The organism is Ruminococcus sp., from assembly GCF_016283395.1.
The window spans coordinates 115,344-173,014 of sequence record NZ_JAEEMU010000032.1 but is presented as its reverse complement, the minus strand read 5'-3'; the positions used below and the strand labels follow the sequence as shown (position 1 = coordinate 173,014).

General features: G+C 44.7%; 41 protein-coding genes, 1 tRNA gene and 1 other RNA gene (2 of these 43 cut by a window edge). 27 read left to right on the top strand and 16 right to left on the bottom strand.

Annotated features, from left to right (window positions below; all coding sequences use genetic code 11):
* Nucleotides 1-333: the end of a pseudaminic acid synthase gene (gene pseI / locus QZZ41_RS01345; protein WP_295067019.1), read on the top strand. 705 nt of this gene lie to the left of the window's left edge; 333 of the gene's 1,038 nt are visible here — the last part of the coding sequence; the start codon falls outside the window, past its left edge; its stop codon occupies nt 331-333.
* Entirely contained in the window at nt 330-1,361 is a 1,032-nt protein-coding gene (gene pseG, locus QZZ41_RS01340; protein WP_295067016.1) for a UDP-2,4-diacetamido-2,4,6-trideoxy-beta-L-altropyranose hydrolase, read from the top strand. The genes pseI and pseG overlap by 4 nt, the downstream gene beginning before the upstream one ends.
* A 415-nt stretch (nt 1,362-1,776) precedes the next feature.
* Here the strand turns inward: pseG and QZZ41_RS01335 are convergent.
* Nucleotides 1,777-1,852 (bottom strand) — tRNA-Thr (locus QZZ41_RS01335).
* Nucleotides 1,853-2,201: 349 nt separating this feature from the next.
* On the opposite strand from QZZ41_RS01335, the gene QZZ41_RS01330 reads away from it, so the two are divergent.
* Nucleotides 2,202-5,093, top strand: coding sequence for a leucine-rich repeat protein (locus QZZ41_RS01330; RefSeq protein ID WP_295067014.1), 2,892 nt, complete (start codon nt 2,202-2,204; stop codon nt 5,091-5,093).
* A 311-nt stretch (nt 5,094-5,404) separates the two neighbouring features.
* On the opposite strand, the gene QZZ41_RS01325 is transcribed toward QZZ41_RS01330, so the two are convergent.
* The 4 genes from QZZ41_RS01325 to QZZ41_RS01310 form a co-directional block, all read right to left on the bottom strand.
* Nucleotides 5,405-8,842 carry a glycoside hydrolase N-terminal domain-containing protein gene (locus QZZ41_RS01325; RefSeq protein ID WP_295067011.1) on the bottom strand — a complete coding sequence of 1,146 codons (3,438 nt, stop codon included), beginning with the start codon at nt 8,840-8,842 and terminating at the stop codon, nt 5,405-5,407.
* A gap of 303 nt (nt 8,843-9,145) precedes the next feature.
* Nucleotides 9,146-9,799, bottom strand: a complete 654-nt coding sequence (locus QZZ41_RS01320) for a hypothetical protein (RefSeq protein ID WP_295067009.1) — start codon at nt 9,797-9,799, stop codon at nt 9,146-9,148.
* Nucleotides 9,800-9,880: 81 nt separating this feature from the next.
* Nucleotides 9,881-11,947 carry a CotH kinase family protein gene (locus tag QZZ41_RS01315; RefSeq protein ID WP_295067006.1) on the bottom strand — a complete coding sequence of 689 codons (2,067 nt, stop codon included), beginning with the start codon at nt 11,945-11,947 and terminating at the stop codon, nt 9,881-9,883.
* 102 nt (nt 11,948-12,049) lie between these two features.
* A complete protein-coding gene (locus tag QZZ41_RS01310) occupies nt 12,050-13,843 on the bottom strand; it encodes an ABC-F family ATP-binding cassette domain-containing protein (protein ID WP_295067004.1) in 1,794 nt (597 codons plus the stop codon).
* A gap of 529 nt (nt 13,844-14,372) precedes the next feature.
* Here QZZ41_RS01310 and QZZ41_RS01305 point away from each other — a divergent pair.
* From QZZ41_RS01305 to QZZ41_RS01275, 7 genes are all read left to right on the top strand, one after another.
* Entirely contained in the window at nt 14,373-15,518 is a 1,146-nt protein-coding gene (locus tag QZZ41_RS01305; protein ID WP_295067001.1) for a sugar-binding protein, read from the top strand.
* Between the two features lie 287 nt (nt 15,519-15,805).
* Nucleotides 15,806-16,390, top strand: coding sequence for an accessory gene regulator B family protein (locus tag QZZ41_RS01300; protein WP_295066998.1), 585 nt, complete (start codon nt 15,806-15,808; stop codon nt 16,388-16,390).
* Entirely contained in the window at nt 16,387-17,112 is a 726-nt protein-coding gene (locus tag QZZ41_RS01295) for a LytTR family DNA-binding domain-containing protein (RefSeq protein ID WP_295066996.1), read from the top strand. The genes QZZ41_RS01300 and QZZ41_RS01295 overlap by 4 nt, the downstream gene beginning before the upstream one ends.
* Before the next feature lie 99 nt (nt 17,113-17,211).
* Complete coding sequence (locus QZZ41_RS01290; RefSeq protein ID WP_295066994.1) at nt 17,212-18,423, top strand: sensor histidine kinase; 1,212 nt, start codon at nt 17,212-17,214, stop codon at nt 18,421-18,423.
* A 179-nt stretch (nt 18,424-18,602) separates the two neighbouring features.
* Entirely contained in the window at nt 18,603-18,758 is a 156-nt protein-coding gene (locus tag QZZ41_RS01285) for a cyclic lactone autoinducer peptide (protein WP_295066992.1), read from the top strand.
* An 845-nt stretch (nt 18,759-19,603) separates the two neighbouring features.
* Entirely contained in the window at nt 19,604-22,243 is a 2,640-nt protein-coding gene (locus QZZ41_RS01280) for a cation-translocating P-type ATPase (protein ID WP_295066990.1), read from the top strand.
* Nucleotides 22,244-22,388: 145 nt separating this feature from the next.
* Nucleotides 22,389-22,886 (top strand): GNAT family protein, encoded by a 498-nt coding sequence (locus QZZ41_RS01275; protein ID WP_295066988.1) that lies wholly within the window; start codon nt 22,389-22,391, stop codon nt 22,884-22,886.
* A gap of 284 nt (nt 22,887-23,170) precedes the next feature.
* Here the strand turns inward: QZZ41_RS01275 and QZZ41_RS01270 are convergent, their stop codons facing one another.
* Both QZZ41_RS01270 and QZZ41_RS01265 read right to left on the bottom strand, forming a co-directional pair.
* Entirely contained in the window at nt 23,171-25,888 is a 2,718-nt protein-coding gene (locus tag QZZ41_RS01270; RefSeq protein WP_295066986.1) for a hypothetical protein, read from the bottom strand.
* A gap of 35 nt (nt 25,889-25,923) precedes the next feature.
* The gene (locus QZZ41_RS01265; protein WP_295066984.1) at nt 25,924-28,023 is read right to left on the bottom strand and encodes an efflux RND transporter permease subunit; all 2,100 of its coding nucleotides are present in this window, start codon (nt 28,021-28,023) and stop codon (nt 25,924-25,926) included.
* 307 nt (nt 28,024-28,330) lie between these two features.
* Between QZZ41_RS01265 and QZZ41_RS01260 the strand changes: the two genes are divergently transcribed.
* Nucleotides 28,331-29,002, top strand: coding sequence for a TetR/AcrR family transcriptional regulator (locus tag QZZ41_RS01260; protein ID WP_367267424.1), 672 nt, complete (start codon nt 28,331-28,333; stop codon nt 29,000-29,002).
* Nucleotides 29,003-29,058: 56 nt separating this feature from the next.
* On the opposite strand, the gene QZZ41_RS01255 is transcribed toward QZZ41_RS01260, so the two are convergent.
* The 4 genes from QZZ41_RS01255 to QZZ41_RS01240 form a co-directional block, all read right to left on the bottom strand.
* On the bottom strand, nt 29,059-30,399 hold the full coding sequence (locus QZZ41_RS01255; RefSeq protein ID WP_295066981.1) for an MATE family efflux transporter: 1,341 nt from the start codon (nt 30,397-30,399) through the stop codon (nt 29,059-29,061).
* A 269-nt stretch (nt 30,400-30,668) separates the two neighbouring features.
* Nucleotides 30,669-31,973, bottom strand: a complete 1,305-nt coding sequence (locus QZZ41_RS01250) for a UDP-N-acetylglucosamine 1-carboxyvinyltransferase (RefSeq protein WP_295066979.1) — start codon at nt 31,971-31,973, stop codon at nt 30,669-30,671.
* 111 nt (nt 31,974-32,084) lie between these two features.
* A complete protein-coding gene (locus QZZ41_RS01245) occupies nt 32,085-33,596 on the bottom strand; it encodes a peptidylprolyl isomerase (protein WP_295066977.1) in 1,512 nt (503 codons plus the stop codon).
* Nucleotides 33,597-33,779: 183 nt separating this feature from the next.
* On the bottom strand, nt 33,780-34,691 hold the full coding sequence (locus QZZ41_RS01240) for a peptidylprolyl isomerase (RefSeq protein ID WP_295066975.1): 912 nt from the start codon (nt 34,689-34,691) through the stop codon (nt 33,780-33,782).
* Nucleotides 34,692-35,061: 370 nt separating this feature from the next.
* Here QZZ41_RS01240 and QZZ41_RS01235 point away from each other — a divergent pair, with 370 nt between their 5' ends.
* The 7 genes from QZZ41_RS01235 (at nt 35,062) to QZZ41_RS01205 (ending at nt 40,493) form a co-directional block, all read left to right on the top strand.
* Nucleotides 35,062-35,856 carry a hypothetical protein gene (locus tag QZZ41_RS01235; RefSeq protein WP_295066973.1) on the top strand — a complete coding sequence of 265 codons (795 nt, stop codon included), beginning with the start codon at nt 35,062-35,064 and terminating at the stop codon, nt 35,854-35,856.
* A 194-nt stretch (nt 35,857-36,050) separates the two neighbouring features.
* Nucleotides 36,051-36,149: signal recognition particle sRNA small type (gene ffs / locus QZZ41_RS01230), an RNA gene on the top strand.
* Between the two features lie 37 nt (nt 36,150-36,186).
* Complete coding sequence (locus QZZ41_RS01225; protein ID WP_295066971.1) at nt 36,187-37,077, top strand: tetratricopeptide repeat protein; 891 nt, start codon at nt 36,187-36,189, stop codon at nt 37,075-37,077.
* A 17-nt stretch (nt 37,078-37,094) separates the two neighbouring features.
* Nucleotides 37,095-38,708 (top strand): DNA polymerase III subunit gamma/tau, encoded by a 1,614-nt coding sequence (dnaX, locus tag QZZ41_RS01220; protein ID WP_295066969.1) that lies wholly within the window; start codon nt 37,095-37,097, stop codon nt 38,706-38,708.
* A 71-nt stretch (nt 38,709-38,779) separates the two neighbouring features.
* Nucleotides 38,780-39,130, top strand: coding sequence for a YbaB/EbfC family nucleoid-associated protein (locus QZZ41_RS01215; RefSeq protein ID WP_295066967.1), 351 nt, complete (start codon nt 38,780-38,782; stop codon nt 39,128-39,130).
* 6 nt (nt 39,131-39,136) lie between these two features.
* On the top strand, nt 39,137-39,739 hold the full coding sequence (gene recR, locus QZZ41_RS01210) for a recombination mediator RecR (RefSeq protein WP_295066965.1): 603 nt from the start codon (nt 39,137-39,139) through the stop codon (nt 39,737-39,739).
* A 268-nt stretch (nt 39,740-40,007) separates the two neighbouring features.
* Nucleotides 40,008-40,493 (top strand): hypothetical protein, encoded by a 486-nt coding sequence (locus QZZ41_RS01205; RefSeq protein ID WP_295066963.1) that lies wholly within the window; start codon nt 40,008-40,010, stop codon nt 40,491-40,493.
* On the opposite strand, the gene QZZ41_RS01200 is transcribed toward QZZ41_RS01205, so the two are convergent.
* Nucleotides 40,490-41,380: a YitT family protein gene (locus QZZ41_RS01200; protein ID WP_295066961.1), complete on the bottom strand. Its 891-nt coding sequence runs from the start codon at nt 41,378-41,380 to the stop codon at nt 40,490-40,492. The two genes, QZZ41_RS01205 and QZZ41_RS01200, sit on opposite strands and share 4 nt — an antisense overlap.
* Nucleotides 41,381-41,440: 60 nt before the next feature.
* Entirely contained in the window at nt 41,441-41,635 is a 195-nt protein-coding gene (locus tag QZZ41_RS01195) for a hypothetical protein (protein WP_295066959.1), read from the bottom strand.
* Between the two features lie 257 nt (nt 41,636-41,892).
* Here QZZ41_RS01195 and QZZ41_RS01190 point away from each other — a divergent pair, with 257 nt between their 5' ends.
* Together QZZ41_RS01190 and QZZ41_RS01185 are read left to right on the top strand one after the other, a co-directional pair.
* Nucleotides 41,893-42,885, top strand: coding sequence for a helix-turn-helix transcriptional regulator (locus QZZ41_RS01190; protein ID WP_295066957.1), 993 nt, complete (start codon nt 41,893-41,895; stop codon nt 42,883-42,885).
* Between the two features lie 47 nt (nt 42,886-42,932).
* Nucleotides 42,933-43,280, top strand: coding sequence for a hypothetical protein (locus QZZ41_RS01185; RefSeq protein ID WP_295066955.1), 348 nt, complete (start codon nt 42,933-42,935; stop codon nt 43,278-43,280).
* Between the two features lie 78 nt (nt 43,281-43,358).
* Here the strand turns inward: QZZ41_RS01185 and QZZ41_RS01180 are convergent, their stop codons facing one another.
* Nucleotides 43,359-44,573 (bottom strand): hypothetical protein, encoded by a 1,215-nt coding sequence (locus QZZ41_RS01180; RefSeq protein WP_295066954.1) that lies wholly within the window; start codon nt 44,571-44,573, stop codon nt 43,359-43,361.
* A gap of 472 nt (nt 44,574-45,045) precedes the next feature.
* Here QZZ41_RS01180 and QZZ41_RS01175 point away from each other — a divergent pair, with 472 nt between their 5' ends.
* The 7 genes from QZZ41_RS01175 (at nt 45,046) to QZZ41_RS01145 (ending at nt 56,022) form a co-directional block, all read left to right on the top strand.
* Entirely contained in the window at nt 45,046-47,454 is a 2,409-nt protein-coding gene (locus tag QZZ41_RS01175; protein WP_295066952.1) for a glycogen/starch/alpha-glucan phosphorylase, read from the top strand.
* A gap of 95 nt (nt 47,455-47,549) precedes the next feature.
* Entirely contained in the window at nt 47,550-49,436 is a 1,887-nt protein-coding gene (locus QZZ41_RS01170) for a glycoside hydrolase family 13 protein (protein WP_295066950.1), read from the top strand.
* Nucleotides 49,437-49,763: 327 nt separating this feature from the next.
* Complete coding sequence (locus QZZ41_RS01165) at nt 49,764-51,041, top strand: MFS transporter (protein ID WP_295066948.1); 1,278 nt, start codon at nt 49,764-49,766, stop codon at nt 51,039-51,041.
* A gap of 368 nt (nt 51,042-51,409) precedes the next feature.
* Nucleotides 51,410-52,747, top strand: coding sequence for an aspartate kinase (locus QZZ41_RS01160; protein ID WP_295066946.1), 1,338 nt, complete (start codon nt 51,410-51,412; stop codon nt 52,745-52,747).
* 444 nt (nt 52,748-53,191) lie between these two features.
* Nucleotides 53,192-54,178, top strand: a complete 987-nt coding sequence (locus QZZ41_RS01155; RefSeq protein WP_295066944.1) for a glycosyltransferase family 2 protein — start codon at nt 53,192-53,194, stop codon at nt 54,176-54,178.
* An 11-nt stretch (nt 54,179-54,189) separates the two neighbouring features.
* Entirely contained in the window at nt 54,190-54,372 is a 183-nt protein-coding gene (locus QZZ41_RS01150) for a hypothetical protein (RefSeq protein WP_295066942.1), read from the top strand.
* A 243-nt stretch (nt 54,373-54,615) separates the two neighbouring features.
* The gene (locus tag QZZ41_RS01145) at nt 54,616-56,022 is read left to right on the top strand and encodes a glycine--tRNA ligase (RefSeq protein WP_295066940.1); all 1,407 of its coding nucleotides are present in this window, start codon (nt 54,616-54,618) and stop codon (nt 56,020-56,022) included.
* 185 nt (nt 56,023-56,207) lie between these two features.
* On the opposite strand, the gene QZZ41_RS01140 is transcribed toward QZZ41_RS01145, so the two are convergent.
* Together QZZ41_RS01140 and thrS are read right to left on the bottom strand one after the other, a co-directional pair.
* Complete coding sequence (locus tag QZZ41_RS01140; RefSeq protein ID WP_295066938.1) at nt 56,208-56,732, bottom strand: DinB family protein; 525 nt, start codon at nt 56,730-56,732, stop codon at nt 56,208-56,210.
* 392 nt (nt 56,733-57,124) lie between these two features.
* Nucleotides 57,125-57,671, bottom strand: the final stretch of a protein-coding gene (gene thrS, locus QZZ41_RS01135) for a threonine--tRNA ligase (RefSeq protein WP_295066936.1). Its footprint extends 1,400 nt past the window's final position; only the last 547 of its 1,947 coding nucleotides appear in the window; its start codon lies off the right edge, out of view — the gene reads right to left on this strand; it ends in the stop codon at nt 57,125-57,127.

Below are 57,671 nucleotides of genomic sequence, written 5' to 3'. Positions count from 1 at the left end.
TCCAAAGAAGACAAAACTATTGATGGTGCTTTCTCTCTTGACAAAGATGAGTTTAAGCAGATGATAACCGATGTGCGCAATACCGAATTGAGTCTTGGAAGAGTGACTTATGGTCCAAGCGAGGACGAGGCTCAGAGTTATGCGCACAGAAGGAGTTTATTCGCTGTAAAAGATATTAAGGCTGGGGAAGTATTTACTCCCGAGAATATCCGATCTATTCGTCCTGCCTGCGGTCTTCATACAAGATACTATGATTATTTTATCAACAGTAAGAAAGCGAGTCGCGATATTCCATTCGGTACTCCTTTAACCTGGGATGATGTTGAGAAATGATATTATTTAGAGCAGACGCAAACGAAATAATCGGAGCAGGTCATGTGATGCGTTGCCTGTCTATTGCTAAAGCATTTCTTCTTCACGGACAAGATTCTTTGTTTGTGATCGCAGATGAGAAGTCTAAAGCACTAATCGAAAGTAATGGATTTCAAACGATATGTCTTGATATCATATGGACAGATTTAGAATCAGAACTCCAAATACTCATAAATGTGATTCGTGAGAGACAGCCTGAAATCATACTTGTTGACAACTATTTTGCAACAGGGAATTATTTGAAAACAATATCACAAGAATGCAGAGTAGCATACATTGATGATATGAACCTTGAACGTTATGATGTCGATGCAATTATTAACTACAATATATATGCGGCAGTATATGACTATTCATGGTATATAGGAACGAAAACTAAGCTAATACTGCATCCACAATACGCACCTCTCCGAGATGAGTTCAAAGGCTGCCCAAAGCACGAGATTAAGAATGTGTCTGATGTACTTATTTCCGCCGGCGGTGCTGATCCGGAAAAGATAACAGAGAAACTGATCAGAGATGTGTGTCCTGAATATACAAATATTGTTTTTCATTTTATCGTTGGTGCTCTTAATCCGGGAATAGCTGATATAAAGAAATTGGCAGCGGATAAAATGAATGCGGTTCTTCATATCAATGAAAAGCATATGTCTGATCTTATGAAGAATTGTGACATTGCAATCTCGGCAGCCGGTACGACACTCTATGAGCTGTGCGCAACCGGAACACCTACTATCACATACACGCTGGCTGATAATCAGATTATAGCAGCGGAACAATTTGACAAACAAGGCATTATTCTTAGTGCAGGTGATTGTCGAAATGACAATGAATTCGAGAAACGTTTAATATTGTTGCTTAAGAAGATGATAAATGATGAACCCCTAAGAAGGAAATTATCTGAAAAAATGCAAACACTTGTTGACGGTAACGGAGCTGACAGAATAGCAAAGATATTAGCTGAAGGAAAAAGATGTAAGGGATTTTGACCCTTACATCTTTTTCTTAGCTTGCCATTTCACGAAAAAGCTCTGATACATTACAACAAACTTGTTCAGTTATGCCGCTGATGCTTATTGCAGGCTGATACAATATGAACTTTAAAAATATGCCTGAACCGGAGTATAGATCAGCTTATCCGACCGTAATTGCAATAAGTATCATAAAAGTTATAATAAGTCTTATATTCTTCAAAAAGAAAAATGGCTATAAAACTAAACGTGATACAGTCAGGATACTTCGTAAAGTAAAAAGGTTAATTGAAGAATATACTCTATAAAAATCCCCCCTCAAAACTATACTGTTAGTTTCGAGGGGGTTAGAGAGTCTATTCAATGTTGGTTTTTCAATGATATGAGAAAAATTCAACAAAAAGCCGCTCAGTCGATTTCCTAAGCGGTTCTTTGGAGCTTGTGACGGGACTCGAACCTGCGACCTGCTCATTACGAATGAGCTGCACTACCAACTGTGCTACACAAGCATATTCTATTGTATTTTTTATGCAGGTCTCTGCGACCTGCTCATTGTCAGTCAGAAATTAGTCGTACTGCTCGCTTGCGCTCGCATTTCTCCATATTTCTTCCCTTCACAAACTCCCTTTATCTGCCGCTGGCAACGGTCGTTTGTTCAGCAAATGAGCTGCACATCACTGACATATCAAATCTGCAACAATATAATTATATAATATCAGCGTAAAAAAGTCAAGAGCAACATTAAGAAAAGTCCAAATCCACTGACGTGAAAAACATTGACATACAGAAGCACAACTGATATAATATATTGTAGTGTATATATTATATATATTTTTTTGATATAGGAGGTAAATTATTATGAAAATCAAGGGATTTATTTCAATTCTTGCCGCACTTACTGTTATAACAAGTTCTGTGGCAACTGTACCGTTCAGCGCATCTGCTGAGGTAGTTTCAGAGACAGAAACTACTGCGGAGTATGATTTCAGCGGCAGTTCGACAACTGTAGAAAAGGACGGTGTCAGCTATAGTATCTTCAAAGGATATGCAGCTGTTCATTATGTCAATGATGAAAACATCGAAGAATTCACAGTTCCCGAAACTATCAACGATGTTCCTGTAGTAGGTATAGAATGGGGTGCTTTCAGAAACTGCAAAAACATCAAAAAGCTGACTCTTACAAAAAATGTCAGTGTCATAAACTGGGGTGATATTGCAGAATTCAGCATGGAAGAGATAGCTGTCAGCGAGGATAACGAGTCATTTACGGTTGTTGACGGTGTACTATACAGCAAGGACATGAAAACAGTCGTTGCATTTCCTCCTTCAGCAAGTGCCACTGAGGTAAAGATAGCCGATGAGGCAAAGGCGATCGCTCCATACGCTTTTGTAAGCTGTCAAAAGCTTACAAAGATAGAGGTAAGCAATAATGTTAGAGAAATAGGTGAAGGAGCTTTCATAGGCTGTACAGCTCTCACCTCTATAAATATACCTGACGGCGTAAAGGCTATAAACACGTACACTTTCGCAGGCACAAAGGCTCTGAAAGGCGTAAGGATCCCCGGCTCTGTTGATTATATATATAATGATGCTTTCAAAGATTCGGGAGCTATCGAAAACGAGGACGGCATACACTATGTTGACAAGTGGGCTGTAGGCTCAGATAACGATATAGAACGTGCTGATATACGTATGGGCACAGTAGGTACTATCGAAGGACTTTTCATCTCAAAGAACAAGCTGAAAGTTATCACTGTACCTGATTCTGTTATCCACTTGGGAAGATACCTTGCTTTGGGCTTGTATATGCCTTTAGAGCTTGTAGAATTCCACTGTCCTGCTATCCCTGCAAGAACTCTTGGCTGTCTGACTGTAAAAGAAGTATGGATTTCTGACCGCGACTGTAAGATAGAAGACGATGCAGTAACTATCCCCTCATACTGGAGAGAGCCAAAGGAAGCTCCTGAGGAAGAGGAAAATACCGAAGAGAATGACTATATTATCAGACATACTCGGGTTACTGCTTCTTCAAGCAGCGGGGCTAACTCCATCTCAACAGCCATAAATACTTCAATTACCGAAATAATTAATGAACGTTTTTCAAAAGATGATGATGCAGGTGAAATAACTACCATAACTCATTCTGTCAACACTTCGAGCACTGATTCAAAATTCAAAGAAAAAGTTGAAGCATACATGGAGAAATATAGGGAAAAACTTTCTCAGAATACTGAGGACAACTCAGGTGTGGCAGTTGCACAGCCTGTAGAAAAGGTATACAATGCACCTATAAAGATAGGCAATCCTGCAAAGTATGATACCATTATCCGCGGATATGAGGGCTCTACAGCCGAGGAATACGCACGTAAATACAGAAGGATATTTGATGCTTTCGTACCTCCGTCAGCTAATGTAGGTCCTGAGGTATATGACGAGAAAGACATAACATACTGGATATACGGTAATTCTGTTGCAACTGCAAGATTAAAAGGCAATCATAATACAGTTCCAAAGGACATTGAGATCCCTGAGAAAATAAAGGGTGTACCTGTAACGGGATTTGTTATTAACTGCAATCTTAATGCAGGCACAGTAAAGCTTCCTGCAAGTATACAGTACATTGATGTAAATTACGATCTCCAGTATGACAATACCGCATATTATGAGGTAAGCGAAGATAATCCGTATTTAGTTTCTGTTGACGGAATAATCTACAACAAGGACATGACAGAGCTTATCAAAGTTCCGTCAAATTACGAAAAGACAAAGATAGTAGTCCCCGACAGCGTTACGAAAATCCGCACAGGCGCATTCCACAGCCTCAAAAATGTTGAGAGCGTAGAGCTGCCAGACGGTATCACAACGATCAGCAGAAATGCTTTCTGCGGTGCAGGCAAGCTGAAAAGCATAAAACTGCCAAGCGAGCTGGATATAATAGGCGATAATGCGTTCAACGGCTGTGTATCGCTGACTGATATAAATATCCCTGCAAGCGTCAAGCATATCGGCTGCAACGCATTCTATGAGACTCCTGTGGTCAATTACGAGAACGGCCTGGGCTATTTTGACGGCTGGCTGGTCGATGTTGATCCGAAGGTAAAGAATATCACCATAAAAGAGGGCACAGAGGGCGTTGCAAGCATATCTGCATACGGAAATATCACTGTCCCTGCAAGCGTTACAAAAATGGGCTGGGAAATGGTCAACGACACCACCAAGAACTGCACAAGAGCCGATGTTTATTCTCACGTACTCGATTACGATGCATTTAAGAACGCAGTATTCCTCCGTGATGTTTATATCTACGATCCCGAGTGTGAGATATGTGCAGGAAATCAGACAATACGCGCAACTCATTATGAATCTGCCGATGAACTGGTAGGTATTCGCAGCGGAGATAACAGACCAAACTTTACTGATGTCAGAACATATGCTTATGAGATCAAAGAGCTTAACAGCAGACCTGTCGGTGATACCGTTATCCACGGCTACAAGGGCTCTACTGCTGAGGCTTATGCTCAGATGTACGGCTTGAAGTTCGAGGAGATAGACGACAGCCTTGCATATAAGAACGGCGACCTCAACGGTGACGGACAGTTCAACGTAGGCGACCTCGTTCTTATGAACAGATATATCCACGGTACTTACACATTCAGCGAAAAGCAGTACAAGTCCGCTGACCTTAACGGTGACGGAAACGCTGATGTATTTGATGTGATAGAGTTCCGCAAGATGATACTGGCAGACTGATAAATAAAAAAAGCAGCCGCTTCCGATAACTATGTCGAAAGCGGCTCTTTTAATTCATAATTATAATGGCGGATATTATCCGCCCGAGCCGTTAGCCGTGTTAGCTTGTAGGAGCGCGTTCCGCGCGCCCGTCAAACCCAACGATAGTAACATTAGCGCGCTGTAGGGACGACCATGGGTCGTCCGCAAATTACGCATAAACTCCAAATGACATACTGTAGGGGAGCTCGCCCTCGGGCTCCCGTCAATTGCGCATAAACTCTAAACGACACGCTTTAGGGGCGCACAATTGTGCGCCCCTGATCATATATTCAACCCTTTCCCAACATGAATTTCTGTAATAGCAGCAAGTCTGCTACATTTGATTCGCTGTCGCTGTTCAGATCAGAATTGGACAGTCCGAGACCGCTGAGTTCTGTCTGTTTGATAAGTGCCTTTCTGAAACGGAGGACATCGAATATGTCCACTTCCCTATCGCCGTTTACATCCCCTGAAAGACCGTAAAAACTGAAATTATTCACATTGAAAAGATAGCCGTCACCGCCGCGGAATACGAGATAAACGTCATGCTCGCCCGTACACTGAGATGTTGCACATTCAAGGTCAACGTATTCGTCCCAGCCGTCTGTGGTGGGTACATTACATTTGCCTATGATATCGCCCTCGGCAGAGCCTAAACGCACCTCGATAGTACCGCCGTCCGTAGCACTTGCCGCACGTACCTTAAAGCCCTCTGCTCCGCTTTCAAAATCAAGCTTGCGGAAAACTATGTAAGAGCCGTCTGTGATATATCCGATAGCGGTATTTCCGCTGTCGTCCTTGCGTATCTCGCCGCGCATAAAGTTATAGCTGCTGCATCCGTAGTTCTTATACGCAGTTTTCGGAACAGGCGGTTTGCCGTTATTGCCCCATATCTCAAGCTCGTAGACTCTTGCGCCGCCGCTGTTGTCCTGAGTTGATGTGCGTATTTCAAGACGCACGTATCTTGCGTTTACTCCGCTGACATTTCTGCCGCATGAGCTCTTTGTATTGCCGAAAACTTCGGTGATATTAGTCCAGTTCTCGCCGTCTGAGCTTGCTTTCAGCACAAAATCGCGCGGATCAAAGGTGTTTTTCTCTTTCAGACCTGCAAATTTCGCGCTCCAGCGCTGAATATTGCATTCTTTTTCAAGATCTACCTGTATCCATTCGCCGCCGATGCCGTCGTTGTGATACCACTTTGTGGAAGCATCGCCGTCTACAGCCATTTCGGGAGTCTCGCCGTTATCGCTGCCCGAAGCTGTCACCTTTTTGCCGAGAGCAAGGTTTTGCAGCTCTTCGCCGTCAAACTGCAATTCACCGTTAAGGCTGTACTCCTTGCCTGCCTCTGTTTCAAAGCTTATCATCGCGCCGCTGTATCTTACAGTACAAACGCCGCCTGATTTTGAGAGTATAGTTGCATTTTCAAGTCTGCCGTTCTTCCAGTTCATCTCTGTTACTTCAAAATTTCCTCGTGCGCAGAGACCGTTTGCGTGACCTGTCGACCACTGCTTCGGAAGTGCAGGAAGAAGAGTTATAACGTCATTCTGACTTTGCAGGAGCATCTCCGCAACGCCCGATGTAAAGCCGAAATTGCCGTCTATCTGGAAAGGCGGATGTGCGTCCCAGAGATTATCGTAAAGTCTGCCGTAGTTGTTTACGGGCGTAACAAGCAGCTTTATGAGGTTATATGCGTGTGCGCCGTCCTCAAGCCTTGCCCAGCAGTTGAGCTTCCATGCTTCCGACCAGCCTGTACCGTCATCGCCTCGAGCATTGAGTGAGACGGAAGCCCCCTTTGCAGTAGTTGGATTATCCTCGGGAGTTATCTCAAATCCAGGATAAAGCGCGTACATATGGGAGATATGACGGTGCTTTTCGTTCTTGTTGTCCCAATCCTGTGCCCATTCCTGTATCTGTCCCCATTTACCGATAGTTTCGGGTCTTATAAGGGTGAGCTTTGAGTTGAGCTGATCCCTCAGCTCGGAATCGCAGCCAAGTATCTCAGAGGCTTCCGAAACGTCCTTGAAAAGCTCACGGGCGATGCCGTTGTCCATAGTAATACTTTGGTCAATGCTGTCATCGGGATAGGCAGGAAGATTTATCTCAGGCGATGTACTCGGGCTTATTACCATGTACTCCTGACCGTTTATAGTCGCAGGTATCATAAGCTTGTTGAGGAACTGCGCACTGCCCTTGATAACGGGATATATGTCGCTGAGGTAGTCCTTATCCTGAGTGAAGCGGTAAGCGTCATAGAGCATATTTGACACCCATGCGCCGCCTGTGGGCCACTGTCCCCACGCACCGTCTATAGGACCTGTCCTGTTCCAGAGGTCGGTGTTATGGTGGAGCACCCAGCCCTCTGTTATGCCGTAATTCACCTTTGCAGTCTCATTTCCCGCAGCAGCCAGTCCCTTTGCCTTTTCAACAAAGGGCTCAAAGCACTCAGCAAGGTTTGTGGTGAATGCAGGCCAGTAATTCATTTCGTAATTTATATTCGTTGTGTATTTGCAGCCCCATGCAGGAGCGGAGTATTTATTCCATATGCCCTGTAAGTTCATAGGCTGAGCGTCACGGGACGCACTTATCATCATATATCTTCCGTACTGGAAGAGAGTCTCCACCATTTTCGGGTCGTTAGAACGTCCGAAGTCGGATATACGCTGAGGAGTGGTCATCTTCTTTGCGTTTTCGGTATCGCCGCCCAGCTCTATATCAACGCGCTTGAAAAGTGCCTGATAGTCCTGTACGTGGTTCTGATAGAGGGTATCATAGGACTTTGTCTCAGCCTTGGCGATATCGGCTTTTGCATCGCCTTTTTCATCGCCGTTGCAGGTCTTGTAGTCCACGTAGTTTGTACGTACAGATGTGATTATAACTACGGAATCTGCGCCAGAAACGGACAATTTTCCGCTGCCTGCGCTGATACTTCCGCCGTCAGGTATTACCTTGCTCCGTGTGGAGTAATAAACTGCACCTCTTATCCAGAGATCCTCATCAGCGTGACCGTTAGCAACGATAGTGTCATTGCCCTCAGTAGCTACAGTGCCGTTGAGCAGACCGTCATAGCCTGCCGAAAATGATACCGCACCCTTGCTGTCACAGGTTATACGAGTAACCATGACCTGATCGGGATAGCTTACGAAGGTCTCACGGGTATACCTCTTTCCGTTGAACGTATATGAGCATCTTGCAACTGCGTCATTCATATCCAGCTCACGGGAATAGCCCGACACCTTATCGTGACCGAAGCTGAGCTTCAGTGCGCCTACCTTCTGATATTTAGCCTCGCCTCCGCCTATCATCTGACGGGCTACTATCGAATTGGCATCGTTGTACTTTCCGCTTTTGATAAGGTCCTGCACCTCTGAGAGGTGAGATGCTGCACCCTCCTTGTTGTTATTGCCCGGACCCGAACTCCATACGGTACACTCGTTCAGTTCGAAGAGCTCATCGGGACAGTTGCCGTAAGCCATTGCTCCGATACGGCCGTTTCCGAGAGGGAGAGCCTTGTAGAACGACTCATCGTTGTTGAATGCGTTGTCGGTGCTTACATATCCTGCCATGCTGTCATACCGAAGCACGAGGTCGTCATCGTGTCCGTTGGCAGCACCTGCTTTTACAGCAGTTGTTTTCAGCGAGGGTACAGGCATACTGTCGGTTATGAGCGGCAGAGCCATACAGGCTGAAACAAGGAAAGATATGAAACGCTTGTTTTTCTTTGGTTTCATTCAATCCCAACTCCTTTTTGCGTATTTTTATACAATTCCTTCTATATTTTGCACATTTATATTTGTGCATCTTTATCTTTTTATTAAATTCTATCACGGAGCACTTAAACTGTCAATGAATACAACTGAAATTCTACGTAATATCCACAATTAGAGTACTGATTTTGCAAAAAAGCAATAAAAATAGTCATCATTTTATTTGTGCAGCTTAAATAAAAGAAACAGAGATATGTTGATTTAACTTTGTAAAAAATATGAAGAAAAGCTCCCTTGTTTTTGCAAGAGAGCTTTTGATGTTTTATGTTATTTTTTTAATTTGTGATAATAGCGTCTGCCTGTGTAGTACATGAGCTGTATGAAGTCCTTTCCGAAGAAAATGAAGAAATTCACCAGTGAAACTATGATAAACAAACGAATATAATAGCCGCCTTTTACGTATTCGTACACCAGATAAATGGCATCTACGATTCCTAACCATTTTGCTTTTAAGGGGAGCACGAAAAACGCATATAACTGCTCTTCGGGGAAAAGCACTGCAAAGGCAAGGAACACGCTGAGATTGAGGTATACATTTGTTGCATAACCTACTGAAAAGCCTGTTATTATGCAGCTCAGAACGCTTATGAAGTAATAAACGTTGAATTTGAAGCTGCCCCATCGTTCTTCGATCTTAACGCCCATGAGCCAGTAGAAATACAGAAAGAACACAACTATCAGTATCCTTCTATCAGGCGGCATGAACAAGAAGGAAAGGACTCGCCAGACCTGTCCCGAAAGTATCCTTTCGCGGTCGAAGTATATCATATTCAAGATGTATACGTTATTATCGGGGTTCGTTTTCAGAATAACATCTGCTGCGTAAAAAACACCCATTCCGATTATAATGTACAGCATCAGGTTTTGAATGGCAAATTTACCGAATTTTCGTTCAAACTTATTGAGAAGCTGATTGAGCATTGACATTCCTCATTTCTTGGTAGTAAATAGCATTATAGTAAGTATATCACGCTCCAAGGCTTTCTGTCAAGCCGAAAGCCGTCATTTTTTCTCCTGTGAGCCCAGTATTTCCGTCCTTAACCGACACATATCGAACACGTCTACGACTCCGTCACCGTTTTCATCGGCATTTTCGAGGTATACGGTCTTTCCGCTGCCGTGCAGCCACTTTTGCAGCATCAGAAGGTCTGCCACGTTTATCTCGCCGTCATAGTTCACATCGCCCATTTTAGACCTGTCATTCTTCCACAGCGAGCTTAGCCAGTTGGCACGCTTTTCTATGAATTGGCGCACCATATCCGCCGACTCAAGGTAGGTCGCGCCGCTTGATGTGCCAAATATCAGGTATTGCCTGCCGCCGTAGGTGTGCCAGAGCATATTGTTCATTTCCGCTGACTTGCTCAGCTCCTCAGCTATTTCCGTAAGGTAAGGGGAGTCGCCGCCTGTGAGCTTTTTCAGGAATGGCTCAAAGTCTTTGAAATAGATATCTGCAACTCTGTAATGAAAATCATTGTTTTTGAATAACCTGCCTATCCAACTCATTCCAACGGTAGGTCTGCCGCTTTCGGGAATTGTAAGTGACGAACCGTGTATAGGGAAGTATGCGGCAAAGAGGTTGTTGAATGACGAGGACCAGCCTGTATTTCCGTCGGAATTAGTCCTCGATGTGATGAAGTTACCATAGCTCAGGTCGAAATCCCATGCAGGCGAAAAATGCAGTTTGCCGTCGCCTTTAAGGTCAGAGTCCTTCCAGAAGTAGAAGCTGTTGTATGTAGCGTCGATATTCTCGGATATTTCCTGCACAAGATAAGCCCTTACAAGTGAGTCAAGGTCGACATAATCGGTGTAGTGCTTTCCCTTGCTGTTATAGCCCGTATCGGAGTATATAGCGTCCTCCATGTCCTGAACGAAGCCGCGGATATACTCTACCTGCGCCTTTGAAGCGTACTCAGGACCTTCCACGGACACAGCCTGTCCCCTTGAGGTAACGAAGCCGCTGTCCGCCTTGCCGCCGTATCTGTTCCACTGAATGAGCTGCAAGAGATAACCTCCTGTGATATCCTCGGGCTCATTTGGGATATCGTAGTATTTATAGCTGTTTTCCATGTATTCGAGAGTGTCTGCCGCCCCCACCGTCATACGTGGATATTCTTTCAGCTTTTTCTCGTTGAGTTTTTCCGTTTCTTCTTCAAGATCAGTGATATTCACGCGCTTTTTCTGTATCTGCACCTTTTCGCACAGCTGATATGTTCCTGCATACTGATTATCCGTGTACAGGTCAACGAATACGGAATCCATAGTGTATTCCATACCCACAGCCTTGCACATCTCCTCGGTGATCTTGTTGCGCAGCATAGAGTGGTCGAGGTAATTGGAAAGAAGCACCCATTTCTTAGCCTTGCCCATTCCGAAAAGGTCGGCTTTCTCGGGGAGCTTTATATTGTAGGGCTTTTTCTTGCTGTAATCCCACGAGGAATTACCGTGAGCGGACACTTTTTCTATAACGCTGTTGTAAACCACATTTCCCTCGGCATCGAGCATAAGGCTGTGTGCCGTCAGGTCAAGCCAGCGGTTGTTGTAAAGGTCGTTGAAGCTGTTACCCTCACTCTGCATGAATATGCTTCCGTGGTCTGACTGCAATATTTTAAGTATTCCGCAGTCTGTGCCTTTTGCCGTCATCACCTTGAATTCGTCTTTTTTTGAAAGTATGTCCGTATCTACTCCCGACACTATTTTCTCGCCGTCAAGAAAAACTTCACCCTCATCGCAAACATAGTCTATATGCAGCTTTTTCCTGTCAGCAGATGCAGGCAGGAAGATATAATGGCAGTCCTCCCACTCACTGAATGACCAGTTTACACGTTCGAGTACGGAGTTGGTCTGGGCAGTAAAATTTGAAAAAACAAAGGAGCTTACAGGTATTTCCTTATATTTAAACTCCTTTTCCTCTGCGTCAGCAGCTGTTACACCTTCGTTTATACCTATTGCGTCAAGATCACGGGAAAAAGCCAGGTCTCCCGCTGCAAAAGCGGACATAGCTCCCGTACTGAGACAAACTGCGGCTGTGATAACAGATATGAAAGATCTTGCTATAGTCTTGAAATACATAAAAACTTCACCCCCCTGAATATTGTTTCTATATATTAGTCGTTTGAAAACGGAAAAAATCTCACCCTTTTTTATAAATTTTCAGAAATACATGAACTTCGCTTACACCATTTCCCCTTTTTCTATTCTTTCGGCAAGGTCGTTAAGATACACCCAGCGGTCCATTTTCTCGGAAAGCTCTGCTTCGAGCCTGTCCTTTTCGTCGGAAAGCTCCTGCAAGCGGACATAATCCGAGGAATTTTGGGCTATCTCCTTTTCCGCATCTGCAATAGCCTGTTCCAGCTTTGCTATATCATCGTCGATAGTCTCATACTCACGCTGCTCCTTGAATGAAAAACGGAGCTTTGTCTTACCAATAAAGGTACGTTCTTTCTTCTCGCCCTTTTTCTTTGGCTTAGAGTCGCCGACTGAATCGTTTTGCAGAGCCTTTTCGGCGTAATCGCTGTAGTTGCCATTATATCTTGTACAGTGACCGTCCTTGAATTCCAGTATCTCGCTTGCCATTTTGTCGAGGAAGTACCTGTCGTGTGATACCGCTATAACAGCTCCGCTGAAGCTTTCAAGGTAATCCTCGAGTATGGTGAGAGTAACTATATCAAGGTCATTGGTAGGCTCGTCAAGGAGCAGTATATTCGGCGCAGTCATAAGTATTTTCAGCAGATACAGTCTTTTTCTCTCACCGCCCGATAGCTTTTCTATCCTGTTCCATTGAAGTTCGGGCGTAAAGAGGAAGCGTTCAAGCATCTGCGCTGCGGTAACAGTCCCGTCGGGAGTCTGCACTCTGTCGGCAGTCTCGCGTATATATTCGATAACGCGCATACTCTCGTCCATAGACTCACATTCCTGGGAGAAATAGCCGATATTCACGGTATCTCCAAGGACTATGCTTCCCTTGTCGGGAGCTGTCTCACCGATAAGCATTTTCAAAAATGTACTCTTTCCTGCTCCGTTGTGACCGACTATGCCTATTCTTGCGTCACGGGAGATGATATACGAAAAGTCCGTGATAAGGGGCTTGCCGTCTATGGATTTGCTGATATTCTCTATTTCGATAGTCTTTTTGCCCAGTCGTGAGGACACGGACTGCAATTTAAGCTTTTCCGCCTCAACGGGTATCTCCCTGTTTTTCAGTGCCTCAAAGCGTTCGATACGATCCTTTGACTTTGTACCTCTCGCCCTTGCACCGCGGCTTATCCATTCAAGCTCGCGCCTGTACAAGGACTTGTTTTTTCGCTCGGCAGCCTCCGCATCGGCTTCACGCTGAGCCTTTACAAAAAGATACTCACTGTAGTTTCCGTTGCAGGTATAGAGCTTTCCGCGGTCTATTTCAGCTATGCTGCGGCATATCTTGTTAAGGAAGTATCTGTCATGTGTTACCATTACGATAGCACCGCGGTATTTCATCAGCAGATCTTCGAGCATCTGTGCCGTCTCGTTGTCTATGTGGTTGGTAGGCTCGTCAAGGAGCAGTACATCGCTGGGCTGTATAAGCGCAGCAGCAATGCCTGCACGGCGTTTTTCGCCGCCCGAAAGAGTGCTTATATCCCTTTCGCAGTCCGAAAGCCCCAGCTTGTCCAGTATTGACTTAGCCTCGTATTCCTTTGAGGAGCGCAGATCATCTGGAAGATGCGAAAGCACCTGCTGCAATATGCTCCCGTGGTCATCGAACTGCGGTATCTGCGGAAGATAGGAAAGTCTTATGCCGTTTGTCCTGATTACTTCACCGCTGTCGGCTTCCTCAGCACCTGCAAGTATCCTCAGCAAAGTGGATTTACCCGTACCATTTATGCCGATAATGCCCACCTTGTCCCCTTCATTGAGGAAGAAGGAAACATCGTCGAGGACTTTTCTTTCCATGTATGTTTTTGATATGTTCTGAGCTGTTAATAATATCACAGTTCTCGCTCCTTAGCTTTTTGTTAGTGTTTATAACAGTGATTGGATCAGAGAAGTATTATCTCTCAGTCTTTAGCCATGAGCCTGTAGCCGAAAGAGGTCGCTTACGCTCACATTATTTAAATCATTCGCCGAAGGCGACACATTGGCTAATAGCTAACGGCTAAAGCCTAAGGGCTAAGCTTCTTCCCTATTTCAATTTACCGTATAATAAATATCCGCTCCCTGACCAAAGTTCAGGGCAGCACATTAACTAAATTATAACATAACAAAACAGCGAAATCAACATACATTCTTTTACTCAATAAATATCAATAAACTGTTGATTTTTTAAATATACAAAGTTAGTATAACATATTGCTATATTTTGCAAATTTATATTATACATTCCGACAAATAATCTGCAAAGATATTGACATTGGTGGATAATTTGAGTACAATAAAAAAGTAAGGATATGATCTGCTTCTTATATTAAAGAAGCAAAAACAGAAACAAAAAAGGATATTAAAATACCAAGGGGGTAATATTATGAAAAAAGCATTAGCAACTATACTCTCTGCCGCAATGTTAGGCACTTTCGTTTCATGCGGAAACACAAAAGGAGAAAAAAAGGACACACCCCAAAGTTCTAATAACAGCGCAGGTAAAAAAATAGGTATAGCTATGCCTGCTCAGGAGCTTGAACGCTGGAACAGTGATGGTGAATACCTTAAAAACCTTTTTGAAGGAGCTGGCTATAAGGTAGAGCTCAAATTCTCAAACAATGATGCCACAAAGCAGAATAACGACATTATCGGTATGATAGATGACGGCGTTGATCTTCTTCTTGTTGCAGCTGTTGACGGAACAAGACTTGCAAAGACTCTTGAGTCAGCTAAGGAAAAGGATATCCCTGTTATCTCTTATGACCGTCTTATCGAAGGTACAAGTGCTATAACCTACTACATAACATTCGATAACTACGAGGTAGGCAAGCTTCAGGCTGAATTCATCAAGGACGCCCTCAAAGTAGGCAGCGGTTCAGAGCCACACAATATCGAATTGGTAGCAGGTGACGCAGCCGACAGTAATGCACGTTATTTCTTTGAAGGTGCTTACAAAGAGCTCGAAGACTGTATCAATAACGGATCTCTTGTGATCCCTTCGGGCAAGAAAACTTTTGAAAGAGTTGCAACAACTGCATGGTTACCGGAAAACGCCAAGAAGGACATGATAGAAAATCTTAAAAAGAACTATTCAGACGGCACAACTCTTGACGCCGTCCTCTGCTCTAATGATTCAACAGCTCTCGGCGTAGTTCAGGCTATCGAGTCAAATTACAGCGGCTCTAATACCCCTGTTATAACAGGTCAGGACGGCGATATCGCCAATCTCAAAAATATTGTTGACAAAAAACAGGCAATGACAGTTTACAAGAACTTAAGAGATGAAGCAAGCGTTGCTTTCGAGGTCTGCAAAACACTGCTCAACGGCGAGATCCCTGCCGCAGCATTTGCAAAACAGCTCTCTGTAGATGTAAAGTATGATTCCGAGGCTTACAACAACGGCGTCAAGTATGTTCAGGCATACGTACTCGCTCCGTATGTTATCACAGAGGATAATCTCCAGCTTCTCGTAAATACAGGTATGTATAAATGGGACAGCAACAATAAATACCTCGAAGCTGTAAAATAAAGCCGCATAGATCAGCAGACAATATCAGGCATCTCCGTGCAAAAGCTCGGAGATGCTTGATTTTTTCATTTTTCAGACAATGCATAAACAGAAGATATCTGACGAACTATATACACCACTCTTTCGCTTTTTTCTTATTATCGACATTTTTCCTCCGCAAGCATCTTGACTTTTTATTGCATTTTGATATATAATTAATCTGATAACAGAAAGAACATAATTTAGTAATTTTATCGCAACAAGATACGCAAGCATCATAATGTAAAGGAGTATAAGGGATATTAAGAATGGATAAAATACTCAATGCGATAATGAAAAAACTGCTAAGGAACGGTTACGTAAAAAACGATGATGCTGAAATTGTTCGGTATGGCCTTGAAATTACCATAATGAAAACTGTTCTCACATCATTAGCACTGATAATTGCAGCAATTCTGAAAAGCTTCATAGCAATAATAATATTTCTCATGTTTTTTATTATGCTTAGAAGCTGCTGCGGAGGATATCACTCAAGCTCAAGGATAGGCTGCATTATTCTCTCTATTACAATGCTCATGATAATCATCGTCATTTCAAAACTGCTGCGTAACCCCGAAAGACTTTATGTCTCGGCACTATTTTCAGGCACAGGAGCAATTATAATCACTATTTTTGCTCCGACAGAGACACCCACCAAACCATTTGATGACATTGAACGCAAAGTGTTCAGACGCCGTTCACTGATAGCCACAGCCATTGCAATAGCTATCGCTGCGGTAACAGCCGCATTAAGGCTGTATATGCCTTTGCTCTCGGTATCATCAGCGATATTCGTTACTGCTGTCCTGCTCATTGCAGGTCGTATCAGTAACAGGAAAGGAGCGAAAATATGATAAACATTGGTATCTGTGATGATGACAATGATATGATCCAGGCTTTGAAAAATGCCATTTCAAGCTACAGCAAATCTCACGCCATAGAATTCGATGTCCACAGCTTCCAGAGCGGAGAAAAGCTGCTCGACAGCAAGCTCGATTTTGATCTGTTATTCCTTGATATCGAAATGGGCGGCATGGACGGTCTGAAAACAGCTCAGCTGTACAGGCAGATCGACAGACGCGCAAGGATAGTCTATGTCACCAATCACTCTGAACTGGCTCTCCAAAGCTATGCCGTACACCCGTTCGACTTCGTTGTAAAGCCATTTGAAAAAAGCCGTATTTTCACTGTTCTTGACGAGCTTACAAAGTATCTTTCGGAAAATGCGGATAAGGATACAGTAATACAGCTGAAAGGCGAGGACGGTCCTCTGCTGCTCAACCTGAAGAATATATACGTATTCGAATATACAGGCAACCGAAGGATAACCGTATACACAAAATCAGAACAATATCCTATAAAAGGAAGCCTTTCTGACGTTTTAAGCATAATCAACTCGGAAAGTTTTGTCTCCCCTCATAAAAGCTTTATAGTGAATATGGAGCACATCGATAAGCTAAATAACTTTACACTGTATACCACCAACGGCATAGAAGTTCCTATAGCGCAGAAAAAGCTAAAGGAATTCCATAATGAATTCAGCCGTTTCATAAAAAACTATATAAGGCAAGGTTAAAGTATTATGATGTTCTTACTTCAAACGGCGACAATGCTCGCATATTTCATTTATTCATTTGTATTGTATGATAAACTTTATGTATCAAAGAAATATCCTTTGTGGGTAAAAATATTATGTGCTGTGGGACTTTCGCTGATAGCTGCATACGTAAAGAGATATGAATTGCCCATAGTCAATCTTTCCTCCGCATTCTTCTCAATGATACTGCTCACGCTGCTCTTCTATAAACCGTCAGGAAAAAGCTTCCTTATCTATGATACATTTATCCTTGTAGTAATGCTCATAGTCGAAATGATAACAGCTTTTATTATTTCTTTGATTACCAGCGTCTCAGCATTAGAACTTACTAATCAAGTACCAGGTTACGCAGCTACAGCCATAATGGACTGGATAATCATGCTTGCATTAGCTAAAAGTTTCGTATCCATCGACCTTGAAAAGGGCATGAATAATATAAGAACACACGAAGTCATCATGTTTTTCGGACTTATACTCGGTGAAATTCTTCTTCTGAATTTCCTTTCGGACATCATCGACTTGACAACAACAGGCTATGAGATAGTTATTATCCTTCTTCTGTTTCTCCTTCTTGACCTTTATCTTACATATCTTATCAACCGCATCTCAAAAGCATATAAAACAGAAAAAGAACTGGAACTTTTAACTCAGCAGTCAACACTTCAACTCAATGCCTATAATAGCCTAAACGAAAAGTATATAGCTTCAAGAAAAGTAATACACGATGTACGTAAGCATATAGCTTCTCTCGAAGGTCTTATAAACACAAATAAGGCCGACGAAGCAGGAAAGTACAGGGATATGCTCAATATCGAGCTGAATAAGCTCATGCCGCGCTTTGAATGTGAAAACCCTATCCTTACCGTTGTCGTAAACAACAAGCTTGAAACAGCAGACACTATGAAGGTTGATTTCAGGGTAAATGCAGAATACACTGAGGTGAATTTCATATCAAACCTTGATATAACAGCGATCTTCTCCAATCTGCTCGACAATGCTTTTGAAGCCTGCGCAGAGCTTCCCGAGGGAAAACGTCATGTATCCCTTTCAATCGCAAGACGTAATTATTTCGTTTTCATTTACGTTGAGAATACTTTCGCAAAAGTAAATCAGGACGTAAAGAAAAGATACAGGAGCACCAAAAAGGGACACCAGGGTATTGGTATGTCAAATATTAAAAGTGCCTGTGAAAAGTATCACGGAAACTTCAATGCGCATACGGAAAATGATATGTTCATAACCGAAATCCTTATACCAATCCCCGATACTAAGCCAAATAACAATACGTAACAAAATGAGCACATAAATATATAATTAATATATAAATTTTCTATAATTTCATACTAAAAATGCAAATAAACGGCGTTTAGTGCAAAAGCCTTGACTTTTTCGGTTTCATAAATATAATAATACTTAGGCGTCACCCCGAAGGTGCCCACACAACATTTTAACAGGAGGTATTTCTTAAAATGAAGTTTTCTTGTGACTCTGTCAAAGCAAAAATAATGAAAACTATCGTTGCAAAATCTGTAAAGGCTGCCGAGCAGAATGTGAATTCAGCTTGTCTTTGGTATTACAACCAGCCTACTCCCCCAAAAGATCTCAAAAAGTTCAGAAAATTCTAACCGATAACAAAAAACATAACAGCTAATCGATTCTCTATTACATTATTCACTGCAACAATCTTACACGATCGCACTAATCGAAGCGTATTTTATTCTCTGATGCGCTGAGCAGCATGAAACGAACCACAACTAATTTATAGTAATTATCATCAAATGTTCCATTACAGGTTTCAGTATTTACACAGCAATCAATCATAAACAATGATCAATCGACAGGGTCAGATGATTGTGTAGTCACTCTTCGGGAGGCGAACCTAAAATGGGCATACAATCAAATTACTCATCGTGGCTGCATCATTTTGATGCCTGCACCATTGATCACGCCAACAGCTTTTATAATACATCATATCCCCTAACGGAATAGAGATCTGCCGAGCAATCGGCAGATACACTCTTCCGCCCTCGCAGGTTGATGATCATTCGTATGTCATCTCACTCGGAACAAACAGTGAACCCCCCATTACGCTTTCAGATCTCTCTAAAAAACCATCTCTATAAATAAAAAACCGTTGAAAGTACAATAGCAAATCAGAATTTCCATTCATTTGCTTGTTTCGAAGTAAATCATACAGTGATTTTTCATACAGGAAGCTCCGCTTCAGCTTCCAAAAAAGAGTCTGTTTCTGCTCTGAGGAACGGACTCTTTTCCTGTTATAAGCCTATTATTTTGGCATTCACAATTCTGTCACCATATTTTCACTTATCGAACACCCATATATCTTGACAATTTTATCCGTAAATGATAAAATTTTATCTGTTTAGTACTGCATTAAAGGCTATATCTAAACTGTATATGCCTTGACGCAGTTTTTATTTTATACTAATGATATTTAGGGGAGGAAAAAATGAAACATTATCTCGAATCCACCGACTCCGTATTAAAGGAAGTAGACAGCTCGGTATCAGGTCTTACCAAGGAAGAGGCTGCTAAACGCCTTGAGACCAACGGCAAGAACAAACTTGACGAACCGCCTAAGCCTACTCTTATGGCGCGTTTCATCGAACAGTTCAAAAATCCAATGATACTTGTCCTTATCGCAGCTGCTGTTATATCAGCTATCACAGGTATAATATCCGAAGGCAAGCTTGATGCGGACGTTTTCATAATCCTGTTCGTCGTTATCGCAAATGCGGTACTCGGTGTATATCAGGAAAATAAAGCAGAATCTGCCATAGAAGCCTTACAGGCAATGAGTGCCGCACAGAGCAAGGTATTCCGTTCGGGCGAGCTTGTTGTTATACCAAGCTCAGATCTTGTACCGGGTGATGTCATCGCCCTCGAAGCAGGTGACAATGTACCTGCGGACTGCCGTATACTCGAAGCCGCTGCACTTAAAGCCGAGGAATCAGCCCTGACAGGTGAGAGCGTCCCCTCTGATAAGGACAGCGAAGTCCTCACAGGCGAGGAAGTACCTCTCGGCGACAGAAAGAATATGCTCTACATGGGCAGCAGCATTGCTTACGGCCGTGCCGAAGCAGTTGTAGTCGCTACAGGTATGAAGACCGAAATGGGTAAGATAGCAGGTGCTATCGCTAACGCTGATGATGATGAGACACCTCTCCAGAAGAGCCTCGACCAGCTCAGCAAGATACTCTCTATCGCTGTACTCGTTATATGCGTTATTATTCTCGGACTTAACATAGTTCGTATGCTCATTGCAGACGGTGCTATCACACTTCCTAAGTTCCTTGAATCCTTCATGATCGCTGTCAGCCTCTCTGTTGCAGCTATCCCTGAGGGACTTGCAGCAGTTGTTACTGTCGTCCTTTCTATCGGCGTTACCAATATGTCAAAGCGCGGAGCTATCATACGCAGACTTACCGCCGTTGAAGCTCTCGGCTGCGCACAGGTAATATGCTCGGACAAGACAGGTACTCTTACACAGAACAAGATGACTGTCGTTCACGAAAATACAGACGACAAAGAGCTCCTTGCAAAGGCTATGGCTCTTTGCTGTGACGCTCAGCTCAACTCTGATGATACAGTTGCAGGTGAGCCTACAGAAGCTGCTCTCGTAGCTTACGCACATAAATGCGGCCTTAAAAAGTACGAGCTTGAAGCTGCAACCCCAAGAGTTGCAGAAGCTCCTTTCGATTCACTCAGAAAGATGATGTCCACAGTCCACAAGACTGACAAGGGCTATATCCAGTATACAAAGGGCGCACCTGACGAAGTGCTGAAAAACTGTACACATATGTTCAAAGAGGGCGGAGTCCGTATAATGACCGAGTCCGACAGACTTGAGATACTCCGCAGGAACAAGGAAATGGCAGATCAGGCTCTCAGAGTCCTGCTTGCAGCTTACCGCGAATACGATGAGCTCCCTTCTGATACATCTCCCGAAGCTCTTGAGCACGACCTTATATACATAGGCATGACAGGTATGATCGACCCTGTACGTCCCGAAGTAAAGGACGCTATAGGTCTCTGCCGCACAGCAGGCATACGTCCTGTTATGATAACAGGCGATCACAGAGACACCGCTGTTGCTATCGCTAAGGAGCTCGGTATCCTCGGCAACGGTCAGCAGGCTCTCACAGGTGCAGAGCTCTCAAAGATACCTGATGAGGAATTCAACGAGCACGTTGGCGACTACAGCGTTTATGCGCGTGTACAGCCAGAGCACAAGGTACGTATAGTAAATGCATGGCGCAAAAAGGGCATGACTACTGCTATGACAGGTGACGGCGTTAACGATGCACCTTCTATCAAGAGTGCTGACATCGGCGTTGGTATGGGTATCACAGGTACAGACGTTACAAAGAACGTTGCCGACATGGTACTCACAGACGATAACTTCGCAACTATCGTAGGAGCTGTCGAAGAGGGCAGACGTATATACGACAATATCCGCAAGGCTATACAGTTCCTGCTTTCAAGCAACCTCAGTGAGGTACTCTGCATACTTATCGCTACAATAGGTCTTGGCAGTCTTACAGGCGGCTCATTCGTACTCTTTAATCCTGTACACCTGCTCTGGATAAACCTTATCTCTGACTGTTTCCCTGCTATCGCACTTGGTATGGAGCCAGCCGAAAACGGCATCATGTCACGTAAACCGCGAAGCAGCAATTCTCACATCTTCTCGGACGGTCTGGGTATAAATCTGCTCTGGCAGGGTGCTGTTATCGCATTACTCACACTTGTTTCCTACGTTATCGGCTATAACAGCGAAGGACACGAGGCAGGTATGACAATGGCATTCATTACTCTCTGTGTATGTGAGATGCTCCATGCATGGAACATGAGAAGCCTTAAAGAGTCTATCTTCTCCATGAAGAAGCACAATGTGGTACTTATCGGAGCTATCGCACTTTCAGCTTTACTTACAATACCGATACTCTTTATACCTTCACTCAGAGAAATGTTCTCTCTTGTAGAGCTTCTGTCTGAAAACTACCTTTGCGCATTCATCTGCGGTATGTTCATCGTACCGATAGTTGAGTTAGTAAAGTATTTCCAGAGAAACGCTGATAAAAAGTAATTGCAGGGGCTGATGCCTACATCAGCCCAATAATAATAAACAACAATGCGGGGCGATGTGGGCATCGCCCCCTACATTTTTTATCTGCGTCAGCGGACACAATAATTATGAATTATGCATTATGAATTGACAAAGAGGTGTTACCATGAGACTGAGACCATACATACCAAGCCATGATTTTGACGCAATAAAGGACTGGGTTACAGACGAGCGCACTCACGCCATGTGGAGCGCAAAACACGCTCCCTATCCACTTGAAAAGAACGCATTTGACAAATTCCTTGCGGATATGTACATCAAACACGGTGACTGCCCTTTCGTTGCGACTACAGATGACGGAAAAGTGGCTGGATTTCTGTGCTGCGGCATAAACACTGAAAGCAATGAGTCTATGCTGGCTTTCGTTATCATAGACCCTGCACAGCGCGGCAAGGGTTACGGCAGGGAAATGATACAGCTTGCCGCTAAGTACTGCCTTGATATACTGAAAGCGGACACTGTACAGCTCAACGTGTTTACCGTAAACGAGAAAGCGCGGAAGTGCTACGAGAGCGCAGGCTTTACCGAAAGACATACAACTCCCGATGCATTCCCTTACGGCGATGAAATGTGGGGCAGATGCAACATGGTGTTCAAGAAATAGAATAACAACAATAAAAGCCATAGTATTTCTGAAATACAGAAGTACTATGGCTTTTTCGAGCTGAGCCAGCTCGACCGCTTCCACGTTGTCGCTTGCAAGCTCGCTCACTCGTTTCACCACCCTTACTTGTACATCGCTTACGGAACAATTTGTAGGGATTATACGGGCGAGCGGAACTCGCCCCTACAATTCCGAATTCCGCATTCCGAATTAAATCCACGGCTAATGGCTAAGTGCGGATAATATCCGCCCCTACTATGCACTAACCACTAATAACTAATCACTTACTTGGTTCCGTCAACGAGGTAGATGAACTTAACGCTGCCGTCCATTTTATCTGATATGCCAGAGAAGCTGTTATACTCACGCGATGCGTCTCTCAAAGCCTTGAAGTTCTCGATGATATCGGGGAGATTTTCATTTACAGCACCTGTAAGCACTGATATGCCCTCATTATTGAACTTTATCATGCCGTCGTTCAAAGCCTTAGCTCCGCTTTCAAGCTGACCTACTCCGTCTGCGAGAGTCTTGCCGCCTGTCTTGAGCTTATCTATGCCGCTGTAAAGCTCTCCCGAGCCGCCGCTGAGCTTTGTTGCGCCTGTGCTGAGAAGCTTTATAGAGTCGTAAAGAGTCTTTGCACCGCTGCTGAACTGCTTGCTGCCGCCGAAGAGCTGTGCAAGTCCGTCATCAAGAGTTACTGCACCTGCACTTAACTGACCGATACCGCCGTTAAGTGTAAGTGTGCCCTGTGAAAGCTGTGCAAGTCCGCCGTCAAGAGCTGCTGCACCGTCATAAAGCTGACCGATACCGCCGCTGAGATCAACTGCGCCTGTACTGAGCTTGCCAAGTCCTGCATTGAGTGAAGCATTTCCTGTGCTGAGCTGCTCGATACCGTTCACAAGTGAATCAAGACCGCCGATAAGCTGGCTGCTGCCGCCTGCAAGAGTACCGATACCGCTGTCAAGAGAAGCTGCACCTGTGCTAAGATCTGATGCACCCTTTGAGAGCTGAGCTGTCGAGCCTGAAAGGGTAGAAGCTCCTGCTGCCAGAGCCTTGCCGCCCTCGTCCAGTGTTGCAAGGCCGCCCTTTAATGTCTCAGAGCCGCTCTTTGCAGCTTCAAGACCTGTACTGAGCTGACCGATACCGCCGTTAAGCTGTGCTGCACCGTTCTTCACAGAAGCTGCACCTGCTCCGAGAGAACCGTCCTCAGCCATAGATGCTGATATCTGCTTCTGTCCGTCGATAGTCTGCTGAAGAGTTCCTATTGCCACAGCAAGCTCCTGTGAAGGAGACTGCTGATATAATGCCTGTAATGCTGCGAGAGCCTGCTCGTTTGCAGCGATAGTGGTATCAAGCGATGAGCCTGCTGCTGCAATGCCGTCACTGAGCTTTGCTGCGCCCTCACTGAGAGCTGCTGCACCGCCTGAGAGCTGATCTGCACCTGTTTTTGCGTTTAATATACCCTCTGCAAGAGCCTCTGCACCGCTCTTTGCGCTTGTGATGCCTGCTGACATCTGTCCTGCTGACTCGCTGAGCTTTGCTGCTCCGTCATTGAGTGCAGATGCGCCTGCCGCAAGCTGTGCAGAACCGTCCTTGACCTGTGTACTGCCGTCCTTGATAGCACCCACGCCGCTTGTAAGAGTACCTGCGCCGCTCTTGAGAGCTGCTGCACCTTCGTTTACCTTTGTAAAGCCTGCGGTAAGAGCGTCAGAGCCGTCCTTTGCGTCCTTGAGACCGCTGCTGAGAGCGTCTGCGCCTGCGCTTACCTTGCCGAAGCCGTCAACCAGTGCCGCAGAGCCTGCCTTTGCACTGTCCATACCCTCGCCGAGCTGTGATGCTCCGCCGCTGAGCTGGTCTATACCTGCAACAAGTTTTGCAGAGCCGTCCTTTGCACTTCCCAGACCTGCCTCAAATGTACCTGTAGAGTCCGAGAGAGTCTTTGCGCCGTCTGCTAACTTCTTAGCACCGCTGTCAAGCTCCGAAGCACCGTTTTTAAGCTCTAAAGAGCCACTGAGGAGCTTATCTATACCGCTTGTAAGCTCGCCTGTACCGCCGCCCAGCTTCTTTATGCCGTCATAAAGCGAAGCTGTACCGTCTGTGAGCTTTTCTGCACCGTCGCTGAGTTCTTTCAGCTTATCCTTTAAGTCGCCGAGATCGGCAGCGTTGTCTATGTCAAGCTGTGAGAATATCTCATTGGATACTACCGTAACAGAGGTATTCATCTCAAAATTCGTAACGTCTGTGGATATCTCGAAGCTGTCGGGAATTTCTATGTTCATTCCCTCTATCTTGTTAAGGTCAAGACTTTCGCCCAGTCCGGGAAATGCCATACCCACAACGATAAGTCTGTCGCCGTCTGATATGACCTTGCCGTTTTTGACCTCAACATTAAGGTAATTGTCCGTGCTGAGTACAGCGGCACTTGCTGCCATGAAAGGCACGTACAGCTCCTTTACTGTACCGTTTACGTTCTTCTTTACCTTCTGATTGTTCTTGTATGTCCAGCGGATAACGAGGTGTCCACTCTTTCCCTTGATGCTTTCAGGAGTTACCTTCTTGCCGTCAAGAGTATACTCAATATCCACATCAACGGGAAGGTCCTTGTTTGTATTGCCCTTGTAGTAGATATCGCTGCCGTCTGCCTGCCAGCTTATATTCTCGCCGTTTAATGAGAACTCCTCATCGCCCTTGACATTGACGATATCGCTCAACTCTGAGATATCGGAGATACTTCCCAGTGCGGGAGCATTTTTGAGCCAGTCGCTTACTACTACGTTCTTTATGCTTGAATCGCTGTTGCAGAGGACGTAAACTGTCTCGTCCTTGTATGCGTTTTCACCGTTGTCTTTTCTTGCAGCTGTCTCTGCTGTATCTGTTTCCTTTGCCTTTTCAACGGTTTTCTGTACCTTTCCGCTGCTCTTTGCATATGCGATAGAGCCTGTTGCGCCTGCGGATACTGCGGTTGCAAGCAGGGCTGCCATAACTTTACTCATCTTTTTCATATCTATCTCTCCTTTATATGAAACCTTCGGCTATTTTACGCTTTTTTGTATCTGTATTCAAACTTGCTTTTCTTGGGAAGAAATCCTGCACTGGTCTTGCATATCACCTTGTCAAAGACCATGAACATTGACGGGAGAACGGTAATTACTATTACCATTGAGATAAGCGCACCTCTTGCAAGGAGCATACACAGCTCTGAGATAAGTCCGATATCGGAATACAGTGCAACACCTACTGTTGCGGAGAAAAATCCGAGAGCCGATGTGATGACCGATTTTATAGAAGTGCTGAGTGCAATGCTGATAGACTCCTTTTTATCCTTGCCGCTGCTGCGCTCTGTGCGGTATCTCGTTGTCATGAGTATCGCGTAGTCAACAGTTGCACCGAGCTGGATAGTACCTATAACGATAGGAGCTATGAACGATAGCTTTGAGCCTGTGTAGTAAGCTATACCAAGGTTTATCATTATTGCAAGCTCTATTACCGAAACAAGTATCACAGGAAGTGATATCGAACGGAATGTAAATGCGATTATAAGGAAGATAGCAGCTATTGAAAGGAAGTTTACTATCTTGAAGTCTCTGTCGGTTATAGTGATAAGATCCTTCGTTGCAGGAGCTTCACCGATAAGCATTCCGTTTGGATCGTATTTCTTTACGATCTTGTTTATAGTGCCAACCTGCTGATTTACATCGTCAGAAGCAACTTCGTACTCTGAACCTACAAGTATTAGCTGCCATTCATCGCTTTTAAGTACGCTTCTGAGTTCCTCAGGAACTGCTTCCTCGGGGATAGCCGAGCCTACCAGTGAATTGAAGCCCATTGTGAACTGAACGCCGTCAACACTTTCTATCTTGTCCATCATGCTCTTAGCGTCCTTTGCACTCATATCCGACTTTACCATGAGGATATGTGTGCTGTTCATGTTGTATTCCTCAGCAAGCTTTGTGTTTGCTATAACGCTGTCAAGAGTCTTAGGAAGAGTGCTGTCAAGCTTGTAGTAAACACCGTAGTTGTTGTTGCCGAATACAGCAGGTATCAGAAGAACTATCGCTCCTGTAAGGAATACCCATGAGTGTTTTACGATGAATGAAGATGTACGCTTGAAGCCCGGTAAGAAATCCTTATGTGAGGTCTTTGCTATTGCCTTGTCGAATATGAGTATCATTGACGGGAGCACTGTTACGCAGGCGATAACACCGCATACAACGCCCTTTGCCATTACAATGCCCAGGTCAAGACCAAGCGTGAATGTCATGAAGCACATTGCAAGGAAGCCTGCAACTGTTGTGAAAGAGCTTCCTACAACTGATGTTATAGTAGCTGCAATAGCGTGTGCCATTGCTTCCTGTCTGCTGTCGGGATAATACTTCTGCTGTTCCTTGTAGCTGTGCCATAGGAAAATTGAGTAGTCCATTGTAACACCGAGCTGCAATACCATTGCAAGTGCCTGTGTGATGAATGATATCTCCCCGAGGAAGATATTGGAGCCTAAGTTCCAGACTACTGCAAAACCTATGCTCAGCATAAAGAATACAGGGATAAGGAAAGAATCCATTGTTATCATAAGTACGATACTTGTGAGGATAACTGCGATCAATGCATATATAAGCGTCTCACTCTGAGTGATGTTCTTCATATCAAGAGTCATTGCCGACATACCGCTTATGAAGCACTGCTTTGAAGTGATATTCCTCATTGTCTCTACAGCATTGAGAGTAGCGTCTGCTGAGGTCGTATCATCAAAGAATACAGCCATCATGGTAGTGTCGCCCTTGTTGAAGAAATCGTAGATATTCTCAGGAAGTATCTCCATTGGTATATTACAGTCTGTAAGTGACTGATAGCATATGACGTCTGAAACATGGTCAACAGCCGCTATCTTGTCGGCAGTCTCCGCGACATCTTTGTCGCTCATTCCCTCCACCATTACAAGGGAGAAGCCGCCTTGTCCGAACTGTTCCTTCAGGATATCCTGTCCCACCATTGTATTGATATTCTTCGGCAGATAAGATAGAATGTCGTAATTTACACGGGTATTTACATATCCTATTGCCGCAGGGATAAGCATCACTACCGCGAACACAAGTATGAGTGCTCTGTGTTTTGCTATCCATTCACCGAGTTTTAGCATATTATCATATCCTTTCTTTCATATTACGGATGCACACTGAATGTCCGCAAGTCAATACTTTGGGAAAAGAGCTTTTTAATGGGAAATTATATAAAGCTGTATCGGCTTTGCGGACATTCAGTATGCGCCCGCCGTTTTGTTATTTCATAGTATATTACAAAAATGACCGTCAGTCAACTGCTTTCAGAAGCAAAAATGACCTTCGGTCATAAATTTTGTATACCTGCACAATTTTACCTCTCATCTCAGATGACTGTTGGTCAATTTTATGCCCTTGACATTGCCTGTTTTTCGGGATATAATAATTATGACAACAGGAATGGCGATGATGACATTCCACACAAAGGATAAAATGAAAGGAGAGGTCATAATGGGTAAAGTCGATGTTAATAAAAAGCTGAAAGAAAACTCACTGCTTAAAACTGCATTCGAGTTTTTTACCACTAAAGGATTCAGCAAGACCTCTATCACGGATATCGTAAGCAAGGCAGGTGTCGCAAAAGGCACATTTTACCTGTATTTCAAGGACAAATATGATATAAGGAACAAGCTGGTGTCTCATAAGTCGAGTCAGTTGTTCCTGACCGCTCTTGACGAGCTCGGCGACGAGCTGAACCAGCTTTCCTTCGAGGACAAGCTCATAAGACTTATTGACAATATCATCAATCAGCTCAATAATGACCAGTCGCTTCTCACATTCATATCCAAGAACCTGAGCTGGGGCATATTCAAAAACGCCATAACTTCACCTGCATCTGATAAAGACGTGGACTTTGCAACAGTATATTACACTATGTTGAACGAAGCTCCCTATGATTTCCGCGATCCCGAGATAATGCTCTTTATGATAATCGAGCTTGTAAGCTCCACCTGCTATTCGGCTATACTCTATAAAGAGCCCTGTACAATTGCCGAATTAAAGCCTTATCTCTACAATTCCATAAGACTTATAATCTCCCAGCACGAAATAAGAACATAAAAAACTCCCCATTACCGAATAAACAGTAATGGGGAGTTTCAATACTTTAGGGATATTTAACGTGTGATATTCTTTACCCACTTATACTTCATGTAATGCTTATATACAGCAGGTATTTTCACGAACTCGTCCAGCGTGAGTATGAACGCCACCGCAAGTACAGGCAGTTTCAGCACAAAGGCAGCGATAGCGCCCATTGGCACTACCACGCACCACAGCGTTACGATATCGCATATCATACCGAACCGCGTATCACCGCCTGCGGGGAACATTCCGCCTATAATAGTGGAGTTAAGGGAATTTCCGATGATATAGTAAGCCGCCATGAACATCATATATTTCAGGTAATACTGCGCCTGATCATTGAGGTTTATGACTTTAAGTATAACAGGCGTTAACGCAAGTATAACTACTCCCGAACCTACGCCTATGAGAATAGACAGCCGCACGAATTTACCGCCTGCCTTTTTAGCTTCTTCGATCTCGTTCCTGCCCAGCATACCGCCAAGTACGATACCTACACCTGCTGCGATGCCCCAGCAAAGGCTTGCTATTATACAGCGAACGATGCTTGCTATGGAGTTTGCAGCTACAGCATCTGTGCCAAGCCTGCCCATGATAACTGAGTACATAGTTACTCCGCCGCCCCAGCCAAGCTGATTGAGCAGCAGGGGCAGAGTATACTTTATGTAGTCCTTATGGAGAACACGGTCTTTCAGCCTTACAAGCTTTCCCACACGCAATGGCAGACACTTGCCGCGGAGTATTACCACAAGGATAAAAATGCACTCAAATGCTCTCGCAAGAACAGTTGCCAGAGCCGCACCGCTTATGCCCATTTCGGGGAAAGGTCCGAGTCCGAATATGAAACAGCCGTTTGCTATTATATTAAAGACTACGGAAAGGCTTCCTATAAGGGAGCTGAGCCTTGCGCAGTCACAGACCTTCATTATGCCGAAATAAGCCTGTGAGAAACCTGCAAGGACGTATGACAGTGACACCGTCCGCAGATACACTCCGCCGAGACGTACAAGCTCGGGATCGTTAGTGAAAAAACGCATTATTAATTCGGGGAAAATAAGTGCTCCCAGAGTAAAAACAGCTCCCACCAAGAGAGAGTACCTCATAGTAAGAGCAAGGACATCTTCAACAGTATCACGGTCCTTTTTGCCCCAGTACTGAGCAGCAAGAACATTACAGCCCGATATGAACGCCATAAAGAAAAGGCTGTACACAAAGGCGACCTGTCCTGCAAGGGAGGAAGCCGAAAGTGAGTCCTGATTTAGAAATCCCAGCATAAAAGCGTCCGAAGCCGATACCAGCGACGACATGAAATACTGGAAAGCTATAGGTAAAACTATAGTAAACAGATTTTTGTATAATCCTTTATCCTTCATATATCTCCTTTCAAGCTGAGCCAGCTTGACCGCAGCCACGTTGACGCTTGCAAGCTCGCTTACTATTTATCAATACTGATACCCGTACATCGCTTACGGCACATTTAAATCGCATAAATCGATACAGTAATTTATCGATCGAACTGTAGGGGGCGATGCCTACATCGCCCCCATTTTTTCTATAAGTTAACGTGCTGATGTAGACATCAGTCCCTACATAAATGACGAAAAAGCTGCCGCACTAATGTGCAGCAGCCATTAATATTCTATCAAACCGCAGCTTTTGCGCCGTCAGCCTTTGTTCCCTCAGCCTTATCGGGAACGCTTACCTTTTCGATATCTGCACCAAGAGCTCTGAGCTTGCCTTCCATGCAGTCATAACCTCTCTCGATATGGTAGATATCCTCGATCTCGGTAACGCCGCTTGCAGCAAGTCCTGCAATGATAAGTGCTGCGCCTGCTCTCAGGTCACAAGCCTTTACGGGAGCTCCCATAAGCTTGCCTGTGCCCTCTATAAGAGCTACCTTGCCGTTTACTGTGATATCTGCGCCCATTCTTCTGAGCTCGTCCACATAGCGGAAACGCTGCTCCCAGATATTCTCGGTGATAATGCTCGTACCCTCTGCAAGACACAGAAGAGTAGCTATCTGAGACTGCATATCTGTAGGGAATCCCGGATGAGGAGCTGTCTTGACGTTTGTCTTTACCAACGGACCGTCTACCCATACTCTTATACTGTCATCGAACTGTTCGATATTAACGCCGATCTTCTCAAGCTTCTTTGTAATGGATTCAAGATGCTTGGGGATAACGTTCTTGATAAGAACATCGCCCTTTGTTGCAGCAACTGCAACCATAAATGTACCTGCTTCTATCTGATCGGGGATAACTGCATAAGTAGTGCCGTGAAGATGCTCAACACCTCTGATCTTGATAACATCGGTACCTGCACCCATGATGTTTGCACCCATTGAGTTGAGGAAGTTTGCAAGATCAACGATATGAGGCTCCTTAGCTGCATTTTCGATTATTGTAAGTCCCTCAGCCTTTACAGCAGCCAGCATTGCGTTCATTGTAGCTCCTACTGTAACTACATCAAAGAAGATCTGATTGCCGCTGAGCTTGTCAGCAGTAAGATCTATCATGCCCTGACTGAGAGTATGCTTTGCACCGAGGGCTGTGAAAGCCTTTAAGTGCTGATCTATAGGTCTGTCTCCAAGAGGACATCCGCCCGGCATGGAAACTCTTGCCTTATTGAATTTGCCCAGAAGAGCACCGAGGAAGTAATATGAAGCACGCATTTTTCTTGCATACTCATAAGGAACGCAGAATTTGCTGATAGTCGTAGGATCTATCCTGTAGGTATCCTTTGCGATATTAGTAACTTCTGCACCCATTTCCTCAAGAATATGGATACATATCCTTACATCACTGATATAAGGAACATTTTCTATAACACATGGTTCATCCGAAAGAATGACTGCCGGAAGAATTGCTACAGCTGCATTTTTAGCACCGCTGATAGTGACTTCACCCTCAAGGCGTCTTCCGCCTTTTACAACAAACTTATCCAAATATTTTCTCTCCTTAGTGTTTCGGGGTATTTTTATCTGCTCCCGAATTTCTTTCTTTTGTTCATCGGCATCAAGCCGGGATTTATTCAATAAGCCCAAGGCTTAAAGAGATCATTTATAATCGGAAATACTCCAGCGAACGTCGCCGCCTTTATATTCCGAAACAGTCATAGACTCGATAACAACATCCTTTTTAGGCTTGCTTGTCGATTCATCGACCTCTGCGTTCTGTATATCGAAAACGATATCAAGTCCGTCAAATACCTGACCGAATATTGTATAATTTCCGTCAAGCCACGGTGCTCCGCCGTAAGTGGAGTATACCTTTTCTTCGTTTTCTGTGAACGCATATCCGTATGATTTGAGTTCGTCTATTTCTTCTTTACCGTAAACTTCACCTGTTACGATATAGAACTGACTGCCATTGCTTGCTGTAGAGCCGCTGTTTGCATAAGCAACTGCTCCCGCAGCGTGGATAAGATGTGGATCAGTACCGCCGTCAAATCCCTTTTCGTATATGGATTCGCCGCCTGTACCGTCACCCTTCGGATCACCGCCCTGTATCATAAAGTCCTTGATGACTCTGTGGAAGGTGAGACCGTCGTAATAGCCCTGCTTAGCAAGAGTAATGAAATTTTCAACGCCCTGATCCGCATATTCCGGGAAAAGCTTTATCTTTACTTCTCCGTCATAGCCCTTGAGCTTCATGCTGACGATAGTTTCGCCTTCTTTCGGAGCAGTAAAGTTTGCAATGTCCATATTTTCCTTGCCTGTAGAGTTTGCTATCTCGTCTGCATCGAATTCTTCGTATTCATCGAGATACCAGTGTATATCCTCACCGTTGTACTCGCCGACAGTGACAGATTCCATTATAACGTCCTTGTAAGGCTTGGAAGAATTTGCATCGACCGACACATTCTGTATCTTGAATATAACATCAAGACCGTCGATGACCTGTCCGAAAACCGTATAGTTTCCGTCAAGCCACGGTGCGCCGCCGACCTTCTTGTACTGTGCTATTGCATTATCTGATAAAGCCAGACCGTTCTGCTTGTAATATTCAAGCTCATCGTCCTTGGGAACTGTTCCCGTTACAACATAGAACTGGCTTCCGTCTGTATTGGTGCCGCCGCTGTTTGCGTAAGCAAGAGCACCTGCAACGTGGATAAGGTGGGGATCAGTGCCGCCGTCAAATTTCTCGCCCCATATGGACTCGCCGCCCATACCTGTGCCCAGCGGATCGCCGCCCTGTATCATAAAGTCCTTGATGACTCTGTGGAACTTCAGACCGTCGTAATAGCCCTTTTTAGCGAGCTCTACGAAGTTCTCAACGCCCTTGTCCGCATATTCGGGGAAGAGTCTGAACTTTACGGTACCGTAGTCCTTGATCTTCATTACTATTATTGTGTCGCCCTTTTCAGGTGCAGTAAAGTTTGCGATGTCAACATTTTCGACTGTTGCAGCTTCTGAAGTTTCAGCCGCAGTCGTATTCTCTGATGTACCTGCCTGAGTTGTATCGTTTGTGGCAGTTCCTGAAGTTCCGTTCTGCTCCTTGCCGCATGAAGTAAGAGTACCCGCAGCCATGAGCATACACATAATACCTGCCAGAACCTTTTTTAACATAAAATTCCACTCCTCAGATATGTGAGATCATGTTTTATTATTAGTAATTATACTTCAACTTATATATTATACATCATAAAAACCGATTTGTAAATAGTTTCCGCAATTTTTTAGTGTTTTAGGACAAAGCTTTAAGTTAAAAAAGCGAGATTTACCTTAAAAATAACGACTTATCATACCACTTTATTTTGTAGTAGTCTCAGCAGCAGTCGTTGTAACAGTTGTAGTAACAGCTGTGGTTTTCTCGGTAGTTACAGCCTTTTCATCGGCTTCCGAGTAGGTGCTTATAGTGACAGAATTTATCATTATATCCTCAACAGGGAATTTATAGTCGCCCTGATCCTGAGTCTCAAGGCTTGCAAGCTTTTCCACAACGTCAAGACCGCTGTAGACCTGACCGATAACTGTCATCTGCTGCGAGAAATTAGGGACTCCGCCCACTTTTATAAAAGCGTCCGCAAGCTGCTGGCTTTCGGATACTTCTTTAAGTTCCTTTTTAAATTCATCGTTGAACTCAACTGTGTTGAGCACCATAAAACGGCTTCCATTATAATAAGTACCGCCGCCCAGCAACTTTTCCTTGAAGGTCTTGTCAAGAGTTGTATTCATAGCCATTACAGCTCCCTTAAAGGGCCAGAGATCCTGATGAAGCTCTCTTTTTACAAGCTCATGGGAATTATCGTTTGCCGAGCCGTCCTTGTTCGGAGCACCTGCGGCAGAGTACACGCCGTCCTCTGAATGGAATACATAAGTATTATTATAATAGCCCGATTTTGCAAGACTTGTGAAGTTCTCAACGGCATTTGGTGACTGTTCGGGATAGAGCACAAATCTGTATTCACCGAGAGTCGTATCAACTATAGCGATAGGATCGCCCTCTTTAGGAGCGTCAAGCTGTATGAGCTTTATAGTCTTGGGATCAACGGTTATATAATAAGTCTGACGTGCTGCAAGGGTATTGCTAAGCATTATAACAAGAGAAGTTATACCCATTATAAGAGTAAATATCAGCACGAGTCTGACAGCATGGTTCTTTTTTATCATGTAAATATCCTTTCTTTCGCATACTACCTTTATTATACATAGTTTGTCCATATTTGTCAAGCCGCTTGTATAAAGCCCTTAGCCGTTAGCCCTTATCTTGTAGGGACAGCCATTGGTCGTCCGAGCCTTACGCCGCAAACAACATTAGCGCACTGTAGGGGCACATTCCGTGCGCCCGTGTATCCATTACAATGTAAATAACAAGAACTCGCTGTAGGGGCGAACAATGTCCGCCCGTGTGACACGTATCTATGTGTAGGGGACGCCGCCCTCGGTGTCCCGAGAATCAATAATGCCGACTCAGCTCGCAGCGTCACTCTGCAAATTTTTTTGCTGTAAGTATTGATTTGTTAACAATTTAGTGCTATAATGATATCGCTGTATTATCACAGCAACGAGATTATACGGAGGATAAATAACTATGAAAAAGAAAATTTTAAAGATCACAATGGCTTTCCTTCTTGCATTATGCACACTGACAGGCTGCGGAAACGATTCAAAATCTGATGAAAAGTCTGATAAGAAGAGCAAGGCAGAGACTACAACTGTTGCAGAGGATACAACAGAAGAAAAAGCAACTGAAAGTGAAGAGAAAACTACTGTAAAGAGCGACGAAGAGACAACAGATGCAGACAATGGCTCATCTCCTGCTGCCGCTGAAGGCACTGACTTCAAGAGAGGTACTGTAGACGGCAAGGTTTACACAAACGAGTTCACAGGCTTCAAGCTTACAGTTCCTGACGACTGGAGATTTGCGGATGACGAGACAATACTCCAGATGATGAACCTCGGAGCAGAAACTGCATACAGCAGCAACGCTGACACAGTTAAGAAGATAGCTGAGCAGGCTACTATCACCGATGCTCTCTGCATGAACACAACTTCAACTCAGAATATCACTATCACTTATGAGAATCTCAATAAAAACATCGCTCTCAGCACAGATACTACTGCTGAGGACTACTACAGCATACTCGAAAGACAGCTCGCTGCTGTTCCTACTATCAAATACACAAAGGAAGCAGGTCCTGAAACTGTCCAGATGGCAGGCAAGGACTTCTTAAAGGCAGTTTACAAGGCAGAGATGAACAATCTTGAGCTTGAGCAGGCATATTATTTAAGACGTGAGGGAGATTTCATACTTCTTATCTCATGCACAGCATACGATTTGGGCGATGATATCTCTACATTTGAAAACTACTTCTCTGCTCTTTAATTATAAAGTATGAACCTGTGAGGGTATGCCGCAAGACATACCCTCTTTTTATTATTGTACCGCAAAAACGAAGATATACGGTATATTTGCGGACGCAAGAAAAAAATTCTTGACAAAACGCGCGGTTTGTGATATCATAGTAAAAGAGCAATGTCTGCTCATATTATCCGTGATTGAAATTCCGAAATATAGATGTGTGGGCCCTGTGCAACAAGACCCCGTGAACCATGTCAGGCGGGAGACCGAGCAGCATTAAGCGGTGCGTGTTGTGTGCCGCAGCAAGCCTGCACATCTATGTTCCGGAATTTTTCTTTGATAGGGGGGATAAAAATGTTCCGTTCCATTCTTGCAGCACGTACAAGACGTGTTATGCTTTGTTTCTGGCGCAGTATCCCAAATGCTTTTGCAGCTTCATTTATTTCCTCAATAGCTGTTTTTGCATTACGTATGGCAACAGGTGAGGAAGATACCACCCTTTCAAACAATATCGTCGCTATGCTCATGCTCTTTTTCATGTACTGGACAGGCATATCATTCTATAAGATAGCGTGTTTAAAAAAGAGCATATTCCACCAGTTCGACGGCGATCTCATCGGCAACGCCTTTACGGGTATAAACCACAAGTCAAGGTGCTTCGAGAAAGGTCTTGAGCTCTTCCACAAGGGCGATTTCAGAAGCGCACTTGAAGTATTTACCGATCTGGGCAATGAAGAGCAAAATATGACCACGGAAGAAAAAGGCGTTAACGAGTTTTACCGCGGACGCTGCTATCATATCCTCGAAGCCTGCCCCAACGCTATAATATGCTACGAAAATGCCCTTGAAAAAGGATTTTATATACCTGAGCTGCCTATATTCATCGCTCGCTGTCACGCTCAGAACGGCTATACCGAAAAAGCAAAGCAGCTCTATGAGGAGCTCCTTGTCCGTGAGGACTACCAGTACAGCGACAGGATACGCTGCGAGATAGGCGATATGTACCTCAAACTCAACGAGGGGCAGACTGCACTGAAATGGTTCGAGGAAGCTATCCAACGCCACGAAAGCTACGCAAGCGCACTGGGCGGTGCCGCCATAGCGCAGACCATGCTCCACAACCTAAAGGAGGGCGAGGCTCTGTACAGACAGGCTCTCCTCAATAATATCGAAGATTCAATAGGCTTTACACGTTACTATAAAGAAATACAGGCAGCTGTGATGCTGGAACACCACAGCGACTGACGAAAGGAGGAAAGGCTGTGTATAAGGCTCTTTACCGCAAATGGCGTCCAATGACCTTTGACGACGTTATATCTCAGGAATATACCACAGAGGCTCTGAAAAACCAGATAATCAGCGGTAAGACCGCCCATGCATACCTTTTCACAGGCTCACGCGGTACAGGTAAGACCACCTGCGCCCGTATCCTCGCCAAAGCAGTCAACTGCCGAAATATGAAAAACGGCAATCCCTGCCTTGAATGTGACATCTGCCGCGATGCGGACAGCGGCGCACTTACCGATATAGTCGAGATAGACGCTGCTTCAAACAACGGCGTTGACAATATCCGTGACCTGCGCGATGCCGCAGTATATACTCCTGAGCGCGGAACTTACAAAATATACATCATCGACGAGGTGCATATGCTCTCGGCTGGAGCCTTCAACGCTCTGCTGAAGATCATGGAAGAGCCTCCCCCGTATGTTAAATTCATTCTTGCAACTACCGAGATACACAAAGTCCCTGCAACCATCGTATCACGCTGTCAGCGTTACGATTTCCGCAGGATAAAGGCTGAGGACATTGCCAAACGCATAAGCTATATCGCTCAGCAGGAGGAGCTTGACCTCACCGATGACGGTGCAGCTATGATAGCAAAGCTTGCCGACGGCGGTATGCGTGACGCAGTATCTCTCCTTGACCAGTGCTCGGTGTGCGCAGAGACCATAAACGCCGAAGCTGTATCAAATGCCGCAGGTATCGCAGGCAGGGACTATCTCTACGATATCCTTGACGCTATTTCTGACGCTGATACGCCGAAAGCACTTTCTCTTACCGCAACGCTCTACGATATGTCAAAAGACCTTACAAGGCTTTGCGAGGAGCTTATCACTCAGCTGAGAAACGTCATGCTCATAAAGGCTTCTCCCGAAACTGCGGAAAAGCTCATAGTGTGTATGCCTGACGAGCTGGAAAGACTGCGAGCTATCGCCGAAAAGTCCGACCTTGCAACTGTTATGGACAGACTTTCCGCTTTGCAGGAGTGCCGCGAGCATATGCAGAGAGCCATGAACAAGCGCGTTGAATTTGAAATGTCGCTTATAAAACTTTGCGGAAATGTAAAGAATACCTCTGAAAGTATTGACAATTCTGAAATATATGATAAAATAAAACAGTTAGAGAATAAAATCAACTCCGTTCCGAGAGGCATACCTAATGCAGCTCAGACTCCTCAGCAGCCCGAAGTCCTTACGGCTCGCGGCGATGCAGAGACCGATCCGACTCCGAACGTCAAGATAGACGAGAAGAAGATCAACGAGGAAGAGCTTACAGACTGCGAAAAATGGGGCGAGATACTGGAAGAGTACCAGAAGCTCAATCCGGCAGCCGCAGGAAGTCTCGACGGCTCATTTGCCAAGACAAAGGGCAATGTACTTGTTATATTCTCTCAAAACCGCTTTTTCATCAATCTGCTGAAAAGCAACCGAGATACGGCTGTATCCCTCAGCAGAGCCATTTTCAACGTTATGGGGCAGAAATACGCCCTTCGCGCAAGGTGTACCACCACCGTTGAGGAGCAGAAAAACCTTGCGGAACAGCTCATCAAAAAGGCTATGGAGAACAAGATAGAAACTGCGGTAGAAAACCAATAAGTTCATAAGCAAAAATAATTTTGCTTGATTTATAAAACTAAGAAACTTTATTTTCAAAGGAGAATTTTAAAATGAAAGCAAGAATACCAAAGAACGTAAACAGCGGCGGTGCTCAGAATATGAACCAGATGATAAAGCAGGCTCAGAAGATGCAGGATCAGATCACAGAGCTCCAGGAAGATATCGAAGCAAGAGAGTTCTCTGCAACTGCAGGCGGCGGTGCTGTTGAAGTTACTATCACAGGTAAAAAGACTATCAAGTCTCTCACTCTCAAGCCAGAGGTAGTTGACCCTGAGGATATCGATATGCTCCAGGATCTCATCATCAGCGCTGTAAACGAGGCTATCAACAATGTTGAGACTACAACAGAGACTGAAATGAGCAAGATAACAGGCGGCGTTTCACTCCCAGGTCTTTTCTGATAAATAATGGCTGACCACAATGCGCTTCCGCTGGTCATACTGGCGGAAAAATTCGCATCTCTCCCCGGTATAGGCATGAAATCCGCCCAGCGTCTGGCATATCACGTTATGTCAATGGACGAGGGGGCTGTTGAGGATTTCGCAAAGGCACTCATTGACGCAAAGAAGAACGTTCATTGCTGTAAGTGCTGCCAGAACCTTACGGAAAGGGAGATATGCCCTATATGTGACGATACTGAGCGTGACAAGAGCGTTATTTGCGTTGTTGAGAACCCAAAGGACGTTACAGCTTTCGAGCGCACAAGAGAATATAACGGTGTCTACCATGTGCTTCACGGGCTCCTTTCGCCTATGGATGGCATTACTCCCGACAAGCTCCGCGTAAAGGAGCTCCTTGCGAGAATAGCCGAGGGCGGAGTAAATGAGGTAATAATGGCTACAAATCCCACTGTTGAGGGCGATGCTACGGCAATGTACGTAGCAGGACTGCTGAAACCAATGGGAATAAAGGTAACAAGGCTTGCCTTTGGTCTGCCTGTTGGCGGTATTCTCGAATACGCAGATGAAGTTACCCTTTTCAAGGCACTCGAAAACAGAAATGATATGTAAAAACGGGCTTTATGCCCGTTTTTTTGCAGCATGACGCTGCACCCGTCCACTATAAACGGGCTGAAAAAGCTGTTTTTTCAACGGGAAACCATTGAATATTGAAAAAATTTTTTCTCAATTCTGCGTTTTGCACAAGCTGGAATATTATTTTTTGTGCATTATGAAAATCGGCTGTTGTTTCGGGATACCGAGGGCGGAAACCTTGAAGTTGACAAAAAAACTCTTATTGGGTATAATTATAGCAATATACCATGAAAGGAGCTTGTTCATGCTGAAAAAGATACTCAGCGGCGAAGCCTGCGCAAAATGTCGGCTCTGCTGCATTTTCGACCGCTACGACGTATGGGAGACTCCCGTATTTACCGCAGAACTATGCGAAAAAATAAAAGCCGCCCGTCCCGATACCCAGTTCGTTACCAAGGACGGCGGCTATATATTCAGAGTGGGCGAGCTTCGCGGCGATGAGCTGTTCTCATGCCCTGCCCTCACCGAAAACGGCTGTATGCTGGGCGACGAGAAGCCTTTCGACTGCCGTATCTGGCCCTACCGCATCATGGAAGTAGGCGGCAGACGGGCTATAACCTTTGCTTCTATATGCGATGAGCTGTACCACAGACCGCTGTCACAGCTTGTGGACTTCCTCAAGGAAGGGCTTGCAGACAAGATATTCGCCTATGCTGACCAGCACCCCGAGATAGTGAAGCCCTACTACGAGGGCTATCCTGTGCTGATGTTCGAGAGAAAGCCTCTTTAAGTTCTGTCCTGATTTATCGAGAATATATCCGCCACCTCAGTGAGGGTGATATAGGCAAGGGGATCAATTTTCTGAACTATGCCCTTCATCTTCATCACCTGAAAGCGGTTCACGACAAAATACAGCACTGTGCGCTCTTCTCCAGAATATCCGCCCATAGCCTTTATAAGAGTCATTCCGCAGCCGAATTCTTCCATTAGCTGCTTTTTGATATCATCGGGACGGGCTGTTATTATCATTGCAGCCTTTTCGCGCTGTAAGCCGTCAACTATATAGTCCACGGTCTTTAGCGCAGCTCCGTATGTGACTATGGAATAAAGGGGCAGTATCCAGCTGTGTATAACAGCTCCGCATATTATGTAGAGCAGAACGTTGTACACCATAACGAATGAGCCTACGGAAAGTCCCAGCCGCTTTGCAAATATCACAGCCATTACCTCTATACCGTCCATAGCACCACCGAAGCGTATGGCAAGTCCGCTGCCTATTCCCGATATCACGCCGCCGAACAGTGCGCAAAGCAGCAGGTCAGTGCCTGCAAGGGGCGACGCTATGCTGACATCTATGGGAAGTACATCGGTTATGAGCCATGACATTAAGGAATACACGGCTACGGTGTATATAGCACTCAGAGTAAAGCTTCCGCCCTGCTTTTTCATTCCGTAGAGAAAAAGCGGTATATTGAGCAATATCAGAAAAATCGACAGCGACAGCGATGCAGGCGTTACCTGTGCAAGCAGCATGGAAGTGCCCGAAATACCGCTGTCATACAGCTTAACAGGCGTGAGAAAAAGGGTTATGCCGAAAGCATTGACCGTTCCCGCAACAGTCAGCATTATAAAACGGAAAGCTCCTATATTTCTGATAATATCGGTTATTTTCTTCATATTCACCTCTTATCGGATATAAAAACAGGGCATCTTCTTTCCGAAAACGCCCCGTTGCAATTACTTCTTGATCTTTTCTACGATGTCGCCGACCTTGTCCTTAACCTTTTCAAGGTTCTCCTTGGTAGCCACCTTGCTGATCATATCTTTAGCCTTGTCAATATTTTCTTTAGTTGCGAGCTTCTCGATCTTCTCATCGGGGAGATCAATGCCTGTTTTTTTCTCTACTGTTTCAATTGCTTTTTTTATCTCCATAGGGGGATACCTTCTTTCATATTGATTTATGATCGTCCCATACGCACACCTGCGCGGACTTTAAAATAATTATAGCACATCAATTCGTTAAAATCAAGAGCTTTTTAACATTGTTGGCATTTTTCGCGGAATTGCGCGGAATATCGGCAAATGCAACCGTCGATTGACAAATTGTAAAGCAGGGTTGCTTGTATGTAACTGCCTGAAATGATAGAATAAGACCATAGACCACGGGACATTTCCCGAGGAAAAAACATATGGAGGTAACATATATGATACTTGCAGACAAGATAATAGAACTCAGAAAAAAGTCAGGAATGTCACAGGAGGAGCTTGCCGAAAAGCTCGGTGTGAGCAGACAGTCCATTTCAAAATGGGAGGGCGCACAGTCCACTCCCGACCTTAATCGTATATTACAGCTCTCGGAAATTTTCGGAGTCACCACAGACTCATTATTAAAGGATACAGTCGAGCTCCCCTCTGACGATCCCACACCACAGGAAAAAACAGAGACTGAACCGCCTCTCCGCAGAGTCTCAATGGAGGAGGCAAACAAATTCCTTGCCGAGAATGAAAAGCGTTCAAAGCTTATCCCTACAGGAGTTATCCTCTGCACACTCTCATTCCTGCCCATTATTATGCTTGATTACTTTGAGCCATTCCCCGAAGCAGGTCCTATCATAGGTATACCTGTTATGCTCATATTAATAGCTATAGCAGTATCGCTGTTCATAATATCGGGTAACAAGTACAAGCCTTTTGAATACCTTGACAAAGAGGGCATCGACACAGAGTACGGCGTATCGGGAATGGTCACAGAAAAGAAGTCAAAGTACGAGCCTAAGCATAATTTCTCGATAATAGCAGGCGTAATGCTGTTTATAGTTTCATTCATACCTATAATAATTTTCAGTCAGTTATTCATTGATAACAATACTATAGAAGGCTTATCAATAGCCGCAATGTTCATTTCCATAGCTGTGGGACTTTACCTGATAATACACAGCAGCACAAAAATGGACGGCTACAGAAAGCTCCTTGAAGAGAACGAATTCTCGCGCAAGAAGAAGGAAAGACGCAATTCCAAAGTAATGACTGTTTACTGGTGCACAGTTACTGCTATATACCTCGGCTGGAGCTTTATCTCCCACAACTGGGGCATTACATGGATAGTATGGGTAATAGCAGGCGTACTTACACCTGTGGTAAGCATTATAGAATCAAGCATAAGAAAAAAACGAATTGATTGACAAAAGCCCCCCTTCGTGTTATAATTTGCGAAAAGGGGGGTTTTTACATGAAAAACTACGACGATAAAATGAATTACGACGAAAACGGTCTGTATCCCGACGAAAAGCCGGCTTCCGAAAGGCACCCAACAGGTACTAAAATAATCTCCGCTCTGACTTTGCTTAGCTTTGCAGCAGCTATAACGGGTATGTTCTATTTTGGGAGTATCAATGAAGGCTTTAAGGCTGTTTGCACCTTTTTCGGCTTATTCCTGACAGTGGGGATACTTGGTATCTTGTCAGATATTATTTTGGAAGAAAGACCTCCGCAGAGTGCTCTTTACGTTGTTATCGGAATAGGTCTGATAGGTATCATCATTACAGTGATAGTACATACGAAGCTTATTAATGGGTAATGATAACTCCAGAACAGGAATATTAAACCATAACACATAATAAAAAGGCAGACCATACGGTCTGCCTTTGATATTTTATCAGAGCTTTTTCTTCTCTTCCTCGATGAGTTTGAGGAGATCGTCAACGGACATATCCGCAGCCTTCTTCTTGCGTTCATTATGGTCAGTCTTGCTGATTATATCTGAGATATCAGGTGTATTGCTCTTCTTTACAGGCTTTGGAGCAGCTGTTGAAGGAGCTGACTGGCTTCTGAGAGGAGTTGTCTTAGGAACATCGTTTCTTGACATCTCAGCAAGCTGGCTCTTTGAAAGGATACCTGTATTATCAGTTATAGGCTCAGCAGGAGCTGTTGGCTGCTGTGGTGTGCTTGTAGCCTTGATATTGAATGTGCCTGTGCGCTCAGCCTCAGCTGTCTTACGGAGCATTTCTTCTCTGAGAGCGTCTGCTGTAGGAGCTGTTGAAGAAGAACCGCCTACATTTCTTGCAGCAAATGTGCTTTCAGCACTGCGCTGTGTCTTGAACTGCATTGTGCGCTCTTTTTCCTTCTGATAAGGAGAATCGGGATTTACCTTCTTCTGGCTGAAGTTCTCGGCAATTGACATCTTCTTGCGCTCAAGCTCGCTGCTTGGCTGTATTTCCTGTGAAGGTTCAAAGAGAGGATTTCCTGCCTTGTCGTGAGAATTCCTTCTTGACTCTGAAAGGTCTCTCTGCTTTTCCATCTCGTCATACTCATAGAAGCCGAAATCATCGTCCTCATCCCCCTTGCCCAGGGCTATCTTTGCGATAAGCATGATAACAAGGATAACGCATGGGAGAACAAGTATCAGAAGTATGCCCTTGATGCTTGAAGCAAATCTTACGAACCAGCCAAGTTCCTTGCTTTCTGTATGACCAGTGCAAAGAGCGACAATACTACTCTTAGGGATAGATTCCGAGCTTCCTACATTTGCAGCATCAGCTGTGGTATACCTCTCTGAGCCGTCCTCGGCAGTTACGATATCGTAGATACTGAGAACGTGGATCTTGTCGGGATCATCGGCAGGCTTAGCAAGAACGATATCGCCCTTTGCGATGGAAAGATCCTTTGCATCGGGAGCGATAAGAGCTGCGCCCTCTGTAACGTTTCCGCCCATATTATCGGATGCTTTAACTACGTAGATGTAGTTTCCGAATACCTTCGGCGTTTTTCCGCCCGAGAACATGATATTTACAATGATCGAAACAACGATCAGAAGAACGCATATGACTATAATTACACATTTAAGTATTGAAAAACGTTTTTTAGTTTCCATGACACATCACCTTTTCATTTTCTTTTGTTGTCTATTGATCTACACTTTCATTTCACACGGCTCTATTTTTTGCGAACCGCTTTTATTATTATAACACATAATAATACAAATTTCAAACATTTTCTAAGTTTTATCTTTTAAAAATATAGAAAATTTTAAGAGATCAAATTTTTTCGTTTTTATGCACAAATATGAAAACATTTTTCTTACCTTTCAGTCGTTATGCACAACTGCAAAACGGCGTTTTGCGGCTGTTTTTCCTATGATTTTGGCGAAATTCCGTAATACGTATATTTAGTGGACAAATATTTGTTGAAATAATCACTTGAAAAATCATTTAAATCATAGTATAATTGATGTGTATACCGCTTGTAAATCAATTTCTCCGCATCGGCGAAAGCAGGTGGTAAAACACAGGGGAGATTATACAAAAGGTAATAAAGCCGCCTTTGCGGCAGAATGGAGATCAGATATGGCTACAAAAAAGGCAAACCCTCTTATGGACAGGATCAAGGAAGAATTCCCGAGAAAACTTCAGCTTCTGTACAGCGTTTCGCCCGAGGAAGCTTCAGACAAACAGGTTTATCATGTACTTTCTTCGATAATCGTAGAAATACTTGGTGCGAAGAGGCAGAGCTTCATCAATCATACCCACTCAGTGGGCGGTAAGCAGATCTACTACCTTTCAATGGAGTTCCTTATGGGACGCTCCCTTAAAACAAGCATCTACAATCTCGAACTGGCTGACGGCATAAAGGAAATGCTCAAGCCTTATGATATCAACCTCGAAAAGATATACGAGCACGAGCCCGATGCAGGTCTCGGAAACGGCGGTCTCGGCAGACTTGCTGCCTGCTATCTTGACGGTCTTGCTACTACAGCATTTCCTGCTATGGGTTATTCAATATGCTATGAATACGGCATCTTCCAGCAGAAGCTCGAGGACGGCTGGCAGACAGAGCTCCCCGACAACTGGCTCCCGGGCGGTTCGGTATGGCTCGTACCAAAGCCCGAGCTTTCAATAGATATCCACTTTGAAGGCGATCTCCAGGAATACTGGGACGACCGCTATCACTATATCTCTCATGTAAACTATAATACCGTTGTTGCTACACCTTACGATATGTACGTATCAGGCTACGGCTCTGACGGCGTTTCCGTACTCCGTCTGTGGACTGCAAAAGCTCCGAGCTTTGATATGGAAATGTTCAACAAGGGTAATTACGACAGAGCACTCGCTCAGAACTCTATCGCAAACGCTATCTCAAAGGTACTTTATCCTAACGACAATCACCACGAGGGCAAGAGCCTCCGTCTGCGCCAGCAGTACTTCCTCTGCGCAGCATCAGTGGGCGATATCGTAAACACTCACATGAACGTTTACGGTACTCTCGAAAACCTTGCAGATAAGGTATCTATCCACATAAACGATACTCACCCAACTCTCGCTATCCCCGAGCTCATGAGAATACTCCTTGACGACTGCGGATACGGCTGGGACAAGGCATGGGATATCGTTACAAGAACTTTTGCCTATACAAACCATACCGTTATGGCAGAAGCTCTCGAAAAATGGGACGTTAACCTCGTAAAGACAGTAATACCGAGAATATTCTCTATCATAGTTGAGATAAACAACCGCTACTGTCAGTCTCTCATGGAGAGAAACGGCGGCGACAGCGCAAAAACTACACGTATGTCCATTATCAAGGACAATCAGATACACATGGCTACTCTCTGTGTGGCAGCTTCACACAGCGTAAACGGCGTATCAAAGCTCCATTCGGAGATCATCAAGCAGTCTGTATTCCACGATGAGTATGAGAATACACCCGAAAAGTTCAAGAACGTTACCAACGGTATCGCTTACAGAAGATGGCTCTTACAGTCAAATCCGGGACTTACACAGCTCCTCAGCGAAACTATCGGCAAGAAGTTCATCAAGGACGGCGCAGAGCTTGAAAACTTCAGGGAATATCAGGACGATAAGGAAGTTCTCACAAAGCTCATGGACGTAAAGAAGGAAAACAAGGAAGCCTTCGCAAAATATGTCAAGAACCAGTCGGGAATCATCCTCAATACAGACAGTATCTTCGATGTACAGGTAAAGCGTCTCCACGAATACAAGAGACAGCACCTCAACGTAATGAATATCCTTTCGGATTACGCATATCTCCTCAATGACCCTGACGCTCCTTTCACTCCAAAGACCTATATCTTTGCTGCAAAGGCTGCACCGGGATACTATCTGGCTAAGCAGATAATCAAGATGATTTGGGCAATATCCGAGGAGATAAGAAAGAACCCGAAGATAAGCCAGAAGCTCTCTGTAGTATTCCTCGAGAACTACTGCGTAACTCTTTCCGAGCACCTCATGCCTGCTTCCGACGTTTCAGAGCAGATATCACTTGCAGGTACAGAGGCATCGGGTACAGGTAATATGAAGCTCATGCTCAACGGCGCGATCACTCTCGGTACACTTGACGGTGCTAATATCGAGATAAAGGAAGCCTGCGGCGATGACAATATCGTTATCTTCGGCATGACCACACCTGAGGTGAACGAGCTTCGTGCAAGAGGCTACAATCCATGCGAATACTACAACAATGACAACCGTATCCGCGAGGCTATAGACCGTATGTACCACGGTATAAATGGCTGCACATTCAATGACGTTGCAAATTCTCTCAAGGACAGAGACCCATATATGGTACTTGCCGACTTTGACAGCTACAGAAAAGCACAGCAGTACATTACTGAGTGCTATGAGGATAAGTTCAAGTGGGCAAAGATGTCTCTCAACAATATAGCAGGCGCAGGTATCTTCTCAGCAGACCGCGCTGTTACGGAATACGCTGAAAACATCTGGCATTTAAGATGATAATACACTGATGTCAAGAAGGGGACGTTGCTTTCTTCGTCCCCTTTTTCAATAATACATACAATCAGTATAAGAAAACGGAGTGTTTTTCTATTATGAAAGCTTTCTATGATACATGGAACCTGGGATATAAATCAATTTTCGGAGCAATAAGACAGTTTGAGACCTGTCGTTTCACTATACGTCTGCCAAAGGACATCACCCCAGATTATTCACCTGTTCTTGTACTTTTCAGAACAGGCTTCAAAGAGCGTTTTATCACCATGAACGAAGTCGTTGAAGAAGATGACTGCTTCGCATACACAGCTGAATACAATGCAAGATACACCGATGTACACTATTATTACTTCTCATATACAGAGGGCGGAATACGTCACTATATCAAGAGGATAAACCTCCACGAGGGCGGTCTTGACCACGGCGAGATGTTCCAGCTCACGGTATACAAGAGCCGTTATGAGACTCCCGATTTTCTCAAGGGCGGTATCATGTACCAGATATTCCCCGACCGCTTCTGCAACAGCGGCAAGCCAAAGGAGAATATCCCCGAGGGACGTATCCTCCGTGACGACTGGGGCGGCACTCCATATTACAAGCCCGACGAGAACGGACACGTATGGAACAACGACTATTTCGGCGGAGATTTCGCAGGTATACAGTCAAAGCTCCCTTATCTACACAATCTGGGAGTTACCTGCATTTACCTCACCCCTATATTTGAATCCCACGAAAACCACAGATACAATACCGCTGACTATATGAAAGCAGACCCTCTTCTCGGTACTAACGAGGAGTTCGAGGAGCTCTGCAAGGAAGCGGAAAAGTACGATATGGCAGTGATACTCGACGGAGTATTCTCACATACAGGCGCAGACAGCGTTTACTTCAACAAGTTCGGACGCTATCCCGAGGAAGGTGCTTTCCAGTCGAAAAAGAGCAAATACTACGACTGGTACACATTCATCGACTATCCAAACGTATACGAAGCATGGTGGGGCATAGATACTCTCCCTAACGTATGGGAAAACAACGAGGACTACACCGAATTCATATGCGGTGAGGACGGTGTTCTCCGCTACTGGATGGACAGAGGTGCAGCAGGCTATCGTCTTGACGTTGCCGACGAGCTTCCCGATGAATTCCTCAATAACCTGAGAAAATGCGTAAAGGGCTATGACAAGGACAAAATAATCATCGGCGAGGTATGGGAGGACGCTACCAACAAGGAGAGCTACGGCATAAAACGCCGCTACCTCTTGGGCGATCAGGTAGACTCTGTAATGAACTATCCTTTCCGCGAGGCTATCATCGCGTTCATGAAGGGCGGCAAGCCTATCGACTTCATCAATACCGTTATGTCTATAGTTGAGAACTATCCTAAGCCGACTATAGATGTACTTATGAACTTTGTTTCTACTCACGATATCGAACGTGCAATAAATCGTCTCGGCGGTGAGGACTGCGACGACAAGAGCAAGGACTGGATGGCTGAACGCTATCTCTCCGAGGAGCAGTACGCTCACGGCAAGGAAATGCTCAAGGCTGCAATGGCTATACAGTTCTTCCTGCCGGGTGTTCCAAGCATATACTACGGCGACGAAGCAGGACTTCAGGGCTATAAAGACCCATTCAACCGCCGCTGCTATCCGTGGGGACACGAGGATAAAGAGCTTATAAACTACGTTGCAGAGCTTGGAAGAGTAAGAAAGTCTATCCCGAATATGAAGGACGGACGCATATACTTCGTCATCAACGAGAAAGAGACTCACGACAGCCGACTTATCGGCTTTACCCGTCAGGGACAGAAAATGGACTATATCTTCTTCATCAACAGAAGCGGCGATACAGTCCAGCTGGAAAATATAAGCCAGATACTCTCACGCTTTAACGACTTCCAGCCATTCTACGGCGGATTTATGAACGATGCCATTACAGTTAAGCCCTACGGATATACTATAATCAAGGCGAAATTTATAAAGTAAGCAGCGTGACGCTGCACCCTTGCCACGTTGTCACTCGTAAACTCGTTCACTCTTATCAACACTGATACTCGTACATCGCTTACGTTGCTTTTATTAAAAATACGGGCGGCGGAACGCCGCCCCTACAATTCTACTCACTAATAACTAAGCACTAACCACTAAGGAGATAATCATGAGACGATGCGTTGTAAACGCTCCATGCAAGGTTTGAGGGAACTGCATGGAGATAAAGGCTAAAGCCTAATGGCTAACGGCTAAGGGCTATTACACCCTCGGACTTTGCATTACTGATGATATTTGTTAAATTGTCAAAAGGAGCAAAGTCAAATGAAAAATTCAATAAAAAAACTCAGAACATACCTTTTATTGTGGAGCACTCAGTCACTTTCCGACCTCGGAAGTGCCATGACAAGCTACGCGCTGATACTGTGGCTGTACGAATACAGCGGTTCTGCACTGCAAACAGCTCTGCTGACCGTATGCTCCTATGCGCCATATGTGCTGATGAGCATATTCGCAGGAGCACTCAGCGATAAATGGAACAAAAAGCACGTCATGCTCTTGTGTGACCTGTTCGCAGCAATGACAACAGTTGCAGCGTTCGTACTCATAAAAATGGACGCTCTCGAACCGTGGCATCTGTACCTCATAAATGCCCTCAACGGACTTATGAACACGGTGCAGCAGCCTGCAAGCGAAGTTGCTTCCACACAGCTCATACCAAAAGAATATTACCAGAAAACAAGCGGACTGCGGTCATTTTCACAGTCGCTGAATACACTGCTAAAGCCCGTCATAGCAACGATATTGTTCACATTCGGCGGTGTATCGGCAGTTATCACTGTTGACCTCATAACCTTTGCAGCGGCATTTCTTGTACTGCTGCTGTTCATACATATCCCCGAACCCGAAAATTCGGACAAAAAGAAAGAACCTATTCTCACATCGGCAAAGGCAGGACTTAAATGGCTGAAAGGCTGCCCTTTAGTGCTGATACTCATATTCTTTCTTGCAGGCATAAACCTTATCGCATCGGCTTATAATGCCGCACTGCCTGCAATGGTGCTTGAAAAGTCATCAAACGGCGAAAAAATGCTCGGTACGGTGAATTTCTTTGCAGGTGCGGCTGCACTGGCAGGAAGCCTTATAGCTTCGTTGTCGCCTGCTCCGAAAAACCGCGTAAAAGCCATATGCCTTGCGCTGTTTTTCTCAATGAGTACGGAAAATTTCATGCTGGCATTCAGCGATTCGCCTGTTGTATGGTGTTTCGGAGCTGTCTGCGGCTGGCTTTTCATACCATATATGGGCGCAAATTTAGACGTTATCCTCAGAAGCACTATTCCTGCCGATATGCAGGGAAGGGTGTATTCATGCCGAAATACTCTGCAATTCTTCACAATACCCGTAGGATACCTTTCTGGCGGAATACTTATCGACAAGGTGTTTGAGCCTTATATGTCGGGAAAAGCCGCCGACAGTGCAATGGTATCGCTGTTCGGGAGCGGAAAAGGCTCGGGAGCAGCATTGCTTTTCGCAGTCCTCGGCTTTGCAGGAGTTGCCGTATGTGCGGTATTCACCCTGCTTCTGCACAGGAAAACAAAATAATACAACAGATCCCCGAAAGCACTCATTTTCGGGGATACTTTATTATTAGTGATTAGTTGTTAGTGCATAGTGCTTAGTGTAGGTGAGCCCACCCTCGGGCTCCCATTAATTACGATGCAAGCAGCATGACCGCATTGTAGGGGCGAGTTCCGCTCGCCCGTAAGCAGGGAACGCCGCCCCTACAATTATGAATTATGCATTATGAATTGATTTCGCACTACCTGTCCGCCAGTGGCGTACAAGCGTATTCACCAAAAACACAACTTTTATTGTGTCTAATTTTGGCTTTCTGTCAATTGATTTCATACGCAAAATAGCATATAATAAGTATTGCTATAAAATTATCAAAGTTACGAAGGATGATATATATGAGTAATAAGGTTGTTAAATTCGGCGGAAGCTCCCTTGCTGATGCAAACCAGTTCAAAAAGGTAGCTTCCATAATCAAGAGCGACGAAAAGCGCAGATACGTTGTTCCGTCAGCTCCCGGAAAGAGATTTTCCGATGATATAAAGATAACAGATATGCTTTACAAGTGCTGTGAGCTTGCAGGCAGCGGCATGGACTTCTCAAAGGATTTCCAGATAATCAAGGACCGCTATAACGGCATTATCTCCGAGCTCGGCATTGATATGTCACTTGACGAGGAGTTCGATGCTATCGTTAAGGAGCTCAAGGCTCGTCCTGCTAAGGATTTCGCAGCAAGCCGCGGCGAATACCTCAACGGCAAGGTGCTTGCAAACTACCTCGGCTTCAATTTCGTTGACGCTGCTGACGTTATCGTATTCGATACAAACGGCGTACTTCTCCTCGATGAGACAGTAAAGGCTGTACGCGAGAAGCTCAGCGGTCTTGACAACGCAGTTATCCCAGGATTTTACGGAAGAACTACAGAGGGTTATATCAAGACTTTCTCACGCGGCGGCTCTGATGTTACAGGTTCTATCATTGCAAATGCTGTAAAGGCTGATATCTACGAGAACTGGACAGACGTTTCGGGCTTCCTCGTTGCTGACCCGAGAATAGTTGATAACCCCGATGTTATCGAAGTTATAACATACCGCGAGCTTCGCGAGCTTGCTTACATGGGAGCTTCCGTACTCCACGAGGACGCTATCTTCCCTGTACGTTCAGCAGATATCCCGATAAATATCAGAAATACCAACGCTCCACAGGATGCAGGTACTATGATCGTCGGCAATGATTACGATTTCAGCAAGGAAAGCCTTAATCATACTATCACAGGTATCGCAGGCAAGAAGGGCTTCAGCACTATCAATATCGAAAAAGCCATGATGAACAACGAGACAGGCTTCGGTATGAAGGTACTGACTGTACTCTACAACAACGGACTTTCATTCGAGCATATGCCTTCGGGTATCGACACTATGAGCATCACAGTCAGCACAGACAAGCTCAACCCTGTACGTGACAAGGTGCTTGCAGAGCTTCGCAAGGCAGTTGATCCCGATCATCTTGAGATCGAGGACGGTATCGCACTTCTTGCAGTCGTAGGACGCAGAATGAAGAACACAAGAGGTACTGTTGCACGTATCTTTGCTTCTATGGCTCATGCACGTATCAATGTAAAGATGATAGATCAGGGTTCAAGCGAGCTGAATGTTATCATCGGTGTGAGCGAGAATGATCTCCCTGAGGCTATCCGCAGAATATACGATATGTTCATCAATTCTGAAAAGCAGTAATCAAACTCCAAAGCCCCTGAGAGTGCTTAAAAACATTCTCGGGGGCTTTTTACTGTTACTAATCAATACAATTAAACAAGTTGTATTATTCATCCGGTTTTGTTGCATTGAAATTTATCAAATCAGTATTTATCAGGACGTTATCATCATCATTTTTATCTATGATCCTGAATGACACTCCAACGTCATCTACTATTTCTTTATCTGCACATCCTGTCACAGACAGAATGCAATCAATAAACCCGCTATACACATGTGTTTTTTTTGATAACGCTACTTTCAAAAAATAAGTTGATTAAATATAATCTACAAAAAATGATAATAATATGATAAAAAAAAACAGTTTGCCAGCATCTTTGAATTTATGCTCGAAAACTCTGTATATTGACATATTTCAGCCCCTGTGATATACTTATAAAAAATAGTTTCACGAAAGGACACGCTATGCAGTCGCCAGAAATACTATACATGGTCGTTCCGTGCTATAACGAGCAGGAAGTGCTCAGAGAGACGGCGGAACAGCTGAAAACAAAATACACTGCCCTTATCTCGTCAGGTCTTATATCCTCCGAAAGCCGCATAGTGTTTGTAAATGACGGTTCTTCCGACCAGACATGGGGCATAATACGCGAGCTTCACAGCAAAGAACCCACACTTTTCTCAGGCATAGACCTTGCTCACAACAGCGGTCATCAGAATGCAGTTCTCGCAGGACTTATGACCGTAAAGGATATCTGCGATATGTGTATCACTATGGACGCAGACCTACAGGACGACATAAACACTATCGACGAAATGGTGAAGAAATACTACGAGGGCAATCAGGTAGTCTACGGCGTGAGAAGTGCAAGAGATACGGATACATTTTTCAAGAAGTCCACAGCCGAGGGCTTTTATAAGTTCATGAAGGTCATGGGTGCGGATGTTGTGTATAATCACGCGGACTTCCGACTTATGAGCAAAAGAGTATTGCAGGAGCTTGCCAACTTCAAGGAAGTGAACCTGTTTCTCCGCGGAATGGTGCCGCTTATCGGCTTTCAGAACTGCAAGGTATACTACGAACGCCATGAGAGAGCCGCAGGTGAAAGCAAGTATCCGTTGAAAAAAATGCTGGCATTCGCTGTAAACGGCATAACCTCGTTCAGCACAAAGCCGCTGAAGCTCATTACGGGTCTTGGCTTTATAATGTCCGCAGCAAGCATTATCGCGTTCATATGGGCATTTATCGCTAAAATAGGCGGGTTCTCCGAGCACGGCTGGTCAAGTACCATATGCTCCATATGGCTCATAGGCGGCTTGCAGCTCTTCTGTCTCGGCATCATAGGCGAGTACATAGGAAAGATATATGCCGAGGTCAAGCAGCGTCCGAGGTATATAATAGCGGAATTTCTCAACGAAACTGCAAAAGAAGAAAATAACACACAAAATTAAGGAGATACAACATGGACGAGATTTTAAACAGCACCAAAGACTTTCTTGCACAGTACTGGGCAATTATTCTGTTTGTAGTTGTACTGATATTACTGATAAAAGCAAAGCACAAGATAAAAAAGGCTGTATTCTTCGCAATTCTTATCGGAGCAGCTCTGTTCGCATCAGGCATTACATTCTTCAATTTCAAATAAGTATATCACAGCGCAGTTTATCTGCGCTGTTTTGTTATTTTTATGAAAGGCATACAAAATGGTTAAGGTTACACGGGCGCTCGGAACGCGCCCCTACACTACTTTTTACTCACTTGCGGACGACCGATGGTCGTCCCTACAGGCTAAAGGCTAAGGGCTAACGGCTAAAAAGTCTTGACATTTTCGAGACAATGCGGTAAAATATAAGTTGACTATATAAATATAAAAGCGAGGTTGCTTATTATGCTTAAAAACAATGAAAAAGTAATGGACAAGATAGTTGACCTTTGTAAGTCAAAGGGCTTCGTTTACCCGGGCTCTGAGATCTACGGCGGTCTTGCAAATACATGGGACTACGGTCCGCTGGGCGTTGAGCTCAAGAACAACATCAAGAGAGCTTGGATGAAGAAATTCGTTCAGGAGAACAAGTACAACGTAGGTCTCGACTCCGCTATCCTTATGAACCCACAGACTTGGGTAGCTTCAGGACATATCGGCGGCTTCTCAGATCCTCTCATGGACTGTAAGGAGTGTAAGACTCGTCACCGTGCCGACAATCTCATTGAGGACTTCGACGGCACTAACGTTGCAGGCTGGTCAAACGAGCAGATGATGAACTACATCAAGGAAAAAGGCATCGTATGCCCTAACTGCGGCAAACAGAACTTCACAGATATCCGTCAGTTCAACCTTATGTTCAAGACATTCCAGGGCGTTACAGAGGACAGCAAATCCGAGCTTTATCTCCGTCCCGAGACTGCACAGGGTATCTTCGTAAACTTCGCTAATATACAGAGAACCACACGTAAAAAGGTGCCTTTCGGCGTTGCACAGGTAGGTAAGTCTTTCCGTAACGAGATAACTCCAGGTAACTTCATCTTCCGTGTACGTGAGTTCGAGCAGATGGAGCTTGAATTCTTCTGCAAGCCTGGTACTGACCTTGAGTGGTTCGACTACTGGAGAAGCTACTGCAAGAACTTCCTTCTCTCACTGGGTCTCAAGGAGGAGAATATCCGTCTCCGTGACCACGATCAGGAGGAGCTCTGCTTCTATTCAAAGGCTACAACAGACTTCGAGTACCTCTTCCCATTCGGCTGGGGCGAGCTCTGGGGCGTTGCAGACAGAACAGACTACGACCTCACACAGCACATCAATACCAGCGGCAAGTCACTTGAATACTTCGATCCTGAGACAAACGAGAAGTATATCCCATACGTTATCGAGCCATCTCTCGGTGTAGAGAGACTCTTCCTCTCAGTTGTAACTGAGGCTTACGATGAGGAAGAACTTGTTTCAACTGACAAGGACGGCAATGAGAAGAAGGAAACAAGAACAGTTATGCACTTCCACCCTGCACTTGCTCCTTTCAAGGCTGCTGTACTCCCACTTGTTAAGAAGCTCTCACCAAAGGCTGAGGAAGTATACGATATGCTCTCCAAGAAGTTCATGGTAGACTTCGATGAGGCAGGTACTATCGGTAAGAGATACCGCCGTCAGGACGAGATCGGTACACCTTTCTGTATCACATACGACTTCGATACACTCGAAAAGGACAACTGTGTAACAGTCCGTGACCGTGACACAATGCAGCAGGAGCGCGTAAACATAAACGACCTCGTTGCATACCTCGAAGCTAAGATGCAGTTCTAATTGTAGGGGACGCTGCACCCTATCCACGTTGTCGCTTGCAAGCTCGCTCACTCTTTCAAATATCCATACTTGTACATCGCTTACGGTGTTATCTGTAAAATATGGGCGGCGGAACGCGCCCCTACAATTATGAATTATGCATTATAAATTATGAATTAAAAAGGACACCCGAAGGTGTCCTTTAATTATTTCGTAACCTGTCCTTTGCGGTATCTGCCGAAGAATATGCCGTCATCGACGTATTTATCAGCCTGTGATACCCACATGGGGAATTTTCCCGTAGCCAGAGCCGTCTGACCGTTGAGCATACCTGTATGGAATGAGATATGCCTGAACTGTCTCAGCACCAGCTCCATGCGTGTGTGCTCGCAGTTTTCGGGACATTCATAGAGCATATCGTCCGTGAGAGTATCAAGATAATCGAGAGTTTTCTTCTCAACCGCGTCCAGATATTCAAGAAGCTTCTCATCTGAAAGAACGACAGTTGCAGGTTTATCGGGATTATCCAGCCCCTCCTCGTGGAAAGGCGGTTCATCGTAAACACAGGGATTTATGAACCACTTGTCCGCCGAGTGTATGGCATGATAAGCCCACCTCCAGCAGGGAGATCCGCAGCACAGAGCATCACGGTCGTAAGTTCGCAGTGAAGTCCTTATGTTCATAAAGTTAGGTACTACCATATCTTTGATAATTTTGCAAAGCTCGTTCATAAATACACCTTCGTTCTTTTTTATTTGTGTATGGGCGGATATTATCCGCCCGCAAATTACAGTTCAATTATGCCTCAACCATGTGTAGGGAACGCCGACCTCGGCGTTCAGCTTGTCTCGATGCAATTATCGCGGACGCCCAATGGGCGTCCCTACACATCGTATCTTATTATTTGTATCGATTCTCTCGGGCAAGCGGAACTCGCTCCTACAGCGCAGAGCCTACGCCCCCTTGCCACGTTGTCGCTTGCAAGCTCGCTCACTCCTTCAAATATCCATACTTGTACATCGCTTAAGGAACTTTTAATTACACATTACGAATTAAATCAGCCGTCGCCCTCAGACTAAAGGCTAAGGGCTAACGGCTAATGGCTCGATCAGGCAAAGCCTGATTATCTTACTTTCTTTGCTATATCGTCAAGAAGCTTGCCGAGGAGATCGTTCTGGCTCATAGAACCGAGGTCTCCCTCACGTCTTGAAGATACTGAAACAGTATTGCTCTCGACTTCCTTATCACCGACAGTTACCCATACAGGCAGCTTTTCGAGTCTTGCGTCACGTACCTTCTTGCCGACCTTTTCAGCTCTGTCGTCAATAGTAGCACGTATGCCTGCTGCATCAAGCTTAGCAAGGAGCTCGTTGCAGTAATCAAGGTGACGGTCAGCAACAGGCACGATACGAACCTGCTCTGGAGCGAGCCAGAGGGGCATTGCACCTGCATACTTTTCGATGAGGTATGCGAGAGTTCTCTCATAGCAGCCCAGTGATGTTCTGTGAATGATGTAAGGTATCTTCTTTGAACCGTCAACGTCAACATACTCCATGCCGAAACGCTGAGCGAGAAGCATATCTATCTGGATAGTAACGATAGTATCTTCCTTGCCGTAAACGTTCTTGTACTGGATATCAAGCTTAGGACCGTAGAATGCAGCCTCGTCG

Coding starts and splice junctions, on each gene's coding strand:
- QZZ41_RS01300 (WP_295066998.1), top strand. CDS start 15,806: ATGGATAAAATACTCAATGCGATAATGAAAAAACTGCTAAGGAACGGT.
- QZZ41_RS01195 (WP_295066959.1), bottom strand. CDS start 41,635: ATGGAGATAAAAAAAGCAATTGAAACAGTAGAGAAAAAAACAGGCATT.
- QZZ41_RS01175 (WP_295066952.1), top strand. CDS start 45,046: ATGGCTACAAAAAAGGCAAACCCTCTTATGGACAGGATCAAGGAAGAA.
- pseG (WP_295067016.1), top strand. CDS start 330: ATGATATTATTTAGAGCAGACGCAAACGAAATAATCGGAGCAGGTCAT.
- QZZ41_RS01145 (WP_295066940.1), top strand. CDS start 54,616: ATGCTTAAAAACAATGAAAAAGTAATGGACAAGATAGTTGACCTTTGT.
- QZZ41_RS01325 (WP_295067011.1), bottom strand. CDS start 8,842: ATGAAACCAAAGAAAAACAAGCGTTTCATATCTTTCCTTGTTTCAGCC.
- QZZ41_RS01280 (WP_295066990.1), top strand. CDS start 19,604: ATGAAACATTATCTCGAATCCACCGACTCCGTATTAAAGGAAGTAGAC.
- QZZ41_RS01265 (WP_295066984.1), bottom strand. CDS start 28,023: ATGCTAAAACTCGGTGAATGGATAGCAAAACACAGAGCACTCATACTT.
- QZZ41_RS01205 (WP_295066963.1), top strand. CDS start 40,008: ATGCTGAAAAAGATACTCAGCGGCGAAGCCTGCGCAAAATGTCGGCTC.
- QZZ41_RS01170 (WP_295066950.1), top strand. CDS start 47,550: ATGAAAGCTTTCTATGATACATGGAACCTGGGATATAAATCAATTTTC.
- QZZ41_RS01275 (WP_295066988.1), top strand. CDS start 22,389: ATGAGACTGAGACCATACATACCAAGCCATGATTTTGACGCAATAAAG.
- QZZ41_RS01305 (WP_295067001.1), top strand. CDS start 14,373: ATGAAAAAAGCATTAGCAACTATACTCTCTGCCGCAATGTTAGGCACT.
- QZZ41_RS01245 (WP_295066977.1), bottom strand. CDS start 33,596: ATGTTAAAAAAGGTTCTGGCAGGTATTATGTGTATGCTCATGGCTGCG.
- QZZ41_RS01200 (WP_295066961.1), bottom strand. CDS start 41,380: ATGAAGAAAATAACCGATATTATCAGAAATATAGGAGCTTTCCGTTTT.
- QZZ41_RS01270 (WP_295066986.1), bottom strand. CDS start 25,888: ATGAAAAAGATGAGTAAAGTTATGGCAGCCCTGCTTGCAACCGCAGTA.
- QZZ41_RS01190 (WP_295066957.1), top strand. CDS start 41,893: ATGGAGGTAACATATATGATACTTGCAGACAAGATAATAGAACTCAGA.
- QZZ41_RS01140 (WP_295066938.1), bottom strand. CDS start 56,732: ATGAACGAGCTTTGCAAAATTATCAAAGATATGGTAGTACCTAACTTT.
- QZZ41_RS01225 (WP_295066971.1), top strand. CDS start 36,187: ATGTTCCGTTCCATTCTTGCAGCACGTACAAGACGTGTTATGCTTTGT.
- QZZ41_RS01295 (WP_295066996.1), top strand. CDS start 16,387: ATGATAAACATTGGTATCTGTGATGATGACAATGATATGATCCAGGCT.
- QZZ41_RS01185 (WP_295066955.1), top strand. CDS start 42,933: ATGAAAAACTACGACGATAAAATGAATTACGACGAAAACGGTCTGTAT.
- QZZ41_RS01260 (WP_367267424.1), top strand. CDS start 28,331: ATGACAACAGGAATGGCGATGATGACATTCCACACAAAGGATAAAATG.
- QZZ41_RS01165 (WP_295066948.1), top strand. CDS start 49,764: ATGAAAAATTCAATAAAAAAACTCAGAACATACCTTTTATTGTGGAGC.
- recR (WP_295066965.1), top strand. CDS start 39,137: ATGGCTGACCACAATGCGCTTCCGCTGGTCATACTGGCGGAAAAATTC.
- QZZ41_RS01255 (WP_295066981.1), bottom strand. CDS start 30,399: ATGAAGGATAAAGGATTATACAAAAATCTGTTTACTATAGTTTTACCT.
- QZZ41_RS01155 (WP_295066944.1), top strand. CDS start 53,192: ATGCAGTCGCCAGAAATACTATACATGGTCGTTCCGTGCTATAACGAG.
- QZZ41_RS01315 (WP_295067006.1), bottom strand. CDS start 11,947: ATGTATTTCAAGACTATAGCAAGATCTTTCATATCTGTTATCACAGCC.
- QZZ41_RS01235 (WP_295066973.1), top strand. CDS start 35,062: ATGAAAAAGAAAATTTTAAAGATCACAATGGCTTTCCTTCTTGCATTA.
- QZZ41_RS01285 (WP_295066992.1), top strand. CDS start 18,603: ATGAAGTTTTCTTGTGACTCTGTCAAAGCAAAAATAATGAAAACTATC.
- QZZ41_RS01215 (WP_295066967.1), top strand. CDS start 38,780: ATGAAAGCAAGAATACCAAAGAACGTAAACAGCGGCGGTGCTCAGAAT.
- QZZ41_RS01320 (WP_295067009.1), bottom strand. CDS start 9,799: ATGCTCAATCAGCTTCTCAATAAGTTTGAACGAAAATTCGGTAAATTT.
- QZZ41_RS01150 (WP_295066942.1), top strand. CDS start 54,190: ATGGACGAGATTTTAAACAGCACCAAAGACTTTCTTGCACAGTACTGG.
- QZZ41_RS01160 (WP_295066946.1), top strand. CDS start 51,410: ATGAGTAATAAGGTTGTTAAATTCGGCGGAAGCTCCCTTGCTGATGCA.
- QZZ41_RS01180 (WP_295066954.1), bottom strand. CDS start 44,573: ATGGAAACTAAAAAACGTTTTTCAATACTTAAATGTGTAATTATAGTC.
- QZZ41_RS01330 (WP_295067014.1), top strand. CDS start 2,202: ATGAAAATCAAGGGATTTATTTCAATTCTTGCCGCACTTACTGTTATA.
- QZZ41_RS01240 (WP_295066975.1), bottom strand. CDS start 34,691: ATGGACAAACTATGTATAATAAAGGTAGTATGCGAAAGAAAGGATATT.